The following is a 50,156-nucleotide window of genomic DNA, read 5'->3' on the forward strand; positions in this document are numbered from 1 at the left end:
CGGGCATGGCGTGATCGCCGGACGCGATGTGCGCCCGCAGATCCCGGCAATCGCGGTGGATTTCCACCAGCGACCGCAGGCGCCGGATGAAGCTGAAACGGGTGGCCGCTTCCCAATCGCCAGCCGAGCCCGCGGACTCCTCCGTCTCCAGACGGTCGAGCCGGGCAATCAGCCGGTCGGCCTCCGCCGGATCGGCGGCGTCCCCGGCGGCGATCCAGTCGCGCACGGCGGTCAGTAGGGGGGCGACGTCCGGCGGCAGCGTGCCGTCCGGCCGACGCAGCGCGATCAGTCGGTCCTGCACCGCCGTCAGCACCGGCAGCAGATACACCATGCGGTCCTGCAATGCCCGCATCGGCCTGGTCATCCAACGCAGGTCGGAGGTGTCGTAGGGCAGGTGGGTGGTCATCACCCGCAACTCGGTCAGGTCGGTCGCCATCTTGTGGCGGTCGCGCAGGCGGGCGTCGATGTCCGCCCCGTCCAGCGCGTCCAATGTCCAGCGCTCCGCATCGCGCAACGCCGCGTCGAGCTTGCCGAGCAGAACCGGACCCAAGCCCCGCGGCAGCACCACGCTATGGATCACGGTGGCGCAGACGATGCCCAGGATGATCTCCTCCACCCGGGCGAGGCCGGTATCGAAAATCGCCTCGGGATTGGCGACGCCGGGAAAGACGATCAGCCCGGCGGTGTAGCCGGCCAGCATGAAGACGTAGCTGCGCGGGGTACGGTCCAGCAGCGAGACGAACAGGCAGCCGCCGACCCACAGCCCGACCGCCAGCGACAGCAGTTCCGGCGCGTTGATCAGCTCCACCGTCAGGATGATGGACGCGATGCTGCCGATCACCGTGCCGACGACGCGGTACACAGCCTTGGAGCGAACGGTTCCCGACAGCGGGCTCGACACCACATAGGCGGTCAGCATCGCCCAGAAGGGACGCGGCAACCCCATGCCGAAGGCGATGTAGAGCGCCAGCATGGAGGCCGCGAAGGACTTCAGCGAGAAGACCAGTTCGTTGAAGGTCGGCGCCGGTGGCAGGGAAAGGGCAGGGGCGGAGTTGGGGGATTTCGGCATCGCTATGCGCTCACCGCCCGGCCGGCAGCCCGGCGACCTTGGGCGCGCGGTCCGGAGCGCCGATGACCGACACCGTCGCAGTGCGTCCGGCCACCAGCTGCAGGGAGTCCGGCACCTCGTCCAGCGCGATGCGCACGGGGATGCGCTGGGCCAGCCGCACCCAGTTGAAGGTCGGGTTGACGTTGGCAACCAGCCCGGTGCCTTCCGCCCGGTCGCGGTCGACGATGGCGCGGGTGATGCTGTCGACACGCCCGCGAAGCTCGGCGTCCGTCCCCATGATCCGCACGGACACGGGCGCCCCGGCGTGTATGCGCGGCAGCTTCGTTTCCTCGAAATAGCCCATGACGTAGAAGGAATGCCGGTCGATCAGCGCAACCACCGCCTGCCCGGCGGCAACGTAATTGCCGTTCTTCAGCTGAAGGTTGGTGACGTACCCGTCGACCGTCGCCTTCACCTCCGTCCGCTCCAGGTTGAAGCGGGCGAGGTCGAGCGCCGCTTCGACCTGCTTGGCGGCGGCGGCGGCCTTGGCCAACGCCGACATCACCTCCTGCCGCTGGGCGGTGGAGACGACGTTGTTGCCCAGCTGCTCGTAACGATGGGCCTCGGCACTGCGGTAGGACTGCTCCGCCTTCGCGCTGTCGAGATTCGCCTGGGCCTGCTCGACGGCTAGCCGGTAACGGCCGGGATCGACGACGAACAGCACGTCGCCCTTGTGGATCAGCTGGTTGTCGGACACCCGCACATCGGTGACCAGCCCGGCGACGTCGGGCGACACCTGCACGATGTCGGCGCGGACGCGGCCGTCGCGGGTCCAGGGCTCGTTCATATAATAGTCCCACAGCCACAGGCCGCCGCCGACCGCCGCCACGGTGATCAGCAGGGTCACGGCGATGCGGGCCATGGTCCGCAAGGAAGGCAGGAAAGTCACGGTCTTGGTTCCTCAATCACCGCACGGATCGGACCGGAGGCACAGCGCGAGCAAGAGCGCTGCCGCACCGCCGGGATCGCGCCGCGGTCAGGTTTGTTCGCGCTTGGCGTTGGCTTCGATGGTGGCGAGCACGCGATAGCAGGCCTCCACGTCGGCCTCCGTCGCGTCCGCCATCAAGCACTGGCGAACGTCGTTCAGTGCCTCGTTCACCTGAACCAACAGGTGACGGCCGGCGTCGGTCATGTGCAGGGTTTTCGCCCGCCGGTCGCAGGCATCCTCCCGCCGCTCCACCAGTCCGGCGGCCTCCAGCCCGTCGAGCAGCCGGACGAGCGACGGACCCTCGACCGCCATCTCCTCCGCCAGTTCCCGCTGGCGCAACCCGTCGCCGAGTTCGGCCAGCAGCATCAGCGGCGTGATCGCCGAGCTTGAGAACCCGCTGTCCGCCAACACCCTGTTCGCCGCCCGCCGCCACAAATGGGAGGCGCGGAACAGGTGGAGGCCGAAATTGGGGGGAAGGCGTAGAGGCTTATCTTGTAGCATGCCTATTTAATAGGTTGGCTATCTAAATCCGGCAAGTGGCCGCGGTGCCGGGAAAGCCTCGGCTGCCGCATGGCTGGCTTGAAGCAGCGACCATGTATTTTCCATTTACCTGTAGGAAGTGCACTGATGTGGCTGAAATTCAGGGTCTAACACGCAGTTGACATGTCCACTTAGCAGGATGGTTAGCAATAAAGAGGGTATTTGAACGCCGTACTTGAGCGGGTTTCAGGAGTTGGTTTAGCCTCGTATTGCGGTACAGGCTGGGGAGCCGATGGCCGCCGCCGAACTTGAAACTGTCCTGGGGTGCGCTACGGCGGCCCCAGGCTCGGCGCTCATCAGCCGTCGTTCCGGATCAGCCGTCCGCGCAATTCCAGCAGTTCTGCCAAGGCGCGCTGATGCCGTTGGCGCCATTCCTCGGCCTCGCCCAGGGCTCTTTCGTAGCGGCGCTCCAGCGCAGTCTTCTGCTTGCGGAGTTCCGTGGCCTCCTCTTCCAAGCGCGTGATCTTGTTGCGCAACGCCGCCTCGATGGTGGCCGAGCGGCGGGCGGTGCGCATTGGCACCGGTTCGCCCTCCATCTCGATGCGCCGGCTATGCGTCGCTGTCCGCAGCTGCTCGATGTCTGCCTTGAAGTTCTGGTAAAGGTATTCGCGGCTGACGCCGGCTTTCTCGGCGATGATCTTGAAGGTGATCGCCTCGCCGGCGTGCCGCATGTCCTGGATGGCGGCCTCAACGGCCCGGCGCTTGCGGATGCGCTTCTCCTCCGTTGCTGCCCGTAGGCCGCTGGTATTTGTGGGTGTCGCCACGGTAGCTGCCTTCTGCCTTGATGGTCGCGATGATGGTGGTGAGGTTTATGAACAGAGCTTGGTTGTGCGCCAGCCGCTTTTCGCCAATCTCCGCCATGCGAGTCCGTCCCTGCTCGCGGTATTTGGCAACCTCCTGCTTCAAACGGGCGATGGTGTCGGTAATGGCCGCGTACTCCTGGTCGAAGAAAGCCAGTTGATCGACGTCTGCGCGGAAATGGATGCAAGTCATGCAGGCGCGGTTGTGCTCGCACCATTCGCCCAGTTGGCCAGGTAGGGAGCACAGGCCGCCAGGCACATCCACGGCCAGCGTGGCATCCCGGCGCACGGCAAGGGCCGCCATCTTGTTGTCCACTTGGCCCTTGATGTCGATGAATCGGCCGCCGCCCTTCTCCAACAAGGCCTTCTTTTTCAGGTGCAGGCGGCGGTTGATGTAAACCATCGTCATGTCGGCGGAGCCATGGCCCAGTTCCATCTGGATCAGCGCAATGTCATGGCCTTGCAGCGCCAGTTCGGTGCCATGAAAGTGCCGCAAGCCATGCCAACCGAACTCCCAAAAAACTCCATCCTTGGTGCGGATGCCTTCCGTAAGCATCCATTTCTTGATGGCATCGCGTGTATAGTCGCCGGTCAGGGTCGTTTCGCCGTCGCCGGTTCGTGTCGGAAACAAATACTTTGTCTCATGCTCCCACTGCTGGCGCACCTCGGTCTGCTGCTCGCGAATGGTCATGATTACAAGCGCGTGGGCGGCGTCTTCCCTCAGAAGAGGCTTGGTGTTCCAGCGTTGCACCTTGGATTGGTAGAACGTCAGAATCATAAAGCGTGGATCGTCAGGATCGTCCTTCAGGCAGTCGAAGTCGAGGGCGTGAAGATCTGCACTCCGCATGCCGGTGTAGCGGCCAAGAATGAGAAGGCGCTTCAGGACAGGGTCGAGACTGTCGAGCTTCTGGAACATCTGCTCGATAATATCATCGGGTATGGTGCGCTCCGTCACCTTCAACTGATAGCCACGTCCTCCAGGCCACATGCCTTCGACACGGCGGAGATCGCGCTTGTCCAGCATGAGGTTTGGCCAACCGCGGTCGGCCAAGTAACAGGAGGCGTAGCGAACGAGATTGCAGACGTCGGCGTACCAGTTCTTGCCGACGCACTTGCGGGTATTCCCCCAATTCAGGAAGCGCTCCCTAATAAAGGACTCGGTAACGTGCTCGATTTGAGGATCGGCATGCTCTTCACGTAAGCAGGTTTCAAGCAATTGAAGGCGTGAAATGAACCCCGGCAATGATGTTGGGCGAAGTTCCTGGTGATTGATCTTGCTGAGAATGAAATGGCGAGCGGCATGGCGTAGCCAATCCAACCGGAATCCGTAAAAATGAATGTAGGATTCTCTTCGCGGGGCCTCGGCAATCTCCTCTTCGGGGTAGAGATCCCGCATAAGAATAAGATCACGCCGCTCCAGAAGCTTCATCCGCTCCCGCAGCAGCACCAAGATAAAGGTCAGCTCGTTGGCGGGCATGCTGTTTTGGCAGCGGTAGTTATGTCGAATGATAACGCGAGAACCGCTTTCATCACGTGTAATGATTTCCGGAGTGTCAATTGTCGTGCTCAACCCAACTTCGTTCAACCAAAGTTCCATACTATTCCGAAGCGGAGAGCTTCCATTTCCCGCTCCAAACTCTATAGGATGTCCGTAGTCAATCAGCCGGGGCAAGGCCGTGGGATTGGCAGAAAGCTGATGGCAGAAGGCAATGAGCCGAACCGTACGGCAGTGTGGCTCACGGGAACGATGCTGGGGCCGGGCTAGTCGCCAAGCAAAGAAAGCCTTCAGTTCAGTCCGAAATGGTTCAGGAACGATGGTGAAATCATAACCAATTCCACGCAGAAAAACGTCGGATAAGATTTGATCTGCGCTCGGCCGGATGGAAATCCCCTTTGCCCTCGAGTCGCTTCTACTATAAAGGTGTGATGTCTCGTCAATGCCATAAGCCTCTTTTAGCGTCTGGAACCCCCAGCGATCCCGGTCGAGGAGAGCAGGGGAGATGGAAGCGATCACAGCCCGCAAACCGCCGAGGTAGGCGTCTGCCGGCGGATTGACGTGGACGGCGGTCAGAGCCATTTTACTGCTCCTTCGGTCAGCGCTCGGCGCCGAAGGGGATCCAGCTTGTCTGCCAACTCCTCATGGCTGCGCAGATAAAGCTTGCGATACTCGACGTTGAACAGGTGCTTGTAGATGTCGTTCGTCGTTTGCGGACTGGCGTGCCCGAGGCGATCGGCGACGTCGAGCAGGCTATAGCCCTGGGCAATGGCTTCGCTCGCGTGCGAGTGCCGGAACATGTGCCAAGTGAACGCGATACCCGACTTGCCGATCAGACGGTCCTGGATGTCGTAAGCGTTGGCCTCCGTGAGGCCGCGGCCGATCCGTCCACCCTGCACGTTGCAGAACACGTAGTCGGTGCCGGTCTCGAACGCCGGCAGGTACTCGTCGCTGGCCAGGTAGTCCTCGTACAGGCGCAGGATGAAGCCGGGAACCGGGATGGGGCGGGGCTTGCCGTTCTTGACCCGGGCACCGTTTTCCAGGGTCCGTGGCGTCACCCAGATGACGTTCTCGTCGAGCCGGATGTCTTCGTGGTGGAGCCCGCGCGCCTCGCCGATCCGCATGCCGGTCGTGTACAGGAGAACCACCAAGAAGGCATCGCGGGCCAAGGTGGCCGCCTCGATGATCCGCAAGACCTGTTCGGGCCGCAGCCGGGCATCGGCCGCCCGTTTGGCGGCGGCAGCCTTGACGGTCCGGTCGGCCCGGCGCTCCGACCGGCGCTGCGCCTTGCGGCCGGAAATGTGGTGGAGGAACGGCCGGTAGCTGTCCAAGGCATCGTAGGCCCGGTGGCGTTCGGCCTCAGCGAAGACCGCTGAACTCTGCCGCTGGTCCAGGAACTGATAGAAGCCCTTGATGGAAAACAAGACTTGGTTGTGCAAGCTGGCGGAGCCGGCATGGCGTTCCTGATGCAATGGCACAATTCGAGCGTGGGCGGAAGCCTGGCTGCTACCATATCGAACCGCTGTCATGAGGAAACGGTCGAATTCTGGAGCCGTCAACTGCGCGAAGCTCTTACCCAAGGCTCCGAGATGATTTCCCAACTGCACGACATGACGGGCGTAGTGTCGGACGGTGCTGGGCGCATAGCGGCGTGCCTCCAGGAACAGCACAAAGTCGCGGATTTCCGGAACCACCACACCGTGGTCGTCGAAAGCTGTCCAACTGACCAAGCCCGAAGGCATCACGATACGCTGAAGGTGCATGACGCACCTGACACGTTGTTGACAGCCTCAGGGTAAGCCTGTCAGCAACAGGGATCAAACGCGCAGAGTGGTTAGGTATCTGACGTTCCTGACATGAGCAATCCTCCTACAGGTATTTCCATAACGGCAGTTATGTGTTTTTGGTGTGTAGGCGCGATGTCAAAATGTCAGTCCCTCGCAACATAGAAGTGTCAGGTTCCATTTCGACGGCAGCGGGACTCCGCTCCCTGCCGCCGATGCAGACGAGCCATGACCTCCGGCGCCGCACGGCCACCTTCACGCTCGAATCCGGAAGCTGATAAGGAAGAGACTGCACAGCGCCGGAACGGCGAGACGATGAGACCGGAGACGCCCGTGACGTTCAATGCCGCGACCGCCCCGCATTCCGATCCTGCGAGGGCCGGCGAATGACCGCGCCCGCAACGCTGAAGGCCGTGCTGATCGGCAAGGCGGTCCCGTTCGGCAAGCCGGGAGCGCTCAGCGCCATCGGCAAGCAGCCGGTCGACGCCGCCCTCGCCATCGGGCCGGCCGGGCTTGCCGGCGACGAGCAGGCCGATCTCCGCAATCACGGCGGCCCGGACAAGGCCGTGCACCATTACCCGTTCGATCATTACGCAGCGTGGCGCACCGACCTGCCCTCTCCCGCTCCCCTGCTGGAATCCGTCGGAGCCTTCGGCGAGAATCTGTCGACGCTGGGACTGACCGAGGATGAGGTCTGCGTCGGCGACGTGTTCCGCATCGGAACGGCGATGCTGCAGGTCAGTCAGGGCCGCCAGCCCTGCTGGAAGCTGAACCACCGCTTCGGCGTGACGGACATGGCCCGACGGGTGCAGGCCACTGGCCGGACCGGCTGGTATTATCGGGTGCTGGAACCGGGCATGGCCGCCGCCGGTGACAGTGTCGCACTGGTCGAGCGCCCCCTGCCCGACTGGCCGCTGAGCCGCATTCTGCGTGCCTTCTACCACGACACCGGCGATGTCCGGACTTTGGCGGGCATCGCGGAGCTGGAGCCGCTCGCCCCCGGCTGGCGCGATCTGGCCCGGCGGCGGGTGGAGAGCGGCCGGGTAGAGGACTGGAAATCGCGTTTGGGAGAGTAGGCGGTCAAACCGCCGGACGTCATACGCCTGTCATGGAGCTGCTGTAGCGTTGCGCGCGGGCGCGGGGTCGTGCCGACGCTGCTTGCCAGGGGAAGCTCCCGTGTACGACATGTCCACACCGAACGCCAATCCGGCGACCGATCAGGCCGCAACCTTCCCCATCGCGGCACCCGGCGCGCTGCCGGTGCGCATCCGCAATTCGGCGGAAACGGATGTGCCGGCGATGCTGGACATCTACAGCTACCATATCCAGCGGGGGCTCGGGCCCTACGACATCGAGCCCCCGCATCCGGAAGAACTGAAGCGCCGCCGCAAGGCGATGCTGAAGCGCCGGCTGCCGCATCTGGTCGCGGATGTTAACGGGCTGGTCGTCGGCTATGCCTATGCCGCCCCCTTCCGCAAGCGGCCGGCCTACCGCTACACCGTTGAACACTCGATCTACATCCACAAGGACCATCAGGGGCGCGGCATCGGCCGGCTTCTGCTGCCGGCGCTGATCGAGGCCTGCACCGCCTCCGGCTGCCGCCAGATGATCGCCGTGGTCGACAGCGCCAATGTGCCGTCGCTACGGTTGCATGAGGCCTGCGGCTTCGTCCAGGCCGGCATCCTGCGCAACGTCGGCTTCAAGTTCGGACGCTGGACCGACAGCGTCTTCCTTCAGCGCGCCCTGGGGGCCGCCGACGGCGAGCCGCCGCATGACTATCGCGGCACCTGGACGGCGGCCGAATAATCGCCCTCGCCTGCCCCACCTCCGCATTTCCTTTCATTCTCCTCCCTGCCCTTCCGGAGACCCGTCGCATGGATTTCTTCCGCCGCTTCAACTTCCTGGTCTGCGCCCCCGCCTTCGAGGTGGACGAGTTGGAGGGCATGCGGCTTCAGCAGATCCTGTCGGAAGTGGAGCGGATGGGCTTCGAGGTGGTCCGCGCCCGCCGGGTCGAGGATGCCGAACTCGCCATCCGCACCGACGCCGCCATCGGCTGCATGATCGTCGACTGGGGCAAACGCGGCGCCGACGGCAAGCAGGCCTCGCTGATCGCCTTCGCCCGCCAGCGCGGGCTGGAAATGCCCATCATCCTGCTGGTCCGCCGCCAGCGGCTGGAGAACATCCCGGTCGACGTGCTGAACCAGGTCGACGGCTACATCTTCCTGGCGGAAGAGACGCCGGAATTCATCGCCAAGAATCTGGTCAGCCGGCTGAAGCAATATGCCGACACGCTGAAGACCCCATTCTTCGGTGCGCTGGTCGATTACGCGGAGGAGGGCAACCAGCTCTGGACCTGCCCCGGCCACAATGGCGGCATCTTCTACAGCCGCAGCCCGATCGGCCGCATCTTCGTCGAACATCTGGGCGAGGCGGTGTTCCGCGACGACATCGACAATTCGGTGCTGGAGATGGGCGACCTGCTGGTGCATGAGGGACCGGCGCTCCAGGCCCAGAAGGAAGCCGCCCGCATCTTCGGGGCGGAGCGCACCTATTTCGTGCTGAACGGCACCTCGGCGTCGAACAAGATCGTGCTGTCGGCGCTGGTCGCCGAAGACGACCTCGTGCTGTTCGACCGCAACAACCACAAGGCCGCCCATCACGGCAGCCTGTTCCTGGGCGGCGGCATCCCGATCTTCCTGGAGACGGAGCGCAACGCCCACGGCCTGATCGGTCCGATCGACCCGCGGGCGCTGGACGAGGAGGTGATCCGCGAGCGCATCCGCCGCAACCCGCTGGTCAAGGACCCCGACGCCTGGAAGCGCGAGCGCCCCTTCCGCGCTGCGGTGATCCAGCAGTGCAGCTATGACGGCACCATCTACAACGCCCAGATGATGCTGGAGCGGATCGGCAAGCTCTGCGACTACATCCTGTTCGACGAGGCCTGGGCGGGATTCCTGAAGTTCCACCCGCTGTTCAAGGGCCATTTCGCCATGGGGCTGGAAGGGCTGCATGACGGCCATCCCGGCATCATCGCCACCCAGTCCACCCACAAGCAGCTGGCCAGCTTCTCGCAGGCCTCCCAGATCCATGTGAAGGACAACCACATCAAGGGCCAGCGCCGCCGGGTGGAGCATCGCCGCTTCAACGAGACCTTCCTGCTGCACGCCTCGACCTCGCCCTTCTACCCGCTGTTCGCCTCGCTGGACGTCGGCGCGCAGATGATGAAGGGGCGGTCGGGCGAGATCCTGTGGGACGACACGATCCGCCTGGGCATCGAGCTGCGCAAGAAGATCCGCGCCATCCGCCGCGAGTTCGAAGAGCGCGAGAGCGATCCGGCCAAGCGCTGGTTCTTCGATCCCTTCGTGCCCGATCGCGTCAGCCGCAACGGCGTCGAGACCGCGTGGGAGGAGGTGCCGACCGACGAACTGGCGACCGACGTGCGGCATTGGGAATTCGCCCCCGGCGCCGATTGGCACGGCTTCCAGCATGTGGAGCCGGGCTATGCCATGACCGACCCCAACAAGCTGACCCTGCTGACTCCCGGCTTCGACCGTCACAGCGGTGCCTATGGCGACCACGGCATTCCGGCCCCGGTGGTGGCGCAGTATCTGCGCGAGAACCGCATCGTGCCGGAGAAGAACGACCTCAACTCCCTGCTGTTCCTGCTGACGCCGGGGGTGGAATCGAGCAAGGCCGGCACGCTGCTGAGCGGCCTGGTCGCCTTCAAGCGGCTGCACGACGACAATGCCCCGCTGGAGGACGTCATCCCCGAATTCGTCGCCAAGCGGCGCGCCCATTACCTGGGCCGACGCCTGCGCGACCTGTGCGCGGAGATGCACGCCTTCTACCGCGAGAAGAACACCAGCGCCCTGCAGCGCGCCATCTTCCGGCCGGAGCATCTGCCGACCATGGCGATGCCGCCGCGCGAGGCGACGCGCCATCTGGTGCGCAACGACGTGGATTACCTGCCCATCGACGAGATCGCCGGCCGCATCGCCACCACGCTGTGGGTCGTCTACCCGCCGGGAATCGCCACCATCGTCCCCGGCGAACGGCTGGATGCGCGGGCCAAGCCGATGATCGACTACCTGAAGGTCTTCCAGGAGAGCGCGAACCGCTTCCCCGGCTTCGACAACGAAATCCAGGGACTGTACCGGGAGACCGACGCCAACGGCGTGATTCGCTACTTCACCTATGTGGTGAGGGAGTAGGGGATGCTCCCTTACCCCTCGTCCACGGGAAGGGCCAAGGCGCCGGTGAGGTCGCGCCCCCCATACAACACCCGCAAAATGGTCACCATACGGCCTTGAACATGGAATGCGACCGCAACGCGGCGTTCGAAGCCTATGATGCGCAAGCCGGACCGCACGTCTTCGCGGAGAGTGCCGCGTTGCGGAAAGATTGCGAGGCGCATGCAATGCCGCTCAATACGTTCGAGATAGGCAAGCGCACGCGCCTCCCCTGCCTGTTCGGCGACATGGTCGTATAAGTCCAGCAAGTCGCTTTGCGCTTCCGGGCTGAATTGGACGCTATAGTTCACGCGGTCCCTTTTTCACGCGGTCGGCATGGCGAGCGCGGATGGTGGCGAAGACCTCAGCGGCCGGAAGGGCGCGGGAGGGGTCGCTCTGCATGGAATCGTAGGTTTGCGCAACCTCGCTCTGCAACCAACGCTCTACCGCTGCGTCGCGCTCCTGCAGCGCTCGCAGCCCTGCGCGCACAACCTCGCTGCCGGATGCGTAAGCCCCCGACGCCACCAGGGCATCAATATATCCGGCCTGTTCGGAAGGAAGGCTGAACGTTCGCTTTTCCGCAGAGGACATCGCAGTTTCCTCCTTCTGGATGATCAAAAGAAGGGTATGAAGATTTCATACCGCAGTCAAGGTTGGGGCACTTTCCTCCAGCAGTCCGCCAACCTGGGCTTCAAGTTGTGGATGAGCATGCGATTCCAGCTCCATCCCCCATCCGGATTTCCGAACGCCAAATGCAGGCTGCGTTCGGAAATCCGAACGGCCGCGGCTCTGACCAACGACGGAACCTCATAGTTCCAACAGCTTAGCCGGCTGCTTGCCGCTGCTCCCCAGTGGCACGCCGGTTGCTCCTTACGGGTCGCGTCCCGCGCAGGCGGGGCGGACTCATCAGATCAGGGGAGCGAAGCGTCCGATGCCTGCCACGACGCGCACCGAACACGACCTGCCGGGCGACCGCGAGGCTCCGGCCGACGTCTGTCATGGCGGCCGAACTCCGCGCGCTGTCGAGAATTTCCCGATCATCACCGGCTGACCGTTCCGCCACCCGGCCCCCATTCCGGTCCCGCGAGGGGCTTGGAAAGCCGGTACCCAATCGACCGTTACCCCGGCCGGCGCGTGAAGCGGGCGGGAAAGGTGAGGTAGTAGGACCATGAACAAACAGACGACGCTGATCATCGTCGCCATGCTGCTGGGCATCGTTACAGGCTATGTCTGCAACAGCATGTTCGACCCGGCCGCCGCCAAGAACATCGCCAGCTATTTCGCGATGGTGACGGACATCTTCCTGCGCCTGATCAAGATGATCATCGCGCCCCTCATCTTCTCCACCCTGGTCGCGGGCTTGGCCGGCATGAGCGACGCCCGCACCGTGGGCCGCATCGGCGGCAAGGCGGTCGGCTGGTTCCTGATGGCCTCCTTCGCCTCGCTGTTCATCGGGCTGGTCTTCGCCAACCTGCTGCAGCCGGGCGCCAATGTCGGCGTGCCGCTGCCCGATGCGGCGGCCAGCGCCGGGCTGAAGACCTCGGCCCTGAACCTGAAGGATTTCCTGACCCACGTCTTCCCGCGCAACTTCTTCGAGGCGATGGCGAACAACGAGATCCTGCAGATCCTGATCTTCTCGATCTTCGTCGGCCTCGCCATCGGCCAGCTGCGCGACACCAAGGCCGGCCTGCTCGCCCGCTCGATCGAAGAGGTCGTGCCGGTGATGCTGAAGGTCACCGACTATGTCATGCGCTTCGCCCCCATCGGCGTCTTCGCCGCCGTCGCCAACGTGGTGACGACCCAGGGGCTGGGCGTGCTGGCGGTCTACGGCAAGTTCATGGGCAGCTTCTACCTGACGCTGGCGGTGCTGTGGGCGACGCTGATCTTCGCCGGCTTCGTCGTGCTGAAGGGCGACGTGTTCCGCTTGGTGAAGACCATGCGCCAGCCGATGCTGCTGGGCTTCTCCACCGCGTCCAGCGAGTCCGCCTATCCGCGCGTGATGGAAGGGCTGAAGGAGTTCGGCGTGAAGGAGCGGGTGACCGGCTTCGTCCTGCCGCTCGGCTATTCCTTCAACCTCGACGGCTCGATGATCTACACGACCTTCGCGTCGCTGTTCATCGCCCAGGCCTATGGCATCCCGCTGACGCTGGAACAGCAGATCGTCATGCTGCTGGTTCTGATGGTGTCGAGCAAGGGCATCGCCGGCGTGCCGCGGTCCTCGCTGGTCGTCGTCGCCGCCGTGCTGCCGATGTTCAACCTTCCGGAGGCCGGCGTGCTGCTGATCATGGGCATCGACCACTTCCTCGACATGGGCCGCACCGCCACCAACGTGCTGGGCAACGCCATCGCCACCACGGTCGTCGCCAAGTGGGAGGACGCCATCGGCGAGGAGGACGAGGAGGAGGCCGACGCGCCCCTGCCCGCCCCTGCCGCGGCGGAGTAAGCGGGACGTCGATCCACAGGGTGCGGTCCACGAAGGCGGGCGGGCAATGGGCGGGGGGCTTCTGCTATGATACGGCGGTCGCCATTCCCGTCCCCGCCCCCGCCCCTGCCCGCCTTTTTCATGCCCGCCTTCTTCCTGTACGGCGCACGCCGCCTCCGCACCATCGGTCTTCTCCTGCCGGTCATGGCCGGGCTGGCCCTGCTCGCCGGACTGGCGGGGTTCCGCATCAGCGAGGGGATGGGGCTTGCCGCCCTGCAGGAGACCGGACGCCACCGGCTCGATCTCTATGCCGAGAGCCTGGAGCGGGAGATCGACAAATACGCCTATTTCCCCGCCACGCTGGGGCTGGAGCGCGACGTCCTCGACCTCGTGACCGGACGCGCACCGCTGGCCTGGGGGCTGAACCGCTATCTGGAGCGACTGAACGAGCGGGCCGGCACCCTGTCGATCTATGTGCTGAACCGCCAGGGCCGGGTGGTGGCCGCCAGCAACTGGAACCGCCCCGACAGCTTCATCGGCGAGGATCTGTCCTACCGCCCCTATTTCATCGAGGCTGCTGCCGGCCGCCAGGGCCGTCTCTTCGGCGTCGGCACCACGCGGGGGGAAGCGGGCTATTACCTGTCCTCTCCGCTGGCAGAGGACGGCGCCATCGTCGGCGTGGCGGTGGTGAAGGTCAGCCTGGAACAGCTGGAACAGTCCTGGTCGACGGTGGAGGCGCCGGTCCTGGTCAGCGACGAGAACGGCGTGGTCATCCTCGCCTCGGTCCCCTCCTGGAAATTCACCACCCTGCGGGCGATGGACGAGCCGACGCGCCGGCATTTCGATCGGACCCTGCAATACAACGCCCGCCCGCTGCCGCCGCTGGGCCTGTCGTCGCTGGACCGGATCGGCCGGGATGCGGAACTGGTCCAGCTCACCCGCCCGGCGGATGGGGAGGCGGAAGCGGCGGTCTTCCCGGTCAGCGGCAGCTTCCTGGCGCAGACGGCACCTCTGCACGGCACGGGATGGACGATGACCGTGCTGTCGCCGGCCTCGGACATCACCGGCATGGCCTGGACCCGCGCGGCGCTGGCGGCGGTCGGCAGCGCCTTCCTCGGCATCCTGCTGCTGATGTGGGTGCAGCGCCGCGGCCATCTGCGCGAGCTGGAACGCAAGGTGGAGGAGCGCACGCGCAACCTGCGCGCCGCCCAGGACGAGCTTGTCCATGCCGGCAAGCTGGCCGTGATCGGCCAGCTGTCCGCCGGGCTGGCGCATGAACTGAACCAGCCGCTGGCAGCCCTGCGCACCCTGTCCGGCAATACGGTCAAGTTCCTCCAGCGCGGCAACCTGGACGCGGCCCGGGGCAATCTGGAACGTATCGCCCAACTGGTGGACAGCATGGGCGCCCTGACCAGCCAGCTGAAATCCTTCGCCCGCAAATCCTCGGGCGCCCCCCGCCCGGTGGCGGTGCGGCGGCCGATTGACAACGCGCTGTTCCTGCTGGAGCAGCGGCTGCGACGCTCCGGCGTCGCCGTGACGGTCGATGTGCCGGAGGACGTGGCGGCGCTGTGCGATCCCAACCGGCTGGAGCAGGTGGTGGTCAACCTGGTCGCCAACGGCCTCGACGCGCTTGCCGGGCGGACGGGCTCCAAACTGACCCTCACCGCGCGGACGGATGACGGCCGGACGCGCATCCAGGTGGCGGACAATGGCCCCGGCCTGTCCGAGAAGGTCCTGCCCCGCCTGTTCGAGCCCTTCTTCACCACCAAGGAGGCGGCGAAGGACGGGAGCAGGGAGGGCAGCGGCGGACTCGGCTTGGGGCTTGCCATCTCCGCCGGGATCGTGCGTGACTTCGGCGGCGCCCTGACCGGGGCGAACGGTGCCGATGGCGGAGCAGTCTTCACCATCGATCTTCCCGCCGCCGACCTGTCCAACGACCCGACCGCCTTCCAGGCCGGAGACCTCGTATGCCCGACTCTGCCTCCGCCGCCCTGACGGTTCCGCCCCTGAAGGTCCTGATCGTCGAGGACGACCCGAACGTCAGCCTGGGTTGCCAGCAGGCCCTGGAGCTGGAGGATATCCCGACCGAGGCGGTGGACAGCGCGGAGAAGGCGCGGCGGCTGGTGGCGGACGGCTTTCCCGGTGTGGTCGTCACCGACATCCGCCTGCCGGGCATGGACGGGATGGAACTGCTCTCGACTCTCCTCGCCGCCGATCCCGACCTTCCGGTGGTGCTGATGACCGGCCACGGCGACGTGTCGATGGCGGTGCAGGCGATGAAGCTCGGCGCCCACGACTTCATCGAGAAGCCCTTCTCCCCCGACTATCTGGTCGAGGTGGTGCGGCGCGCGCTGGAGAAGCGGAGGCTGACGCTGGAGGTGCGCGACCTGCGCGCCCGGCTGCAGAACCGCGACAGCATCGAAGCGCGGCTGGTCGGCGGATCACCGCAGATGGAGCGGGTGCGCCGGCTGATCGGCGAGCTGGCGAACTCCGCCGCCGACGTGCTGATCCATGGCGAGACGGGGTCCGGCAAGGAACTGGCGGCGCGCTGCCTGCACGAAGCCAGCCAGCGCCGCGCCGGCAACTTCGTCGCGATCAATTGCGGCGGCCTGCCGGAAAGCCTGATCGACAGTGAGATCTTCGGACATGAAGCCGGGGCCTTCACCGGGGCCGGCAAGCGCCGGATCGGCAAGGTGGAGCATGCCAACGGTGGCACGCTGTTCCTCGACGAGATCGAAAGCATGCCGATGCCGGTGCAGATCAAGTTCCTGCGCGTCCTTCAGGAACGCACGCTGGAACGGCTGGGCTCCAACACGCCGGTCCATGTCGACTGCCGGGTGATCGCCGCCACCAAGGTGGATTTGCGCGAGTTGGCCGACCGCGGGCAGTTCCGCGCCGACCTCTATTACCGGCTGAACGTCGCCAACCTGCCGCTGCCGCCGTTGCGCGAACGGCGCGAGGACATCCCGCTGCTGTTCGAGCAGTTCATCCTGCAAGCGGCAGCCCGCCACGGCCGCCCGGTGCCGCCGCCGGATGCGGAGCGGATGCGCCGGCTGATGGCCTATGACTGGCCCGGCAATGTGCGCGAGTTGCACAACGTCGCCGACCGCTGCGTGCTGGGCATCGAACAGGGCTTCCCGCCATTCGCCACCGCCCATCCGGCGACCGCCCGGCCGCTGGCCGAAACGGTCGAGGCCTTCGAACGCGCGCTGATCGCCGACACGCTGCGCCGCACCGGCCACAGCCTTGCCCGTGCAGCGGAGGAGTTGCAGATCGCAAAGACCACGCTGCACGACAAGATCAGGAAATATGGGCTGTCCTAACCGCTGCGTAGTTTATGAAGCCCTTCTCCCCTTGCGGGAGAAGGGTTGGGATGAGGGGGGTGGCGGCCGCAGGCCGTTGGAAATCAAACTTGCGCCCCCTCACCCCAACCCCTCTCCCGCAAGGGGAGAGGGGCTAGAACTCTCGGTCAGCGGGAGGCGCCTGCCAGGGCGGTGGCGTAGCGTTCGGCCAGCAGCGGGCTGGCGGCGGCGCATGCCTCCGCGACGAGGCGGGAGCCTTCGACATAGGCGTCCGCGCGCTCCACGCTCCAGGACAGCGGGCGTTCCACCGCCAGCGCCTTGAGGATCGAGATCTGCTCGGCCAGCTTGATGCGTTTGGCCCCATCGGGCGCCGCGGCGAGACGGGCGGCCTGGATCGCCTTGCGCTCGGCGATCGCCCGGCCGACATCCTCCGGCGCATCGCTGACTGCCGCCACGAGGTCGGCGACCTCCGGGCCGAAGCGGTCCTCAAGTTCGGCGATGGTGGTCAGCCCGTCCTCGACCGCATCATGGAGCCAGGCGGCGGCAATTTCCGCCGGAGTGCCGCCGGCCTGCGCCACCAGTTCGGCTGTTTCCGACAGGTGCGAGACGAAGGGCGTGCGCGCCCGGTCGGGGCGGAAGGTGCCCTCGTGCAGGGCTGCCGCATGGCGCAGCGCCGCGGTGATCAGTTCATGGTTTTCAGACATCTGGTCTCCTCCGTGCCGCGGGCGGGCGGCGAAATCGCCGTGATCCGCCCTGGCGGCTACAGTGCGCCGATATCCCGCCGCGGGGGCTTCGCTGCGGGGAGAGGCGGCTGCAGGGTCTCTTGCGGTCCGATCAGGCGCGCGTGCCACCGGCACGCATCTGGCAACGCATGCCACCGGCACGCATCAGGCGGCGCGTGCCATCGGCAGGCGGCGGCAGCCCATCTCGAACGCGTGCAGCCGGGTCCGAAGATGGTCGGCCGTGGCGCGGTCGAAGTCCAGAACCTCGGCCGGCGGCAGATCGCCGCGGATCCGCATGTGGATGGCGGCCTTGCCGTCATGGGTCAGATGCAGGTCGAAACTGCCGACCAGCCGGTGCAGCCCCTCGCCCTCGTCTTCGCCATGATGCGCGCGGTAGAGCAGTTGCGCCCCGCCGTCACGCTCCACCAGCTCGACGGTGCCCACATCGGCCATGCGCCGTGCAAGCGCGTCCGCTTCACTGTGCAGGCGGGCGACCACCTGGGCGAAGGCGGCATGGACATCGGCACCCAGCGGCTCGTGGTCGAGCGCGCGCTGGGCCGGGGCGACCGACCAGCGGTGCGACGAACTATCGGTGTTCATTGGAAAAAGCACTCCTCGGGGGGAGGCGTGGACGGGCCGATCCCGGCGCGTCTCCCGTCCGTTTCCTTACCATGCTGCATCGCAGCACAGGGGCGCGACAAATCGTCAAGTGGTATGACCACTTGGCAAGGCTGCCCTGTGATCAGGCCGCCATCGCCAGTTCCGGGGCGAGCCGGCGCGCGTCGGCGATCAGCGCCGCGGTCAGCGGCGGCTGAGGATCCCGGCGGGCGACCACGAGTCCGATCAGGGTGGACAGCTCCGGCGCCACGATGGGAATCGCTCGGATGGCCGGCGGCAACAGCAGCGAATCCGCCATGATCCGCGGCATGATCGTCGACCACATGCCGGTGCAGAGGTGGTTGGTCAGCACGACGATGGAGTTGGATTCCAGCATCGGTTCGGCATGCACCCCCGCCTCGGCAAAGGCGCGGTCGATGATGCGGCGATTCTGCATGTTGGCGTTCAGCAGGCAGAGCGGCACGGTCGCCGCCTCCTCCCAGGTGACGCTGTCGCGTTTGCCGAACGGGCCGTCCACCGAGGTGATCAGGTGATAGCGCTCGTGATAGAGCGGCACCTCGTCGACATTGCCGAGCGGTTCGTTGTCGAGATAGGTGATGCCGGCCTCCGCCTCCAGATTCTCCAGCCGCGACAGGATCTCGGTGGAGCTGTGGGAGGCGATGGTGATCTTGATGCCGGGATGCATCGACCAGACGGTGGCGGTCAGCCGCTGGACCATGGGCAGCGCCGTCGGCACCACCACCAGCCGCAGCGTGCCGGTCAGCCCCTGCTTCATCGTCTCCACATCGGCGCGCATCGCCTTGTAGTCGCCGACGATGCGCCGCGCCCATTCCAGCACCCGCTCCCCCTCCGGGGTGAAGCCGATGAAGCGGGCGCCGCGGTCGACCAGGGGCACGCCCATGGTCGATTCCAGCTGCTTGATCGCCGCGGACAGGTTCGGCTGCGAAACGCCACAGACCTGCGCCGCGCGGCCGAAATGCTTTTCAGTGGCCAGCGCGATCAGAAATTCCAGCTTTTCCTGCATGCCGGGGCTCCTCCCACATCGGGCGCAGCGTAAATCGGGTGCCCGCTGCCAGGGCGCACTGCACGCGGGAACTTATCGATCACGACCCGGGCAATATCATTGATGCGAGTCACGGTTTTCTGTCGCGGCGCGGCCTGCCGCAGCGGCAAAGGGACGCATCGTTGGCGCACGAAGGGTTCACGGTCACGACACCTCCATCTCCAGCAGCCCGAATCCATCGCCGGGCGGCTGGTCGATCCGCAGCTCCGCGCCCTCCAGGAAGGTGTCGCGGCTGAGCAGGTCGAATGCATGGCGCAGGGCGTCCGGCTGCACCCGGCTGGTCCGGCCGACCGACAGGCTGACGCGGACCACCCGGTCGAAGGGGTTGGCGTCCCGCACCTTCATCGCCTGTTCCAGCAGGGATTGGCAGAGTGCGATCTCATGCATGGGATTGGGTCCTGTAAGAGCCCTCTCCCGCCCCGGGAGAGGGAGGGGACCCACGAAGTGGGGAGGGTGAGGGGCAGCGCAAGAATCCCAAGCCGCATGGTTCCTTGCACTCTCCCTTACCCTTCCCAAGCTGCGCTTGGGCCCCTTCCCTCTCCCGGGACGGGAGAGGGAGAAACATCACGCGTAGGCCGGGGCCTTCTTCGCCGCACGGGTCACCGCGTTGCTGAGGCCGCCCTTCAGCTTCGCGTATTCCTGCTGGACATAATTCTCGGCCCAGACCTGATCGGCGATCGCCTCCACCCGGACGGCGGCGTATTTGTATTCCGGCGTCTTGGCGATGGGATCGACGGCGTGGATGGTCAGCTCGTTGCAGGCGCCGATCCACCACTGGTAGGTCATGTAGACGGCCCCCTTGTTGGTGCGGTCGGTCACGCTGGCGCGGCTGATCACCTTGCCGCGGCGCGACGACACCCAGACCAGTTCCTGGTCGCGGATGCCCAGGGCCTTGGCGTCCTTCGGGTTAATGGTGACATAGCCGGGCTCGTCGGCCAGCGTCTGCAGGGCGGCGCAGTTGCCGGTCATCGAACGGCAGGAGTAATGGCCGACCTCGCGCACCGTGCAGAGGATCAGCGGGAACTCCTCGTTCAGCTGGTCCTGCGGCGGACGCCATTCGGTGGCGAACAGCAGGCCCTTGCCGCCCGGCCGCTGGAAGACATTGCCCTCATAGAGATACTTGGAACCGGGCGAATCGAGGTCGCGGCACGGCCATGGCACGGCGCCCAGCCCTTCCATCTTCTCGTAGGTGACGCCGTAGAAGATCGGGCAAAGCTCGCGCAGCTCGTCCCAGATCTCCTTGGTGTTGTTGTAATGCATGGGATAGCCCATCGCCGTGGCGAGCAGGCTGATGATCTCCCAGTCGTGCTTGACGTCGCCCTTGGCGTCCACCGCCTTGGTGAAGCGCTGGAAGCTGCGGTCGGCGGCGCTGAACACGCCCTCATGCTCGCCCCAGGAGGTCGCCGGCAGGATCAGGTCGGCGAACATCGCCGTCTTCGTCATGAAGATGTCCTGGACGATGACGAACTCCATCGCCTCGAAGCCCTTGCGCACCTGGGTCAGGTCCGGCTCGGTCTGGGCCGGGTCCTCGCCCATGATGTACATGGCCTTCAGCTTGCCGGTCTCCGCCAGATGCGGCACGTCGGTCAGGCGGCAGCCGATCTGGTCGGGAAGCGATTCGACACCCCAGGCCTTGGCGAACTTCGCGCGGATCTCCGGATCGGTGACCTTCTGGTAGCCGGGGAACTCGGTCGGCAGCACACCCATGTCGCAGCTGCCCTGCACGTTGTTCTGGCCGCGCACCGGGCCGACGCCGACATTCGGGCGGCCGAGATTTCCGGTCAGCAGCGCCAGCCCCGACAGCCCCTTCACCACATCGACGCCCTGGCCCCACTGGGTGACGCCCATGCCCCATAGGATGGTGGCGGAGGGTGCCGCGGCGTAGATGCGCATCGCCTCGCGGATGTCGGCAGCGCGTAGGCCGGTGATCGCCTCGGCGTATTCGGGGGTGTATTTGTCGACGATCTTCTTGTACTCGTCGAAGCCCTCGGTGTGGTTGGCGACATACTCCTTGTTGTAGAGCCCTTCATTGATCAGGACATTGGCGAAGGCGTTGACCAGCGCCATGTTGGAGCCGTTGTTCAGCGGCAGCCACAGGTCGGCAAGGCGTGCAGTCTCGATCTTGCGCGGATCGCAGACGATGATCTTGGCGCCGCGTTCCTTGGCCTTGATGATGCGCTTGGCGATCACCGGATGGCTGTCGGCGACGTTGTAGCCGAAGACGAGGACGCATTTGGTGTGCTCGATCTCGGGGATCGAGTTGCTCATGGCGCCATTGCCCAGCGTCACCTGCAATCCCGCGACCGACGGGCCGTGGCAGACGCGCGCGCAGTTGTCGACATTGTTGGTGCCGAGAACCGCGCGGGTGAATTTCTGCATCACATAGTTGGTCTCGTTGCCGGTGCCGCGCGACGAGCCGGTGGTCATGATCGAATCGGGACCGTACTTGGCCTTGATCTCGCCCAGCTTGGTCGCGGCGTACTGGATCGCCTCGTCCCACGACACCGCCTCGAAGGCCGCATCGCGGCTGCGGCGCAACATCGGGTTGCGCAGGCGCGGAGTCAGGATCTTGGTGTCGTTGATGAAGTCGTAGCCGAAATAGCCCTTGAGGCAGAGCTCTCCTTCATTGGTGACGCCGTTGAGGGGTTCGGCACCGACGACCTTCCCGCCCTCGACCAGCAGATTCAGTTTGCAGCCCGTACCGCAGTAGGGGCAGACCGCCATATGCTTTTCCATCTCGACCTCGGTGTTCGCTCGATTGTGCCGGCTGTGCATCAGCCGCAGTGATGGGAGGGTCAGGCCGCGATTTCGGCGGCTTCCAATGCGGCGCGCTCGCGCCGGCGGCGCAAGGTCTCGTCCATCGCGTCCCGGTCCATCAGCGTCAGGGCGTTGGTCGGGCAGACCGACACGCAGGCCGGGCCGGCGGCGCGGTCGACGCACAGGTCGCATTTGTGCGCCTGCGCCTTGACGCCCAGGCTGAGCGTCATGCCGGCGAACTGACGGACCGCCGGGATGGTCACCACGTCCATGGCACCGAAGGGGCAGGCCAGCACGCAGTTCTTGCAGCCCAGGCAGCGCTCCTGCTCCACCTGCACGCTGTGCTGGCGATAGACGATGGCGTTGTTGGGGCAGGCGTTGACGCAGGGCGCGTCCTCGCAATGGCGGCACATCACGGCGGTGCTGACGTCGGCCGTCTTCACCATGCGGATGCGCGGCTTGAAGGTCTCCGGCGCCAGCCCTTCGACGCCCGCACCATCGGAATGGGCAAGCGCACAGGCGACCTCGCATGTCCGGCAACCGATGCACTTGCTTGGGTTTGCAGTGACGAATCTGTTCATTCCCGTCGTCCTTGTTTGCAGCCGGAGGGGGCCGTCGGACGGCTCCGCCCCGGCATCGCTTCACTGTTCCCTGGCGTTACGCGCCGGTTCACCCCGATGGGCACCGGTGGCTTCACGTCCGATCGAAATCGCTTATCGCCCGATCTTTAAAAGTAATCGATGCCGATAAGCCGATCCTATCGAGTATCTTCTCTTTCTTATCGGAGTTTCCGGGGAGGCCTTCTGCAGTTAAATTGCCCCATGACTTCCTGTCTTTGTGCCGCGCACCTTATACCCACTTTTTTTATGTGTCTAGTTGACATCGCATAACTCAGGGGAATAGCGTAGCGAAGTCGATGACGGTCATCACCGTGACGGTCATTTGACAAAGATTCGCAACAGCTGGCTCTCCTTCTGCCGCACCGCATGTGAAAACAGGCGGCCGCGGGGGCGTGCGCGAGCCAATACTGTCTTCTTATTGGCCGATCAGGATTCTTTATCGGGAGTCTTCCCAATCCCGATCAGGCCGAGTCGACGCACCCGCCCGGGAAGCCGGAGGTCTGAACATGAATCGCTTCGTTATCGCGGAACCGAGAAAATGCATCGGGTGCAACACCTGCATGGCGGCCTGCACCGAGGCACACAAGAAACAGGGGCTGCAGGCGCACCCCCGGCTGACCGTCATGCGGATCGGCGACGACACCGGCCCCGTCCTCTGCCACCAGTGCGAGGATGCGCCCTGTGCCCGCGTCTGTCCGGTCGACGCCATCACCCATGCCGCCGACGCCATCCTGCTGGATGAGCAGGCCTGTATCGGCTGCAAGATGTGCGCGCTGGCCTGCCCCTTCGGCGCCATCACGCCCAGCGGCACCGGAATCGCGGGCGTCGCCGGCATCGCCACCGCCACGCCCAGCCATTCGGCGGCTCTCGATCCGCTGCTGGCCTGGGACATTGGCGTGCGCAGCGTGGCGGTGAAATGCGACCTCTGCGCCTTTTCCGGCGACGGGCCGGCCTGCGTGCGCGTGTGCCCGACCGCCGCCCTTTACGCGGCAGACGCCGACGCCACCCGCCAGGCTGCCGCCGTCAAGCGCAGGCTGGCCGCGGCGGCACCGGTCAGTCTTGAAACGCCGCTCGCCTCGCTGGAGGGGCTGGACCCATGATTCCACTCTCCCTGCTCATCATGTCGCTGCTGCTGTCCTGCGGCGGCGCCATCCTCTGCCTCCTCCTGAAGCATCGCGAGGGGGACATCCGTCTTGGCGGCAGCGGCGTCGGCATCGCCGCGGCGTTGGCCGGGCTCGGCGCCGGGCTGACGGCCATCGCCGCCGACCAGCCGGCCGTGCTCGACGCCGCCGGCCCCTACCCCTTCGCCCATTTCATCCTGCGGCTCGACCCGCTGGCCGGCCTGATGATCGCGGTCATCTCCCTGCTGTCGCTGGTCGCCTGGATCTACGGCTTCGCCTATGTGCGCGAGTATGCCGGGCGCGGCATCGGGGCGATGGGCTTCTTCATGAACGCCTTCATCGCGTCGATGATGCTGGTGGTGGCGGCCGACAACGCCTTCTGGTTCCTCATCTTCTTCGAGATGATGTCGCTGGCCTCTTATTTCCTGGTCATCTTCGACCAGGATGACGAGGCGGTGGGCGCCGGCTTCCTCTATTTCCTGGTCGCCCATGGCGGCTCGGTGCTGATCATGGCCGCCTTCTTCCTGATGGCGAACCAGGCCGGCAGCTTCGATTTCGCCGCCTTCCGCGCCCATCCGCTGCCGGCCCCGCTGGATAGCGTCGCCTTCCTGCTGGCCTTCATCGGCTTCGGTGCCAAGGCCGGCATGATCCCGCTGCACATCTGGCTGCCGCGCGCCCATCCGGCCGCCCCGTCGCACGCCTCGGCACTGATGTCGGGCGTGATGATCAAGATCGGCGTCTTCGGCATCGTGAAGGTCGGCATCGACCTGCTGGGCGCCAGCGCCGGGCCGGCGATGCTGGGCTGGGGCCTGCTGGTGCTCGCCTTCGGCGCCGTGTCCTCGGTGCTGGGCGTCGTCTATGCCCTGGCCGAGCACGACATCAAGAAGCTGCTCGCCTACCACTCGGTCGAGAATATCGGGATCATCCTGCTCGGCGTCGGCACCGGCATGATCGGCATGGCGCTGCACCAGCCGGTGCTGGCGGTGCTGGGCCTGATGGCCGGCCTCTATCACCTGCTGAACCATGCGGTGTTCAAGGGGCTGCTGTTCCTGGGCGCCGGCTCCGCCATCTTCCGCATGCACAGCAAGGACATGGAGGAGATGGGCGGGCTGGCCCGCAACATGCCCTGGACCGCCCTGTCCTTCCTGGTCGGCGCCCTGGCCATCTCGGCGATCCCGCCGCTGAACGGCTTCGTGTCGGAATGGTACACCTATCAGGCGCTGTTCGCCGCGGCGCTGGACGGCACCCCGCTGGTGAAGTTCGCCGCCCCCGTCGCCGCCGTCATGCTGGCGCTGACCGGCGCGCTTGCCGTGATGTGCTTCGTCAAGGCCTACGGCATCATGTTCGCCGGTGCGCCGCGCAGCCATCATGCGGAGGAGGCGCGCGAGGCGCCGGCCGCGATGGTCGCGGGCATGGCGGTGCTGGCCGTCGCCTGCGTGGCGCTCGGCCTGCTGGCCCCGCTGGTGGCGCCGGTGATGGGCCGCATCGCGGCGGCGACCATCGGCACCGCTCCGGTGACACTGGCGGTCGGCACCACCCTGCTGCCGGGCGACGCCCAGCAGGCCACGCTCTCCACCCCGCTGATCGCCATCCTGCTGATCGCCATGGCCTTCCTGCCCATCGCGCTGAAGGCGGCCTTTGCCGCCAAGCGCGGCGGCGACCGCAAGGTGGCGGCGCCCTGGGCGGCCGGCTATCTGCCGGACCACCACATGCCCGCCACCGCCGGCAGCTTCGCCCAGCCGATCCGCATGTTCTTCGCCCCGCTCTACACAATGCGCCGCTCGATCGCCGGGCGCTGGACCGGCGTCGCACACGGCTTCGAGCGGGTGGTCACGCTGGCACGGCGCACCGAACCGCTGGCCGACCGCAGCGTCATCGCCCCGATCACCGGCGCGGTCGATGCAAGCGGCAAGTGGCTGCAGGTCATCCAGGCCGGCGATTTCCGGATCTACTGCCTCTACATCGTCGCGGCGCTGATCGCGCTGCTGGCGCTGGCCGTCTGACGGGAGGACGCCATGCTGACCTTCTCACACCTGATCCTGGGACTGTTCCAGGCGCTCCTCCTGCTCGCCGCGGCCCCCCTGATCTCCGGCCTGTCGCGCATGATCCGGGCAAAGCTGCACACCCGCCACGGGCCGGGACTGCTGCAGGACTATCGCGACATCGCCAAGCTGCTGACCCGCCAGGACCTGACCCCGCCCAACAGCGGCTTCGCCTTCCGCGCCATGCCGGCGGTGATGCTGACGACGGTGCTGGTCATCGCCATGGGCATCCCGATGCTGACCCGCTTCACGCCGGTGGCGCCCATCGGCGACCTGATTACGGTCATCTACCTGTTCGCGCTGGCCCGCTTCTTCTTCTCGCTGTCCGGCATCGACAGCGGCAGCTCCTTCTCCGGCATCGGCGGCAGCCGCGAGCTGACCATGGGCGTGCTGGTGGAGCCGGTGATGATGCTGTCGCTGTTCGTCGCGGCGCTGCTGGCCGGCTCGACCAACCTCGGCGCCATCGGCACCGCCATCGCCGACGGCCATGTCCAGTCGGTCACCGCGACCATCGTTGCCGCCCTGTCCTTCGCCTACGCCATCTACATCGAGCTGGGCAAGCTGCCCTACGACATGGCGGAAGCGGAGCAGGAACTGCAGGAAGGCCCGCTGACCGAATATTCCGGCCCGTCGCTGGCGCTGATCAAGTGGGCGATGTCGCTGAAGCAGGCGGTCGTCGTCGCGTGGTTCATCGGCGTCTTCCTGCCCTTCGGCAGCACGCCCGAGATGACGTTTTTCGGGCTGCTGTTCGGGCTGGTCGCCTTCGCCATCAAGCTGGTCCTGATCTTCGCCGCCGTCGGCGTGGTCGAGAACAGCGTCGCGCGCGTCCGCTTCCGCCTGACCCCCCAGCACAGCTGGGTCGGGGTCGGCGCCGCCTCGCTCGCCTTCGTCTTCTATCTGGTCGGCCTGTGAGCCGGCGAGGGGCAGCATCATGATAACACTCCCCACGGAACCGCTCGGGCTGTTGGCGCTGGCCGCCATCCTCGTCCCCTTCGGCGGTGCGGCGGCGATCGCGGCATCGGAACGGGCATCGGCCAAATGGCTGTGCCAGGGCTTCGCCGCCGCCACCGTCGCGGTGATCGCCATCCTCGCCATGTCGCTGCTCGGCGACGGCAAGGTCGGCGGCACCTTCGACCTGATCTCCTTCGGATCGGTCTCGATCCTCGGGCTGGTGGTGGACAGCGTCAGCGTGCTGATCGCGCTGGCGGTGATCGCCATCGGCCTGCTGGTGGCGGTCTATTCCGCCGCCTACCTGAACGCCGGCAACCGCGAGCATCCCGACATCGGCCGGCGGCGCTTTTACGCCTTCCTGCTGGTGTTCATCGGTGCCATGACCGGTCTGGTCTTCAGCTCCACCGTCGTCGGCCAGCTCGCCTTCTTCGAGTTGACGGGCGCCTGCTCCTGGGCGCTGATCGGCTACTACGAATCGCCCAAGGCGCTGCGCTCGGCGGCCAAGGCGCTGCTGGTCACCCATGTCGCCTCGCTCGGCCTCTATGTCGCGGCGGCGCTGCTGTTCCTGTCGACCGGCACCTTCGCACTGACCGCCATCGCCGATCTGGCGCCGGGGATGAAGGCGGTGGTGCTGCTGGCGATCCTCGTCGCCGCCTGGGGCAAGTCGGCCCAGCTGCCCTTCCACATGTGGCTTCCCGACGCGATGGAGGCCCCGACCCCGGTCAGCGCCTACCTGCATGCGGCCTCGATGGTGAAGGTCGGCGTCTACATCTTCGCCCGCGGGCTGATGTCGTCGGGCGGCGCGCCGGAGATCGTCGGCTGGGTCGGCTCGATCATGGCGGTGCTGACGCTGGTCTACGGCTTCTTCATGTATCTGCCGCAGGTCGACCTGAAGCGCCTGCTGGCCTATTCGACCATCACGCAGCTGGCCTACATCCTGCTGGCACTGTCGCTGTCGGTCTTCGGCTCCGACCTCGCCTTCAAGGGCGCCATCGCCCACATCTTCAACCATGCCTTTGCCAAGACGCTGTTCTTCCTGGTCGCCGGTGCGCTGAGCTACACCGCCGGCACCCGCCTGCTGCCGTCGCTGCGCGGCATCGTCACCAAGTCGCCACTGCTGGGCGTCGCCTTCGTCTGCGCCGCCCTGGCGATCACCGGCGTGCCGCCCTTCAACGGCTTCTTCAGCAAGTTCGCCATCTTCGCCGGCGGGTTCGAGGTCGGGGCCCATCACTGGGCGCTGATGGTGCTGGTGGTCATCGCGCTGGCGGAATCGGTCGGCTCCTTCGCCTGGTTCCTGAAATGGCTGGGCCATTCGGTGCCCGGCAAGCCGTCCACCACCATGGCCGCGGCGGCACCGCTGCCGGCCGGCATGAAGTTCGTGCTGGTGGCCCTGGTGGCGATGACGGTGGTCTCAAGCTCCATCGCCGCCTCGTGGCTCGGCTGAGGGAGGGAACGGTCATGAACGGATTTCTCATCGTCAACGGCCTGTCGGGCCTGCTGATCGTCAGCTCCCTTCTGGTCACGCTCGCCGGCAATCCGGCCAACTCCGCCCGCTTCTATGCGCTGCAGAGCTTCATCCTTGTGATGCTGTTCGTGGCGCTGGCGGGGACCACCGGGTCGGGCGAGCTGTATCTCTGGTCCTTCACCGCGCTGCTGACCAAGGTGATCCTGGTCCCGGCGATCATGTACCGCGCCTTCCGCAAGCTGAGCGATCCGGCCATCGGCTCGGGCGCGGTGATGCCGACGGCGCTCTCCATCGTCGGTGCGGCGGCCGCCGTCATCCTCTGCTTCGGCGTGGCCTCCAAGGTGACGCTGCCGGCGGCCGACGCGATCAAGCCGGCGCTGGCTGTGTCGCTCGCCCTGTTCTTCATCGGGCTCGCTTGCATCGTGGCGCAGCGGAACATCCTGAAGCAGGTGTTCGGCTATTGCCTGATGGAGAACGGGTCGCACCTGACCCTGGCCCTGCTGGCCCCCAACGCCCCTGAACTGGTGGAGATCGGCATCGCCACCGACGCCATCTTCGCGGTGGTGGTGATGGCGGCACTGGGATCGCGGATCTTCGACACGCTGCACACGCTCGACGCGCGCCAGCTCACGAGCCTGAAGGGATGACCGCCATGGTACCCTCGATCCTTCCCCCACTTCTCCTGATCGGTCCGCTGGCGGTGGCGCTGTTTCTGCTGACCCTGCCCTGGTTTCGGGACTCCCTGCCCGAATCGCTCGCGACCGACCAGGGCAGCGTGGCGCTGCTGGAGCGCATCCATCTGGGCTCCATCGGCTATGTCTTCCTGCTGAGCGCCGCCGCCCTGATCCAGGTGCTGTCGAACGGCGCCATCGCCGCCTTCGGCGACTGGCTGTTCATCGACGCGCTCGGCGCGGTCTTCATGATGCTGATCGGCGTGGTCGGCCTGCTGACCGGCCTCTATTCCATCGCCTACATCCGCCACGACCTCGAAGCCGGCCTGATCGATGCCGGAAAGGTGCGGATCTACTACGGCTTCTTCAGCCTGTTCCTGTTCACCATGCTGCTGGCGGTCACCGCCAACAACATCATCATGATGTGGGCGGCGATCGAGGCGACGACTCTCGGCTCCGCCTTCCTCGTCGGGCTGTACGGGCAGAAATCCTCGCTGGAGGCCGCCTGGAAATACGTCATCATCTGCACGGTCGGCGTCGCCTTCGGCCTCTACGGCACGGTTCTGGTCTTTTCCAACGCGGCCGACGTGCTGGCCGACCCGCATCAGGCGGTGCTGTGGACGGCCCTGGTCGGCCACGCCGCAGAGCTGGACCCGATGCTGGTCAAGCTGGCCTTCGTCTTCGCCCTGATCGGCTTCGGCACCAAGGCCGGCATCTTCCCGATGCATGCCTGGCTGCCCGACGCCCATTCCGAGGCACCGAGCCCGGTGTCGGGACTGCTGTCGGGCGTGCTGCTGAAATGCGCGCTGCTGATCGTCATCCGCTTCTACGTCATCACCGTCGGCACGGTGGGCGTCGGCTTCCCGCAGATGCTGCTGCTGACGCTGGGCGTCCTGTCGGTCGGCGTCTCGTCCCTGCTGTTCTTCGTGCAGCAGGATCTGAAGCGCAAGCTGGCCTATTCCAGCATCGAAAATGTCGGGCTGATCGTCGTGGCGCTCGGCGTCGGCGGGCCGCTGGGCATCGCCGCGGCCTTGCTGCACGCCATCAACCACAGCGTCACCAAGGCCCTGTTCTTCTGCAGCGCCGGCAATGTCCTAATGAAGTACGGCACCCGCGACCTGCGGGCGGTGAAGGGCGTGCTGCGGGTGGCGCCGGCCACCGGCCTGCTGATGATGGGCTGCGCCCTGGCGCTGGCCGGCTTCCCGCCCTTCAACATCTTCGTCAGCGAATTCATGGTCTTCATGGCCGGGCTGAACGAAGGCTATGGCTGGGTCATGGCGCTGTGCGCGCTGTTCCTGTGCATCACCATCGCCGGTCTGGTGAAGATCGTCGCCGACAGCGTGCTGGGCAAGAGCCCGGAGACGATGCCGAAGGGTGACGTGGGCTGGAGGGCGCTCGCCCCGCTGGGCGTGCTGGCGGTCCTGGTGCTGACGCTGGGCTTCGCCGTGCCGCAGCCGCTGTCCAACCTCGTCCAGCAGGCGACCGCGGTGGTGATGAACGGCGACAGCCGCCCGGTGGTCGCCGCCCCCTGGCAAAAATACGACACGGTCCGCGCCGCTGGGCCCGTGGTGACCGGCAGCCTCTCGCAGACGGAGATCTCCAAATGAACCTCATCACTCCGGAACGGGTCGGGAGCGGCACCATCGCCTCCCTGCGCGAGAGCCTGCCCCATGCGATCCTGGATGAGTCCTGGCAGACCGAGGCCCAGGTCACCATCACGGTCAAGCCGCAATCGCTGCCCGACGTCGTCGCCAGCCTCTATTACGACCACGACGGTTGGCTGTCGGTGGTGGTCGGCAACGACGAACGGCCGCTGAACGGCGCCTACGCCGTCTACTATGTCCTGTCCATGGAGGGCGGCGACAAGTGCCATGTGGTGGTGCGCTGCGAGGTGCCGGCCGACACGCTGGAATACCCCTCCGTCACCCCGCGGGTGCCCGCCTGCGTCTGGGGCGAGCGCGAGGTGCGCGACATGTTCGGCCTGCGCCCGGTCGGGCTGCCGGACGAACGCCGCCTCGTCCTGCCCGACGACTGGCCGGACGAGCTGTATCCGCTGCGCAAGGATTCGATGGACTACCGGCTGCGGCCGGCACCGACCAGCGACGACGAGACCTATCAGTTCATCAACGAAGCCAAGCAGGAGACCCGCGTCGTCCCGCTGGGACCGCTGCACATCACCTCCGACGAGCCCGGCCACTTTCGCCTGTTCGTGGACGGCGAGGACATCATCGACGCCGATTACCGCATGTTCTACGTCCACCGCGGCATGGAAAAGGTGGCCGAAACGCGGATGGGCTACAATGACGTGACCTTCCTGGCCGACCGCGTCTGCGGCATCTGCGGCTACGCCCACAGCGTCGCCTATGCGAACTCGGTGGAGAATGCGCTGGGCATCAAGGTGCCGCCGCGGGCGCAGGCGATCCGCTCCATCCTGCTGGAGACGGAGCGGATGCACAGCCATCTGCTGAACCTCGGCCTCGTCTGCCATTTCATCGGTTTCGACACCGGCTTCATGCAGTTCTTCCGCGTGCGCGAGAAGGCGATGACCCTGGCGGAACTGCTGACCGGCGCCCGCAAGACCTATGCGCTGAACCTGATCGGCGGCGTCCGCCGCGACATCCTGGGCGACCAGCAGGCCAGGACCCGCGAACTGGTCGCCGAGCTGCGCGACGACGTGACCCGGCTGGTCGATGTCCTGCTGTCCACCGCCAACGTCAGCGGCCGCGTCAAGGGCGTCGGCCGGCTCGACCCGCAGATCGCCCGCGACTACAGCCCGGTCGGGCCGGTGGTGCGCGGCAGCGGACATCGCCGCGACACCCGCGCCGACCATGCCTTCGGCGGCTACAAGCTGCTCGACATGCCGGTTCATGTTGAGCAGGGCTGCGATGTGCTGTCCCGCACGCTGGTGCGGGTGGCCGAGTTCTTCGACAGCCTGTGGATCATCGAACAGCTGCTGGACAAGGCGCCTGCCGGCCCGGTGCTGACCGAGGACTTCACCTATGCCCCGCACAAATTCGCGCTCGGCTTCACCGAGGCGCCGCGCGGCGAGGACATCCACTGGTCGATGACCGGCGATAACCAGAAGCTCTACCGCTGGCGCTGCCGCGCCTCGACCTACAACAACTGGCCGGTGCTGCGCTACATGCTGCGCGGCAATACGGTGTCGGACGCCCCGCTGATCGTGGGCAGCATCGACCCCTGCTATTCCTGCACCGACCGCGTGACCGTCGTCGACGTTCGCAAGAAGCGCTCCAAGACCATCGCCTACAAGGAGATGGAGCGCTACTGCCGCGAACGCACGGATTCACCGCTGAAGTGACGGGGGCGACCGATGCTCAAGCTACTCAAGGAAATCTTCCGCACGGGCGAGGCGACGGTCAAGTACCCCTTCGCTCCCATGCCGGTCTGCAAGGACTTCCGCGGCAAGCCGGAACACAAGGCGGAGGACTGCATCGCCTGCGCGGCCTGCACCGTCGCCTGTCCGGCCAATGCCATCCAGATGGAGACCGACACCGCGGCCGGCACCCGCACCTGGTCGATCAATTACGGGCGCTGCGTCTTCTGCGGCCGCTGCGAAGAATCCTGCCCGACAGCCGCCATCCGCCTGTCCGACGATTTCGAGCTGGCAGTCGGCAGCAAGGCCGACCTGACGCGCAAGGCGGTGTTCTCGCTGGCCGAGTGCGCCTGCTGCGGCAAGGCCTTCGCCCCGGCCAAGGAGGTCGATTACGTCGCCCGCCTGCTGAGCCAGTCGGCCCGCAGCGCCGAGGAAGCGGACCGGCTGCGCCTGACCGTCTCGACCTGCCCGGCCTGCAAGCGCGCCCAGGACGTCCACCAGATCGCCCGCATGGGGATCGGCCGGCAGATGAATAAGGAACTGGAGACCACGCCATGAACGTCCCGGTGAACCCCAAGACCCTGGTGGCGGAGATGCCGCCGGTCTCCACCAGCGAACAGATCGCCACGATGAAGAAGGCGCTGCTGAAGAACATCCAGCGCTCCGCCTATGTCTATCGCGTCGATTGCGGCGGCTGCAACGGCTGCGAGATCGAGATCTTCTCGTCCATCACCCCGGTGTTCGATGCGGAACGCTTCGGCATCAAGGTGGTGGCGTCGCCCCGGCATGCCGACATCCTGCTGTTCACCGGGGCGGTCACCCGTGCCATGCGGATGCCGGCGCTGCGCGCCTACGAGGCCGCGCCCGATCCGAAGATCGTGGTGTCCTACGGCGCCTGCGGCTGCACCGGCGGAATCTTCCACGACCTCTACTGCGTGTGGGGTGGCACCGACAACATCGTGCCGGTGGACGTCTACATCCCCGGCTGCCCGCCGACGCCGGCCGCGACCATCCATGGCTTCGCGGTGGCGCTGGGCCTGCTGGAGCAGAAGCTGAAGGCCGAGACCCATGTCGAGGCCGCCGGGGAGACGGCCGCCCTGCCCCACCCCGACATCCCCTATGCCTTGCGGGTCCAGCTGGAACGCGAGGCGCGGCGGATGGCCGGCTACCGCCAGGGGCACGACATCGCCGAGGAGTTCTTGGCCCTGCTGGAGGGGCATGCGCACATGCCGGGATCCTTCACCCTGTCCGAATGCATGATGGAGGCGATTGCCGAGGAACGCGACCCGCGCCGCGCCGAGATCATTGGCCGGCTGGTCGATGTCGTGCAGCAGGCGATCCGGGGAGAGGCGGCATGAGCACCCCCGCACAGGCCGATCCCGGCTCCATTCCCGGCCTGCGCGCCGGCCGCGGCGTGGCGCCCGAGGTGGTGTTCTACCAGTTGAACGCCAAGGTTCTGGAGCGGAAGGAGGACATCCCTGAGGATGCGAAACAGGTGGTCTATTATTCCCTGGCCATCGGGCATCACATCGGCGTGTTCGACTGCTTCAAGCCGGCCTTCCGCTGCACCACCGCGGTGTTCGACCGCGTTCTGGAAACGCTGAAGGACAATGAGGAGGCGCACCGCAAGCTGTCGGGCCTGCTGCGCTTCGGCGAGATCACCGTGGACAGCACCCACACCCGGCCACTGATTGCGGCCATCGAGGCGGTGCTGCCGACCGCCCCGCCCGACGTGGCGGCATGGCTGGACCGGCTGCGCACGGCGCTGGACGCCATCCGGCGCGAACCCGCGATCTATCTGATGGGGAGACGGCTGTCATGACCGATGTCGTATTCACGGTTGGAAACGTCCTGCGCGGCGACGACGGGGCCGGCCCGCTGCTGGCCCAGCTGCTCGACGAGCAGCCCGCCCCCGGCTGGACCGTGGTGGACGGCGAGGATGTCCCGGAGAACCACACCCACCATATCCGCTCGCTGGCGCCGCAGCGGGTGCTGATCGTCGATGCCGCCGACATGGAACTGCCGCCGGGCGAGATCCGCCTGATCGGGCAGGACAGCGTCGCCGAGCAGTTCATGGTCACCACCCATGCCATCCCGCTGAACTTCCTGATCGACAGCCTGCGGGAAACCGTGCCGGAGATCCTGTTCCTCGGCATCCAGCCGCAGGACACCAGCTTCTTCGCGCCGGTCACCAGCACCGTCCGCCACTCCGTGGAGGCCGTGCACGACCGGCTCGTCCGCGGCGAAGGTTTCGAGGTTTACGAGACGGTGGGCTGAAAGGGCTCCGGGTCTGGTCGAGGCCGGTACGTCTCCCTCTCGACCGTCATCCCTGCGAAGGCGCTACGGGATGCACAGATCTCGCATATGCGAAAGAATAGCAGCCTTTGGCAGCGAATAGCCCTTCTCCCCTTGCGGGGCGGGATCGGCCAAACGCCAACGGCGTTTTGCCGACCCGCGGGTTGGGATGAGGGGGGGTGACCGGCTGAAAGCCGGTGGAAACCAGTTCTGCGCCCCTCACCCCAACCCCTCTCCCGCGAGGGGAGAGGGGCTTTCCTCAATGCCAAGCTGTACAATTTTCCGCAAGTGCGAGATATGTGCATTCTGTAGCGCCTTCGCGGGAATGACGGTCGGAATGGCGAAGGAAGGGCTCCGGCCGAACTGGCGGGGACAACGGCAGAAGGCTTGTCGCCAGCCCCATACGTTCGACACCAAGACGCCGACGGCGTCACCGATCGGCGCTGAATTGCCGGTCGCCCCTCCCCCTGGCCGACGAACCGTTGCGCATCCGTCGGCGGGTGCCGGGACAGACCGTGTCCGGAACAACTCCACACAAGCGGAGGACCCCGTCATGGCAACGGATCCTGCATCTAAAGATTCGATGGTGCTCGGCATGGACGCCTATTCGCCTGCCGAGATTCAGGACAAGGTGGAAAAGCTCGGCGTGAAGAAGGCGACGATGCCCTTCCTGCCCAGCTTCATGCTGGCGGTGGTCGCCGGCGGCGGCATCGGGCTGGGCGGCATGTTCTTCGTCATCGTGCTGGCCGATCCCGCCCTCAGCTTCGCGGTCCAGAGGCTGCTGGGCGGGCTGGTCTTCTCGCTCGGCCTGTCGCTGGTCATGGTCGGCGGGGCGGAGCTGTTCACCGGCAACTGCCTGATCGTGATGGCGCGGGCGAACGGCCAGATCAGCACGGCGCAGGTCCTGCGCAACTGGGCGACGATCTGGATCGGCAACGCGGTCGGCGCGCTGGGCCTCGTCTTCCTGATCTTCATGTCGCACCACGCCGAGATGAACAACGGCGCGGTCGGCGGCGCCGTCCTGAAGCTCGCCGTCGGCAAGATCGCACCCGACGCGGTGACGATCTTCTTCAAGGGCATCATGTGCAACCTGCTGGTCTGCCTGGCGGTCTGGCTCGCCTATGCCGGCCGCACGGTGACCGACAAGATCGTGGCGCTGACGCTGCCCGTCGCCGCCTTCGTCGCCGCCGGGTTCGAGCATTGCATCGCCAACCTGTATTTCCTGCCGCTGGCCTATGTCTTGAAGATCACGGGCCATGTGCCGGCCGGGATGGACGTGTCTATGATCACGGCGGGCGGCATCCTGCACAACCTGCTGTTCGCCACGCTGGGCAACATCGTCGGCGGGTCGGTGTTCGTCGGCGGCGTGTATTGGCTGATCTACCGCAAGGGCCTGGGCGGCCTGACCCCACTGCCGTCGCGCAAGGCGATGCCGGTGATGGGGCGGCCTGCCGCGACGCACTGATCACGCGAATCCCGCGGGCCGGCGATGAACCGGCCCGCGGGATTTTGCGCTCATGCGAGCGTGGCGACGCGGGAGGGCACGGCGTAGACGGTGAATCGGCCGTCGCGCACATAGGCGACCACCCCCACCCCGACCGTCTCGGCAAAGCCGACGCACAGCGATGTCGGGGCGGAAATGGCCGCGATCAGCGGGATGCCGGCGGCGGCGGTCTTATGGACCATCTCGAAGGAACAGCGGCTCGACACCACGACGAAACCGCCGGTCGGGTCGATGCCGGCGCGGGCCAGCGCGCCGATCAGCTTGTCGAGCGCATTGTGCCGGCCGACATCCTCGCGCACGGCGACCAGTTGCCCGTCGGGAAGGGCGAAGCCGGCGGCATGGACGGCGCCGGTCTGCCGGTTCAAGGTCTGCCCCGACGGCAAAGCCGCCACGGCGCGACGGATGGCGTCGGGCGCAATGCGGGCGGTGGAACGGACGGGATCGAGAGGCCGCAGCGTTTCCGCAAAGCTGTCGGTGCCGCAACGGCCGCAGCCGGACCCGCCCATCAGGTTGCGCTTGCGCCGCAGAAGGGCCGCAAGCCTCTCCACCGGCAGTTCCATGCGCAGGCGCACGCCGTCCGTCAGCTCGTCGATCGCGGTGATCGCCAGTTCGTCGGCACTGCCGACGATCCCCTCGCTGAGCGAGAAGCCGGTGGCGAAATCCTCCAGGTCGGTCGGGGTCGCCAGCATGACGGCGAAGAGGTCGCCGGCATAGACCAGCCCGACCGGCACCTCGTCGATGATCTTCTCTTCGCGGTCGTCGGTATCCGATCCGGTGCAGACGGTCGCCGGCACCAGCCGGATGCCATGACGCGACAGCGGCTGCGCCAGGGAAAGCGGCGCGGAGGTCGGGGCCGCGCAGGCGGTGGCGTGATCCATGATGTGGCAGAGCCCCTGGCTGCGATGAAAGGCGGGGTGAGGACGAGCGCCGGCCGAACGGTCCGCCACAGCGTACCGTTATAACGCCGAAGCTGGAGCATTGGTCCCGGCGCCATGATCAGGCCGGCGCTCGCCCCACGATCTTGCACCGGTGCGCGGCGGAACGACATGCGGCATTACGGCCCATCGCCAATATTTACCGAACTATCTCAAAATAAAATCAGCTTATCGGGTGATAGAATATACTTATCATCCAAGAGCGATTACATAATTTCATGTATATCTTCCGTTTTACGATTTGCCATACTTCGCCTGTGGTGATATTTTCCACGAGGCGGAGACGGAAGATGCATGAGCTATCATTGTGCGAACGGCTGCTGGATTTGCTGCGGGAGGAATCCCGTCGGCACGCCTTCCGGCGCGTAACCCGCATTCGGCTGGCGGTGGGGCAATTCGCCTGCGTCGATCCGGACGCTCTGCGCTTCGCTTTCGATGTGGTCCGTCGCGACACGCTGGCCGATGGGGCGGCGGTCGACATCGTCCAGCCGCCGGGTCTCGTCTGGTGCGACGACTGCGCTTGCGAGCGGGAGGTGCCGTCACGGCTCGCCCCCTGCCCGACCTGCGGCAGTCAGCGCCTCAGCCCGCGCGGCGGTGACGACCTGACCCTTGTCGAACTGGAAGTAGCCTGACCGCCGCGACGAAGGAGCCCCGCCATGTGCCTTGGTGTCCCGGCCCGCATCCTCGCCGTCGCCGATGCCGGACGGATGACCGTCCTGGCCGAGATGCTGGGCGAGGAGCGGGAGGTGAACCTCTCCTGCCTCGCCGGCCCGGATGAGCCGCCAGCCGCCTGGATCGGCGACTGGGTGCTCGTCCATCTCGGCTTCGCCCTGTCCCGGATCACGGAGGCCGACGCGCTGACAACCCTCGACATGCTTCGCCAGTTGGACGAGGCGGAGGACGGACGGGGCCATCTGAAGGCCTCCCTGATCGGCTGATCCCGGCAATGAGCACAGTCGGCAAAGAGCACAGCCGGCAATGAGAACAGCCGGCATTCACAGGAGTTCTTTAGCAATGAACAGGTTGCTTTCCGCCGGCCTCGCCGGCCTTCTCACGGTGGCGCTCGCCCTTCCGGCACTTGCCCACACCGGCCACGCCGGACACGCGATGTTCCAGGAAGGGCTGCTCCACCCGCTGAACGGCATCGACCATCTGCTGGCGATGATCGCCGTCGGTATCTGGGCGGCGCAGAATGGCGGCCGGGCGATCTGGCTGCTGCCGGCGTCCTTCATCACCATGCTGGCGGGGGGCGCCCTCCTCGGCATGACCGGTGTCGAGTTGCCGGCGGTGGAGGCCGGGATCGCCGCCTCGGTCGCGGTGCTGGGCCTGCTCGTGCTGCTGAACAAGCGGGTGCCGGTGGCGGCCGGTATGATGCTGGTCGGTGCCTTCGCCGTCCTTCACGGCCATGCCCACGGCGCCGAGATGCCGCAGGCGGCCGATCCGGTCCTCTACAGCCTGGGATTCCTGCTGTCGACCGCGATGCTGCACGGTGCCGGCATCGCCATCGGACTCGCTCGCCACATCCCACGCCTGCTGTCGGCGGTGCGTGCCAACCGGTAAGACGGCCTGCATGAAACGGCATGGAAAGCCGGGGGGAGAGGGCTCACAAATCCTGAGCCGCAGCCACCCTGACCGGCTTCCCCGGCCGGTCCGGCACCAGCCGCCCGCCATTCTCCCGCAGTCCCTCCGCGAGCTCCACCGCATAGGCGGCGCCGTCCACCAGCATGGCTGCAGCGATGACGGCAAGATGGGCGGGGGGAATGTCGCGGCGGAAGCGGAGCGCCGGCTCCGTCTCCATCCCCTCGCGGCGTCGCGCGAGGTAGCTGGCGGCGGCCATGGCGAGGGGCACGGCCGGGACCATGTTCTGGATGCCGTGCAGCTTCTGCTCGACCGGCGGGACCGGCCGCCGCGCGATGGCGTAGCGCAGATCCGCCATCATGGTCGCCTCGTGCGACAGCAGGCCGGCGGCCATCAGTGCCAGGCTGCGCGGGTTGGTCTCCAGCAGAAGCAGCGCCAGGCCGGGCATCGCCGCCTGTCCGGACATCACGATGTGCATCAGCGATTCCTTAGCCCCGGCCGTGTGCTGAATGTCCATCCTGCGGTGGACCAGCCAGTCCGCGAACCCCGCCAGCGCCCCCGCCGGCAGCAGACCATAGGCGACGACGTCCCGCATCGCTCGGTCCAGCGCCTCCGCCGGGGGAGCGGGTGCCGGAGGAGCCGGAGGATGTGCCCGTCTGGCCGCCGGACGCTTCCCCCGCTTCCCAACGACGCCGGCGCCGACCGCCACGGCCGACAATGCGACGGCGGACAAGGCCATGGCGGATAGGGTGGTGGTGAAAAGTCCCCTCATCCGGTCTCTCCTCCCTGGATCGACTGTTTCGCGGGTCCCGGTTGCATCGTCAGGGGCCGACATCGCCGTCGGCATCGTTGCCGACCACGTCATCCTCGGTCATGTCGAAGGCGGCGCCCGGATTGCGGTCCATTTCGGAGGCGATGTCGTCGTCCTCGGTGATGTCCTCCTCCGCGTCGCTCATGGAATCCTCGTCGGCGAGCGAGTTGTCGGTGGTGTGCATCCAGTTGTTCTCATCCGCCATCAGTTCGGCGATCTCCTCTTCGGGCTCGTCGGCCTCGATCGACTTCTGGTGGCCGCGGATCAGGGTCTCGCGCAACTCGGGCAGCGACAGCCTCTCCTCCGCGATTTCGCGCAGGGCGACCACCGGGTTCTTGTCGTTGTCCCGGTCGATCGCCAGCGGCGCTCCGCTGGCGAGCTGACGGGCCCGCTGAGCCGCCACCATGACCAGATCGAAACGGTTGGGGACCAGAAGGACGCAATCCTCGACGGTGACACGGGCCATTCGATGAACACTCCGGGACAGGTGACGGGCCAGAACAGGTGACGGGCTTGGAAGATCGGTGATGACCGGGCCAAGAGAGGCCAGCCCTATTCCTCAACAGTCCCTTTCGCCGATTGCGCATCCGTTCACTGGTCGTATCGCAAAGGGAGAGTACCGGTCCGTTCCATCGGGACATCGGCCGCCGTCCCCATCCGGGGGCGGGAGCGGTACCCATCACGCCGTTGCGAACGAATGGTGCCGAGCGCTGTTCTTGTCTGCGTACCCTTCCCCGGCCGCCACGGTTCATGCCCTCCGCTCCGATCTCCCTCACCGACACCTCCCTGCACCACACATCCGATGCCGGCCGGCTCGCCGAAGATTTGGCCCGCAGGGAAAGGCAGCACGATCTGCTGGCCCGCTTCGGCATGGCCGCCCTGAAGAGCACGGACATCGGCACGCTGCTGCAGGAGGCCACGCGCCTGTGTACCGAAGGGCTGGGAACGGAACTGTGCAAGGCCCTGGAATGGGTGCGGGACAGTGATGGCGACGGGACGGTCGAAGACCGCCTGCTCGTCCGCGCGGGCGTCGGCTGGAACCCCGGCGTCGTCGGAAGCCGGACGGTCGGTGCCGACCTTGCGTCCCCCGCCGGATACGCCCTGAAGACCGGCGAGCCCGTCATCTCCAACGATCTCGGCACCGAATCCCGCTTCCGACGCCCGGCCCTCCTGGCCGAGCATGGGGTGAAGAGCGCCATCAACGTGATCATCCGCGGCGAAGGCGAACCCTTCGGCGTGCTGGAGGTCGACAGCCGGCAGGTGGGGCGCTTCGACGCCGCCGACGCCGCCTTCCTCCAGGGCTTCGCCAACCTGCTCGGCGGAGCCATCGACCGCGCCCGCGACGCGGCGGAGCGCCACCGGACGGAGGCTCTGCTGCGCGAGAACGAGCAGCAGTTCCGCAGCCTCGCCGACCTGATCCCGCAGCTGACCTGGATGGCCGATGCGGGCGGCGCGATCTATTGGTACAATCGGCGCTGGTACGACTTCACCGGCACCAAGCCAGGGGAGACGGAGGGCTGGAACTGGCGCATCGTCCACCACCCCGACCATGTCGACCGCGCCTCCGACGGCTTCTTCCGTGCCATCCGGGCGGAGGAGCCGTGGGAGGACACCTTCCCCCTGCGCAGGCACGACGGCGAATACCGCTGGTTCCTGTCCCGTGCCGTGCCGGTGCGCGGTCCCGATGGGCGGATCCTGCGCTGGCTGGGCACCAATACCGACGTGACCGAGCAGCGCCGGGCCGAAGCCCGCGTGATGGAGGCGGAGCGGCGGCTGCAACTGGCGCTCAACGCCGCACGGATCGGCGCATGGTCGTGGAACCTGGACGAGGACCGGATAGAGGCAGACGCCCGCCTGCGCGAGATCTTCGACTTCACGGCGGAGTTCCCGCCCGACCGCCCGCTCTGCGGATCGGACGTGACCGGCCGCGTGCACCCCGACGACCAGCCCCGCATCCGGCGGATCATCGAGACCGCCCGGCGGGAACGCGGCGAATATGACGCCGAGTTCCGCATCCTCCTGCCCTCGGGCGAGGTCCGCTGGGCCGTGGCCCGCGGCATCGTGACCGACAGCACGCCCGAACGCAGCCTGAGCCTGATCGGCGTCACCTGGGACACCACCGACCGCAAGCGGGCGGAAGACCGTCTGCGCGTCAGCGAGGAGCGGTTCCGCTCGCTGGTGGAGGCCACCGCCGCCATCGTCTGGAGCACGTCGGAGACCGGACGCTTCACCGCTCCGCAGCCGAGCTGGAGCGCCTTCACCGGCCAGAGTTTCGAAGAGTTGAAGGGTACCGGCTGGATCGACGCGATCCACCCCGACGACCGCCCCCACACGGCGGAGGCCTGGCGCGCGGCCCGGACGGGACGGACGGTCTACAAGGCCGAACACCGGCTCCGCCGTCACGACGGCGTCTACCGCGACATGCTGGTCCGCGCCGTCCCGCTTCTGGACGGCAACGGCGCCGTGCAGGAATGGGTCGGCGTCCACACCGACATCACCACCCGCCGCCGCGCCGAGGAGGCGTTGCGCGAGACGGAGGAGCGTTACCGGCTGGCGGCGCGGGCGACCAACGACGCCATCTGGGACTGGAACCTGTCATCGGACCGCATCCACTGGAACGAGGCGGTGCGCACCCTCTTCGGCTATGGCGAGGATGCCACGGAGACCGCCGCCGCCTGGTGGATGGATCACATCCACCCCGACGACCAGGACCATGTGGTGACCGGCATCCATGCGGTGATCGACGGCGGCGGCACCCGCTGGAACGACGAATACCGCTTCCGCCGTGCCGACGGCAGCTATGCCAGCATCCTCGACCGCGGCTTCGTCCTGCGCAACGCCGTCGGACAGCCGCTGCGCATGATCGGCGCGATGCAGGACATCAGCACCCGCAAGCGGGCGGAGGAGGAGCTTGAGGCCGCCCGCCTCGCCGCGGAGGAGGCCAACCGGGCCAAGAGCCTGTTCATCGCCAACATGAGCCACGAGCTGCGCACGCCCTTGAGCGCCGTCATCGGCTACACCGAGATGCTGGAGGAGGAGCTGGCCGACCTCGGCGTCGACAGCATGCTGCCCGACCTGGAGAAGATCGAGGCCAATGCCCGGCACCTGCTGAACCTCATCAACGGCGTCCTCGACATCTCGAAGATCGAGGCCGGCAAGATGGAGGTGCATGGCGAGGACGCCGGCATTGCCGAGCTGACCCGCGAGGTCGCCGCGACGGTCGAGGCCCTGGTGTCGAAGAAGGGCAACCGGCTGGCCGTGGAGGTGGCGGACGGGCTGGGCCGCATGCACACCGACGTGGTCAAGGTTAGGCAGTGCCTGTTCAACCTGCTGAGCAACGCCGCCAAGTTCACCGAGAACGGCACCGTCACCCTGTCGGTCGAGCGCATCGCGGCAGATACCAGCGCGGCAGATACCAGCGCGGCAGACACCGGAGCGGCAGACATCGGCGCGGCAGCGGGGGACATGGTGATCTTCCGGGTCACCGATACCGGCATCGGCATGTCGCCGGAGCAGGTCCGGCGGCTGTTCGAACGCTTCATGCAGGCCGATAGCTCGACCACGCGCCGCTTCGGCGGGACCGGTCTGGGGCTGGCGATCACCAAGGCCTTCGCGGAGATGCTGGGCGGAGAGATCGCGGTCGAAACCGCATCCGGCAAGGGCACCAGCTTCATCCTGCGGCTGCCCGCCGACCTGCGGCACGGTCAGGCGCACCGCCACTCCGATCCTTCACCGGTAACGGTTGACGAGGGCACACCCGCGCCTTCCGCCCGCGAGACGATCCTGATCATCGACGACGAACAGGCGATGCGCGAGCTGCTCGCCCGCTTCCTGCACCGCGAAGGCTTCGTCGTGGCGCTGGCGGCGGACGGCCAGACCGGCTTGTCGATTGCCCGGCAAATCCGGCCGCGTGCCATCCTGCTCGACGTGATGATGCCGCGGACCGACGGCTGGTCGGTGCTGTCGCTGCTGAAGGCGGAACCCGACCTGGCCGACATCCCCGTCATCATCATCTCTTCCCGCCGGGAAAAGGGGCTGGCGCTGTCGTTGGGCGCCGCCGACTACTTCACCAAGCCGGTGGACTGGCAGCGCCTGCACCGCGTGCTGAACGGCCTCAGCGGACAGGCTCCGGGCACCGCGCTTGTGCTGATGGAGGCCGACGAGACCCGCGCCCTCCTGGGGGCTGAGCTGGGTCGCGACGGCTGGGACGTCCGGGAGGCCGATACGGAGGAGGAGGCGTTCCGCCAGCTTGCCACCGTCCGGCCCACCGTGATCCTGCTGGACCCTTTCATGGACGGCATGGACGGGCTCGCCTTCCTCAAGGCATTGAGCCGCGACCTGGATTCGAGCGGCATCCCCGTCATCGTCATGGCCCCCCAGGCGATCGGCCGCAACGAGGCCGAGGAGTTGCGTGGCCGTGTCCGCGACATCATCCCGGTGACGGAGGACGGATCGGCGGAAATGATCGAAGAGCTGAAGGACGCGATCGCGCGCCTGCGGCCGGCCTCCGGCAAAGTGGGGGATGCCGCCCGCGCGACGGGAGGAACGGGAGGAACCGATGGCTAAGCTGCTGCTGGTCGAAGACCATGAGGAAATCTGGGATTTCCTGTCACGTCGCCTGAAACGGCGGGGGTTCGACGTGGTGCTCGCCTTCGACGGGCGCCAGGGGGTGGAGATGGCGCGCAGCGAGCGGCCGGACGTTATCCTGCTCGACATGAACCTACCGGTCATCGACGGCTGGACCGCCGCCCGCGAACTGAAGGCGGGCGAAGAGACGGCCGCGATCCCGATCATCGCCCTGACCGCCCACGCCATGTCCGGTGACCGTGAGAAAACGCTGCAGGCGGGCTGCGACGATTACCACCCCAAGCCCGTCGACTTCTCCCGCCTGCTGACGCAGATCGACAATGCGATGCAGCGGCCGGCCGGGGCCGACGGGGGAACCCCCTGATGAAGGATCTTCAGAAACCCAGCCTGCTGAAGCGCCTGTTCGGCGGCTCGCCGGAGTCTCCTCCCGCCATTCCGCCTGTCATTCCCACCGCCATTCCCACCAGCGAGCCGGAAGCGGACGCCAGCCCGCTGGGGTCACGCCTGGGCCACCAGCCGGTGCTGCACGAGATGCTGGCCCGGCAGATCCTGGACGCCCATCTGCGCAACCGCCACCAGCTGCACGACCGCGCGCCTGCGGATCTTGGATCCGCCAGTCCGGATGAGGCGCGCCTGCTGGTCCGCGCCATGGCCGCCGCGGCCAACGCGAATGGCAAGTTGGACGGCATGGAACTCGGTCGGATCAGGGGCAAGCTCCGCAGCAGTCCCCTCGACGAGGAGGACCAGCGCGCGCTTGAGAGTTCGTTGGAAGAACCGCAGTGCCTTGAAGAGCTGGTCCGGCAGGTCGACAGTCCGCGCCTGGCCGCCCGCTTCTACGCGGTCTCCCTGGCCGCGGTCGACAAGAACGCGCCGATCAACCGCTCCTATCTGCGCTACCTCGCCCAGCGCCTCGGCCTTCCCGCCGATCTGGTGGTGCGGCTGAACAGGCAGATGGGGCTGCGGCTGTAGCCGCCCCCATCAGACGTCCTGCCATCAAACGTCCTGGCCGCTGGCGCTGAGTTCGCCCAGCGCGTTCCGGATCGTGTTGGTTTCCAGCAGCAGCCGGCGCGACACGTCGCTCAGCGTCAGCCAGCCGACGACCTGCTTCGCCTCGTCCAGCACCGGCAGGCGCCGCACATGGTAGGCGCCCATGATGTCCATCGCCGTCGCCAGCGTGTCGGTGTCGCGGCAGCTGAAGACGGAACTGGACATCACCTCGCGCACCCGCACCCGCGTGCTGTCGCCGCCCTCCGCCACCACGCGGAACAGGATGTCGCGGTCGGTCAGGATACCCAGCAGGTCCTCGGCCGACCCGACCGGCAGCGCGCCGACATCCAGTTCGCCCATCAGGGTCGCAGCCTCCTGTACGGTGGCGTCGGGGGCGATGAACTCCAGCGCTTTCGCCATGATCTCGGAAACCAGCACGGTCGTGTTCCTCATTGGTCGGGCCTGCCCCTTGGCGTCGGGGGTCGGCGATGGGGCGGGCGGCGATGGGCAACATCCGGCCGGGGACCGTTGTTCCTCCCTCACCCCCCAAGCGGCCAGACCATCACGATCAGCCAAGTGCCCAGCGTCAGGATGAGCAGTGACAGGGGCAACCCCAGCCGGGGATAGTCGCTGAACCGGTAACCGCCGGGGCCCATCACCAGCGTGTTGCACTGATGGCCGATGGGAGTCAGGAAATCGCTGCCGGCACCGACGGCAACCGCCATCAGGAACGGATCGGGGCTGAGGCCCAGCTGCTGAGCCACCCCGGCGCCGATGGGTGCCATGACCAGCACGGTCGCCGCATTGTTGAGGAAAGGCGTGACCGCCATCGCCGCCGCCATGACCAGCGTGACGCAGGCCACCGCCGGCAGGCCGCGCGCGGCATCGGCCAGCAGGGTGGAGATCACCTGGGTCGCCCCTGTGCTCTCCAGCGTGCCGCTGACCGGGATCAGCGCGGCCAGCAGGATGATAATGGGCCACTCCACCGCGTGATAGGCATCCTCGACGCTGAGCACTCCGGTGACGATCATCGCCGTTGCCGCCGCCAGGAAGGTGACCGCCAGCGGGGCCAGATGGAAGCCGACGACCAGCATGGTGATGATGACGATCCCGACCGGCACCCACATCGGCCGCCGCCGGCCCAACTGCAGGCGACGCTCCGCCAGCGGGATCAGGTTGGCATCGGCGAGCGCGTCGGGATAGCGCTCCGCCGGCACCTGGAGCAGCAGCAGGTCACCCTCCCGGAACACCACATGGTGCAGGCGCTGGGCAATCCGCTCGCCGGCGCGGCTCACCGCCAGCAGGCTGAGGCCGAAACGCCGCCGCAGGTCGAGACGGCGGTCGGAATGGCCGGCAAGCGGCGAGTCCGGCGTCACCACCGCCTCGACCGCCAGCAGTTCGCCATCCACTCCCTCCAGCACGCCCAGCGGTTCCAGCGAGGCGGCCTGGACCAGACGCTGCAGGGCCGGCGCGTCGCCCTCCAGCACCAGGATGTCGTCGGCCAGCAGGACCCAGTGCTTGTCCGGCACGTAACGGCGAAAGCGTTCGCGGATCAGGCCGATCACCTGCGCCTCACCCTCCGCCAGGGCCTCGATGTCGCGGACAGTGCGGCCGACGAAGGCCGACGCCGCCGGCAGCCTCATCTCGCTGGCGTAATTCTCGATGGCGAAGGTCTCTTCGGCCGAGCGCGCACCGCTGCGGTCCTGGGGCAGCAGGCGCCAGCCGAACATCAGGAAGGCCAGACCGGCCAACGTGATCCCAAGCCCGACCGGCAGGTAATCGAACATGGCGAAGGGCTTACCGAGGATTTCCTCCCGCACGCGGGACACGATGATGTTGGGCGAGGTGCCGACCAGCGTCATCAGCCCCCCCATCAGAGAGGCGAACGCCATCGGCATCAGCACGCGATGCGCCCCGGTGCGGTGCCGCCGCGCCAACTGCATGGTGATCGGCAGGAAAATGGCAAGCGCGCCGATGTTCTTCATCAGGGCCGACATGAAGGCCACCGATCCGGATAGGAAGGCGATCTGGCGCGTCGGCGTGTTCAGCTTTGCTGCCACCGGGCGGACCAGCGCGTCGATCACGCCCGACCGGGCGATCCCGGCGCTGACGATGAGGGCGGAGGCGATGATGATGACGATATCGTCGGCAAAGCCGGAAAAGGCGTCCTTCGCCGGGATCAGTCCCAGGAATACGCCGGCCAGCAGGGCCAGCACCGCCACCACGTCGAAGCGCAACTTGTTCCAGACCAGCATCGCCACCACGATGCCCACCAACGCAAAGGCCATGAACTGCTGCAGGGTCATCGAAGGTCCGTCAGTTGGTGTCGCCCCGAGGTAACCCAGCGACACCCGGGAGCGTTCCCGAAGCGCTGGCGGTACGGCAGTTGCGCCAACGCCGGTAAGCCAACAGCAAAAAGCGCCAACAGCAAAACGCCCCGGCTGGTGAGAGCCGGGGCGTTTCTGATGTTCGTGACGATGCCAGCGTGTTTGCTTTGGTTTGGCGTCTCTTGAGCCTGAGTGACCTGGCGGCGACCTACTCTCCCACGTCTTAAGACGCAGTACCATTGGCGCGGAGGCTTTTCACGGCCGAGTTCGGGATGGGATCGGGTGTTTGACACCTCGCCATGACCACCAGGTCACCAAGGCTCAAGACCGACGCTTATCCGAAGCGTATCGCTGTTCAGTGCAAGTGAGGTGAGGATGTATCGAACTGGCGGGCTTGCGTCAAGCAGGGCCTGTGGAACAGGCTTGCTGCTGCGCATGGCGCGGTTTGTGGGGTCGAGATCAAGCCGATCGAGCGATTAGTAAGGCTTAGCTTCAGGCATTGCTGCCCGTCCACATGCCTCCTATCGACGTGATGGTCTGTCACGGCTCTCAAGGGAGCTCTGGTTTAGAGGTGGGTTTCCCGCTTAGATGCTTTCAGCGGTTATCCCGTCCATACTTAGCTACCCGGCCATGCCACTGGCGTGACAACCGGTGCACCAGAGGTATGTCCATCCCGGTCCTCTCGTACTAGGGACAGATCCTCGCAAAACTCCGACACCCACGGCAGATAGGGACCGAACTGTCTCACGACGTTCTAAACCCAGCTCACGTACCACTTTAATCGGCGAACAGCCGAACCCTTGGGACCTGCTCCAGCCCCAGGATGTGATGAGCCGACATCGAGGTGCCAAACGACTCCGTCGATATGGACTCTTGGGAGTCATCAGCCTGTTATCCCCGGCGTACCTTTTATCCGTTGAGCGATGGCCCGTCCACGTGGAGCCACCGGATCACTATGGCCGACTTTCGTCTCTGCTCGACTTGTCAGTCTTGCAGTCAGGCGGGCTTATGCCATTGCACTCGACGAGCGATTTCCGACCGCTCTGAGCCCACCATCGCGCGCCTCCGTTACACTTTGGGAGGCGACCGCCCCAGTCAAACTACCCGCCATGCAGGGTCCCGGACCCGGATCACGGGCCACGGTTAGATGCCAGAGACTTCAAGGGTGGTATTTCAAGGTTGGCTCCACCCGGGCTGGCGCCCAGGCTTCCAAGCCTCCCACCTATCCTACACATGAAGTCCCTAGCACCACTGCAAAGCTGTAGTAAAGGTGCACGGGGTCTTTCCGTCTGACCGCGGGAACTCCGCATCTTCACGGAGAGTTCAATTTCGCTGAGTTGGTGTTGGAGACAGCGGGGAAGTCGTTACGCCATTCGTGCAGGTCGGAACTTACCCGACAAGGAATTTCGCTACCTTAGGACCGTTATAGTTACGGCCGCCGTTTACCGGGGCTTCAATTCAAGGCTTGCACCTCTCCTCTTAACCTTCCGGCACCGGGCAGGCGTCAGACCCTATACGTCGCCTTGTGTGGCTTCGCAGAGCCCTGTGTTTTTAGTAAACAGTCGCTACCCCCTGGTCTGTGCCCCCCGCCATGGCTTGCGCCACAACGGGGCCCTCTTCTTCCGAAGTTACGAGGGCAATTTGCCGAGTTCCTTCAACACCATTCTCTCAAGCGCCTGGGTATACTCTACCAGTCCACCTGTGTCGGTTTGGGGTACGGTCTATACGGCGGGGCTATTTCCTGGAACGGGTCCACAGCATGTCCAATCCGATAAGGACATACACGCTTTCCCATCCGTCACCTCCGCCAGGCCCACGATTATTAACGTGGTTCCCATCGACTACGCCTTTCGGCCTCGCCTTAGGGGCCGGCTCACCCTGCGTGGATTAACCTTGCGCAGGAACCCTTGGACTTTCGGCGACAGTGTTTCTCACACTGTTTGTCGCTACTCATGTCAGCATTCTCACTTCCGATACCTCCAGGCGGCCTCACGGACACCCTTCGCAGGCTTACGGAACGCTCCGCTACCACGTGATCATGAGATCACATCCGCAGCTTCGGTACACGGCTTGAGCCCCGATACATTTTCGGCGCAGGCCGGCTTAACTAGACCAGTGAGCTATTACGCTTTCTTTAAAGGATGGCTGCTTCTAAGCCAACCTCCTGGTTGTCATGGCCTTCCCACATCCTTTCCCACTTAGCCGTGATTTGGGGACCTTAGCTGGCGGTCTGGGCTGTTTCCCTCTCGACGATGGACCTTAGCACCCACCGTCTGTCTGCCGGACTGCACTCTGCGGTATTCGGAGTTTGGTTAGGTTTGGTAAGGCTCGCGCCCCCCTAGCCCATCCAGTGCTCTACCCCCGCAGGTGATATCCGACGCGCTACCTAAATAGCTTTCGCGGAGAACCAGCTATTTCCTGATTTGATTGGCCTTTCACCCCTAGCCACAGGTCATCTCCGACTTTTTCAACAGGCGTGAGTTCGGTCCTCCAGTGCGTGTTACCGCACCTTCAACCTGCCCATGGCTAGATCATCAGGTTTCGGGTCTAAAGCATGCAACTCGGTCGCCCTATTCAGACTCGCTTTCGCTGCGCCTCCACCTACCGGCTTAAGCTCGCTGCATACTCTAAGTCGCTGACCCATTATACAAAAGGTACGCCGTCACCCCATGAAGAGGCTCCGACTGCTTGTAGGCATCCGGTTTCAGGAACTGTTTCACTCCCCTTGTCGGGGTGCTTTTCACCTTTCCCTCACGGTACTGGTGCACTATCGGTCACTGAGGAGTACTTAGGCTTGGAGGGTGGTCCCCCCATGTTCAGACAGGGTTTCACGTGCCCCGCCCTACTCGAGCATCCGATCCGGTTTATCCGTACGGGGCTATCACCCGCTATGGCCCGACTTTCCAGACGGTTCCGGTTATGTAGATCGAATGACTGGCCTGGTCCGCGTTCGCTCGCCACTACTAGCGGAGTCTCGGTTGATGTCCTTTCCTCCGGCTACTTAGATGTTTCAGTTCGCCGGGTTCGCTTCCCATGCCTATGGATTCAGCATGGGATACCGCGTTAAGCGGTGGGTTTCCCCATTCGGAAATTCACGGATCAAAGCCTGCTCGCGGCTCCCCGTGACTTATCGCAACGTGCTACGTCCTTCATCGCCTCT

General features: G+C 66.1%; 43 protein-coding genes and 2 rRNA genes (2 of these 45 cut by a window edge). 24 read left to right on the plus strand and 21 right to left on the minus strand.

Annotation, left to right across the window (positions count from 1 at the left end; translation table 11 throughout):
• The 6 genes from ACWPKK_RS23550 to ACWPKK_RS23575 all read right to left on the minus strand — a co-directional run.
• Nucleotides 1–1,069, minus strand: the 5' portion of a protein-coding gene (locus ACWPKK_RS23550; protein ID WP_452009106.1) for an FUSC family protein. It extends 1,043 nt beyond the left edge of the window; 1,069 of the gene's 2,112 nt are visible here — the first part of the coding sequence; it begins with the start codon at nt 1,067–1,069; the stop codon falls past the left edge of the window.
• 10 nt (nt 1,070–1,079) lie between these two features.
• Nucleotides 1,080–1,997: an efflux RND transporter periplasmic adaptor subunit gene (locus ACWPKK_RS23555; protein ID WP_452009109.1), complete on the minus strand. Its 918-nt coding sequence runs from the start codon at nt 1,995–1,997 to the stop codon at nt 1,080–1,082.
• Between the two features lie 87 nt (nt 1,998–2,084).
• Nucleotides 2,085–2,447 (minus strand): MarR family winged helix-turn-helix transcriptional regulator, encoded by a 363-nt coding sequence (locus ACWPKK_RS23560; RefSeq protein WP_452009111.1) that lies wholly within the window; start codon nt 2,445–2,447, stop codon nt 2,085–2,087.
• A 425-nt stretch (nt 2,448–2,872) separates the two neighbouring features.
• Nucleotides 2,873–3,340 (minus strand): DUF6262 family protein, encoded by a 468-nt coding sequence (locus tag ACWPKK_RS23565; RefSeq protein WP_452007609.1) that lies wholly within the window; start codon nt 3,338–3,340, stop codon nt 2,873–2,875.
• Entirely contained in the window at nt 3,264–5,453 is a 2,190-nt protein-coding gene (locus ACWPKK_RS23570; RefSeq protein ID WP_452005820.1) for a tyrosine-type recombinase/integrase, read from the minus strand. Before ACWPKK_RS23570 ends, ACWPKK_RS23565 begins: the two co-directional genes overlap by 77 nt.
• Entirely contained in the window at nt 5,444–6,634 is a 1,191-nt protein-coding gene (locus ACWPKK_RS23575) for a tyrosine-type recombinase/integrase (RefSeq protein WP_452005818.1), read from the minus strand. Before ACWPKK_RS23575 ends, ACWPKK_RS23570 begins: the two co-directional genes overlap by 10 nt.
• Before the next feature lie 407 nt (nt 6,635–7,041).
• On the opposite strand from ACWPKK_RS23575, the gene ACWPKK_RS23580 reads away from it, so the two are divergent.
• The 3 genes from ACWPKK_RS23580 (at nt 7,042) to ACWPKK_RS23590 (ending at nt 10,866) form a co-directional block, all read left to right on the plus strand.
• Nucleotides 7,042–7,731, plus strand: coding sequence for an MOSC domain-containing protein (locus tag ACWPKK_RS23580; protein ID WP_452009114.1), 690 nt, complete (start codon nt 7,042–7,044; stop codon nt 7,729–7,731).
• Nucleotides 7,732–7,840: 109 nt separating this feature from the next.
• Nucleotides 7,841–8,461 carry an N-acetyltransferase family protein gene (locus ACWPKK_RS23585; RefSeq protein WP_452009646.1) on the plus strand — a complete coding sequence of 207 codons (621 nt, stop codon included), beginning with the start codon at nt 7,841–7,843 and terminating at the stop codon, nt 8,459–8,461.
• Nucleotides 8,462–8,529: 68 nt separating this feature from the next.
• Nucleotides 8,530–10,866, plus strand: a complete 2,337-nt coding sequence (locus tag ACWPKK_RS23590) for an Orn/Lys/Arg family decarboxylase (protein WP_452009116.1) — start codon at nt 8,530–8,532, stop codon at nt 10,864–10,866.
• 11 nt (nt 10,867–10,877) lie between these two features.
• On the opposite strand, the gene ACWPKK_RS23595 is transcribed toward ACWPKK_RS23590, so the two are convergent.
• Nucleotides 10,878–11,195 (minus strand): type II toxin-antitoxin system RelE/ParE family toxin, encoded by a 318-nt coding sequence (locus ACWPKK_RS23595; protein ID WP_452009119.1) that lies wholly within the window; start codon nt 11,193–11,195, stop codon nt 10,878–10,880.
• Nucleotides 11,185–11,475, minus strand: a complete 291-nt coding sequence (locus ACWPKK_RS23600; protein WP_452009121.1) for a type II toxin-antitoxin system ParD family antitoxin — start codon at nt 11,473–11,475, stop codon at nt 11,185–11,187. The genes ACWPKK_RS23595 and ACWPKK_RS23600 overlap by 11 nt, the downstream gene beginning before the upstream one ends.
• Before the next feature lie 577 nt (nt 11,476–12,052).
• Between ACWPKK_RS23600 and ACWPKK_RS23605 the strand changes: the two genes are divergently transcribed.
• The 3 genes from ACWPKK_RS23605 to ACWPKK_RS23615 all read left to right on the plus strand — a co-directional run bounded on the left by ACWPKK_RS23605 (nt 12,053) and on the right by ACWPKK_RS23615 (nt 16,629).
• Nucleotides 12,053–13,327 (plus strand): dicarboxylate/amino acid:cation symporter, encoded by a 1,275-nt coding sequence (locus tag ACWPKK_RS23605; protein WP_452009124.1) that lies wholly within the window; start codon nt 12,053–12,055, stop codon nt 13,325–13,327.
• A 120-nt stretch (nt 13,328–13,447) separates the two neighbouring features.
• Nucleotides 13,448–15,301: a sensor histidine kinase gene (locus ACWPKK_RS23610; protein WP_452009127.1), complete on the plus strand. Its 1,854-nt coding sequence runs from the start codon at nt 13,448–13,450 to the stop codon at nt 15,299–15,301.
• The gene (locus ACWPKK_RS23615) at nt 15,274–16,629 is read left to right on the plus strand and encodes a sigma-54-dependent transcriptional regulator (RefSeq protein WP_452009129.1); all 1,356 of its coding nucleotides are present in this window, start codon (nt 15,274–15,276) and stop codon (nt 16,627–16,629) included. Before ACWPKK_RS23610 ends, ACWPKK_RS23615 begins: the two co-directional genes overlap by 28 nt.
• A 146-nt stretch (nt 16,630–16,775) precedes the next feature.
• Here ACWPKK_RS23615 and ACWPKK_RS23620 read toward each other — a convergent pair whose 3' ends face one another.
• The 6 genes from ACWPKK_RS23620 to ACWPKK_RS23645 form a co-directional block, all read right to left on the minus strand.
• Complete coding sequence (locus ACWPKK_RS23620) at nt 16,776–17,312, minus strand: HD domain-containing protein (RefSeq protein ID WP_452009131.1); 537 nt, start codon at nt 17,310–17,312, stop codon at nt 16,776–16,778.
• 183 nt (nt 17,313–17,495) lie between these two features.
• Nucleotides 17,496–17,930: a hypothetical protein gene (locus tag ACWPKK_RS23625; protein WP_452009134.1), complete on the minus strand. Its 435-nt coding sequence runs from the start codon at nt 17,928–17,930 to the stop codon at nt 17,496–17,498.
• A gap of 142 nt (nt 17,931–18,072) precedes the next feature.
• Entirely contained in the window at nt 18,073–18,972 is a 900-nt protein-coding gene (locus ACWPKK_RS23630; RefSeq protein WP_452009137.1) for a LysR family transcriptional regulator, read from the minus strand.
• A gap of 183 nt (nt 18,973–19,155) precedes the next feature.
• Nucleotides 19,156–19,398: a hydrogenase maturation nickel metallochaperone HypA/HybF gene (locus ACWPKK_RS23635; RefSeq protein WP_452009140.1), complete on the minus strand. Its 243-nt coding sequence runs from the start codon at nt 19,396–19,398 to the stop codon at nt 19,156–19,158.
• 177 nt (nt 19,399–19,575) lie between these two features.
• Nucleotides 19,576–21,747 carry a formate dehydrogenase subunit alpha gene (gene fdhF / locus ACWPKK_RS23640; RefSeq protein ID WP_452009143.1) on the minus strand — a complete coding sequence of 724 codons (2,172 nt, stop codon included), beginning with the start codon at nt 21,745–21,747 and terminating at the stop codon, nt 19,576–19,578.
• A 59-nt stretch (nt 21,748–21,806) separates the two neighbouring features.
• Nucleotides 21,807–22,349 (minus strand): 4Fe-4S dicluster domain-containing protein, encoded by a 543-nt coding sequence (locus tag ACWPKK_RS23645; protein ID WP_452009146.1) that lies wholly within the window; start codon nt 22,347–22,349, stop codon nt 21,807–21,809.
• A 545-nt stretch (nt 22,350–22,894) separates the two neighbouring features.
• On the opposite strand from ACWPKK_RS23645, the gene ACWPKK_RS23650 reads away from it, so the two are divergent.
• From ACWPKK_RS23650 to ACWPKK_RS23705, 12 genes are all read left to right on the plus strand, one after another.
• Nucleotides 22,895–23,488 carry a 4Fe-4S dicluster domain-containing protein gene (locus tag ACWPKK_RS23650; protein ID WP_452009149.1) on the plus strand — a complete coding sequence of 198 codons (594 nt, stop codon included), beginning with the start codon at nt 22,895–22,897 and terminating at the stop codon, nt 23,486–23,488.
• Nucleotides 23,485–25,512, plus strand: a complete 2,028-nt coding sequence (gene hyfB, locus ACWPKK_RS23655; RefSeq protein WP_452009152.1) for a hydrogenase 4 subunit B — start codon at nt 23,485–23,487, stop codon at nt 25,510–25,512. Before ACWPKK_RS23650 ends, hyfB begins: the two co-directional genes overlap by 4 nt.
• Before the next feature lie 12 nt (nt 25,513–25,524).
• Nucleotides 25,525–26,463: a respiratory chain complex I subunit 1 family protein gene (locus ACWPKK_RS23660; protein ID WP_452009155.1), complete on the plus strand. Its 939-nt coding sequence runs from the start codon at nt 25,525–25,527 to the stop codon at nt 26,461–26,463.
• 19 nt (nt 26,464–26,482) lie between these two features.
• On the plus strand, nt 26,483–27,946 hold the full coding sequence (locus ACWPKK_RS23665) for a hydrogenase 4 subunit D (RefSeq protein ID WP_452009158.1): 1,464 nt from the start codon (nt 26,483–26,485) through the stop codon (nt 27,944–27,946).
• A gap of 14 nt (nt 27,947–27,960) precedes the next feature.
• Nucleotides 27,961–28,614 carry a hydrogenase 4 membrane subunit gene (gene hyfE, locus ACWPKK_RS23670; RefSeq protein ID WP_452009161.1) on the plus strand — a complete coding sequence of 218 codons (654 nt, stop codon included), beginning with the start codon at nt 27,961–27,963 and terminating at the stop codon, nt 28,612–28,614.
• A gap of 5 nt (nt 28,615–28,619) precedes the next feature.
• A complete protein-coding gene (locus tag ACWPKK_RS23675; RefSeq protein WP_452009163.1) occupies nt 28,620–30,245 on the plus strand; it encodes a hydrogenase 4 subunit F in 1,626 nt (541 codons plus the stop codon).
• Nucleotides 30,242–31,957 carry a hydrogenase large subunit gene (locus tag ACWPKK_RS23680; RefSeq protein WP_452009166.1) on the plus strand — a complete coding sequence of 572 codons (1,716 nt, stop codon included), beginning with the start codon at nt 30,242–30,244 and terminating at the stop codon, nt 31,955–31,957. Before ACWPKK_RS23675 ends, ACWPKK_RS23680 begins: the two co-directional genes overlap by 4 nt.
• 12 nt (nt 31,958–31,969) lie before the next feature.
• Nucleotides 31,970–32,530, plus strand: a complete 561-nt coding sequence (locus ACWPKK_RS23685; protein WP_452009169.1) for a formate hydrogenlyase complex iron-sulfur subunit — start codon at nt 31,970–31,972, stop codon at nt 32,528–32,530.
• Nucleotides 32,527–33,330: an NADH-quinone oxidoreductase subunit B family protein gene (locus ACWPKK_RS23690; protein WP_452009171.1), complete on the plus strand. Its 804-nt coding sequence runs from the start codon at nt 32,527–32,529 to the stop codon at nt 33,328–33,330. The genes ACWPKK_RS23685 and ACWPKK_RS23690 overlap by 4 nt, the downstream gene beginning before the upstream one ends.
• Nucleotides 33,327–33,794, plus strand: a complete 468-nt coding sequence (locus ACWPKK_RS23695) for a formate hydrogenlyase maturation HycH family protein (RefSeq protein WP_452009174.1) — start codon at nt 33,327–33,329, stop codon at nt 33,792–33,794. Before ACWPKK_RS23690 ends, ACWPKK_RS23695 begins: the two co-directional genes overlap by 4 nt.
• On the plus strand, nt 33,791–34,249 hold the full coding sequence (hycI, locus tag ACWPKK_RS23700) for a hydrogenase maturation peptidase HycI (RefSeq protein ID WP_452009177.1): 459 nt from the start codon (nt 33,791–33,793) through the stop codon (nt 34,247–34,249). The genes ACWPKK_RS23695 and hycI overlap by 4 nt, the downstream gene beginning before the upstream one ends.
• 571 nt (nt 34,250–34,820) lie before the next feature.
• On the plus strand, nt 34,821–35,732 hold the full coding sequence (locus ACWPKK_RS23705; RefSeq protein WP_452009180.1) for a formate/nitrite transporter family protein: 912 nt from the start codon (nt 34,821–34,823) through the stop codon (nt 35,730–35,732).
• A 50-nt stretch (nt 35,733–35,782) separates the two neighbouring features.
• Here the strand turns inward: ACWPKK_RS23705 and fdhD are convergent, their stop codons facing one another.
• Nucleotides 35,783–36,649, minus strand: a complete 867-nt coding sequence (gene fdhD / locus ACWPKK_RS23710; RefSeq protein WP_452009182.1) for a formate dehydrogenase accessory sulfurtransferase FdhD — start codon at nt 36,647–36,649, stop codon at nt 35,783–35,785.
• Nucleotides 36,650–36,996: 347 nt separating this feature from the next.
• Here fdhD and hypA point away from each other — a divergent pair, with 347 nt between their 5' ends.
• From hypA to ACWPKK_RS23725, 3 genes are all read left to right on the plus strand, one after another.
• A complete protein-coding gene (gene hypA / locus ACWPKK_RS23715) occupies nt 36,997–37,338 on the plus strand; it encodes a hydrogenase maturation nickel metallochaperone HypA (RefSeq protein WP_452009184.1) in 342 nt (113 codons plus the stop codon).
• Between the two features lie 24 nt (nt 37,339–37,362).
• The gene (locus ACWPKK_RS23720; RefSeq protein ID WP_324870310.1) at nt 37,363–37,644 is read left to right on the plus strand and encodes a HypC/HybG/HupF family hydrogenase formation chaperone; all 282 of its coding nucleotides are present in this window, start codon (nt 37,363–37,365) and stop codon (nt 37,642–37,644) included.
• A gap of 76 nt (nt 37,645–37,720) precedes the next feature.
• Entirely contained in the window at nt 37,721–38,266 is a 546-nt protein-coding gene (locus tag ACWPKK_RS23725) for a HupE/UreJ family protein (protein WP_452009187.1), read from the plus strand.
• A gap of 43 nt (nt 38,267–38,309) precedes the next feature.
• Here ACWPKK_RS23725 and ACWPKK_RS23730 read toward each other — a convergent pair whose 3' ends face one another.
• On the minus strand, nt 38,310–39,056 hold the full coding sequence (locus tag ACWPKK_RS23730; RefSeq protein WP_452009190.1) for a hypothetical protein: 747 nt from the start codon (nt 39,054–39,056) through the stop codon (nt 38,310–38,312).
• 49 nt (nt 39,057–39,105) lie between these two features.
• Nucleotides 39,106–39,561 (minus strand): DNA-directed RNA polymerase subunit omega, encoded by a 456-nt coding sequence (rpoZ, locus tag ACWPKK_RS23735; RefSeq protein ID WP_452009193.1) that lies wholly within the window; start codon nt 39,559–39,561, stop codon nt 39,106–39,108.
• A gap of 284 nt (nt 39,562–39,845) precedes the next feature.
• Between rpoZ and ACWPKK_RS23740 the strand changes: the two genes are divergently transcribed.
• Genes ACWPKK_RS23740 through ACWPKK_RS23750 form a run of 3 tightly spaced genes read left to right on the plus strand, consistent with a single transcriptional unit; the run spans nt 39,846 to nt 44,651 of the window.
• A complete protein-coding gene (locus tag ACWPKK_RS23740) occupies nt 39,846–43,661 on the plus strand; it encodes a PAS domain-containing protein (RefSeq protein WP_452009195.1) in 3,816 nt (1,271 codons plus the stop codon).
• Nucleotides 43,654–44,046, plus strand: a complete 393-nt coding sequence (locus ACWPKK_RS23745) for a response regulator (RefSeq protein ID WP_452009197.1) — start codon at nt 43,654–43,656, stop codon at nt 44,044–44,046. The genes ACWPKK_RS23740 and ACWPKK_RS23745 overlap by 8 nt, the downstream gene beginning before the upstream one ends.
• Nucleotides 44,046–44,651, plus strand: a complete 606-nt coding sequence (locus tag ACWPKK_RS23750) for a DUF533 domain-containing protein (RefSeq protein WP_452009199.1) — start codon at nt 44,046–44,048, stop codon at nt 44,649–44,651. The genes ACWPKK_RS23745 and ACWPKK_RS23750 overlap by 1 nt, the downstream gene beginning before the upstream one ends.
• Before the next feature lie 24 nt (nt 44,652–44,675).
• Here ACWPKK_RS23750 and ACWPKK_RS23755 read toward each other — a convergent pair whose 3' ends face one another.
• The 4 genes from ACWPKK_RS23755 to ACWPKK_RS23770 form a co-directional block, all read right to left on the minus strand.
• Nucleotides 44,676–45,122, minus strand: coding sequence for a CBS domain-containing protein (locus ACWPKK_RS23755; RefSeq protein WP_324870303.1), 447 nt, complete (start codon nt 45,120–45,122; stop codon nt 44,676–44,678).
• Between the two features lie 86 nt (nt 45,123–45,208).
• On the minus strand, nt 45,209–46,975 hold the full coding sequence (locus tag ACWPKK_RS23760; protein WP_324870302.1) for an SLC13 family permease: 1,767 nt from the start codon (nt 46,973–46,975) through the stop codon (nt 45,209–45,211).
• Nucleotides 46,976–47,191: 216 nt separating this feature from the next.
• A 5S ribosomal RNA gene (gene rrf / locus ACWPKK_RS23765) occupies nt 47,192–47,307 on the minus strand.
• Between the two features lie 144 nt (nt 47,308–47,451).
• Nucleotides 47,452–50,156: ribosomal RNA gene (locus ACWPKK_RS23770) — 23S ribosomal RNA — on the minus strand; it runs 42 nt beyond the window's last position.

This window comes from Azospirillum largimobile, from assembly GCF_977007025.2.

What these genes read in the sequence shown, in the direction of transcription:
- rpoZ (WP_452009193.1), bottom strand. Translation starts at nt 39,561, where the DNA reads ATGGCCCGTGTCACCGTCGAGGATTGCGTCCTTCTGGTCCCCAACCGT.
- ACWPKK_RS23705 (WP_452009180.1), top strand. Translation starts at nt 34,821, where the DNA reads ATGGCAACGGATCCTGCATCTAAAGATTCGATGGTGCTCGGCATGGAC.
- ACWPKK_RS23750 (WP_452009199.1), top strand. Translation starts at nt 44,046, where the DNA reads ATGAAGGATCTTCAGAAACCCAGCCTGCTGAAGCGCCTGTTCGGCGGC.
- ACWPKK_RS23680 (WP_452009166.1), top strand. Translation starts at nt 30,242, where the DNA reads ATGAACCTCATCACTCCGGAACGGGTCGGGAGCGGCACCATCGCCTCC.
- hyfB (WP_452009152.1), top strand. Translation starts at nt 23,485, where the DNA reads ATGATTCCACTCTCCCTGCTCATCATGTCGCTGCTGCTGTCCTGCGGC.
- ACWPKK_RS23645 (WP_452009146.1), bottom strand. Translation starts at nt 22,349, where the DNA reads ATGAACAGATTCGTCACTGCAAACCCAAGCAAGTGCATCGGTTGCCGG.
- ACWPKK_RS23650 (WP_452009149.1), top strand. Translation starts at nt 22,895, where the DNA reads ATGAATCGCTTCGTTATCGCGGAACCGAGAAAATGCATCGGGTGCAAC.
- ACWPKK_RS23605 (WP_452009124.1), top strand. Translation starts at nt 12,053, where the DNA reads ATGAACAAACAGACGACGCTGATCATCGTCGCCATGCTGCTGGGCATC.
- ACWPKK_RS23760 (WP_324870302.1), bottom strand. Translation starts at nt 46,975, where the DNA reads ATGACCCTGCAGCAGTTCATGGCCTTTGCGTTGGTGGGCATCGTGGTG.
- ACWPKK_RS23675 (WP_452009163.1), top strand. Translation starts at nt 28,620, where the DNA reads ATGGTACCCTCGATCCTTCCCCCACTTCTCCTGATCGGTCCGCTGGCG.
- hycI (WP_452009177.1), top strand. Translation starts at nt 33,791, where the DNA reads ATGACCGATGTCGTATTCACGGTTGGAAACGTCCTGCGCGGCGACGAC.
- ACWPKK_RS23615 (WP_452009129.1), top strand. Translation starts at nt 15,274, where the DNA reads ATGCCCGACTCTGCCTCCGCCGCCCTGACGGTTCCGCCCCTGAAGGTC.
- ACWPKK_RS23575 (WP_452005818.1), bottom strand. Translation starts at nt 6,634, where the DNA reads ATGCACCTTCAGCGTATCGTGATGCCTTCGGGCTTGGTCAGTTGGACA.
- ACWPKK_RS23685 (WP_452009169.1), top strand. Translation starts at nt 31,970, where the DNA reads ATGCTCAAGCTACTCAAGGAAATCTTCCGCACGGGCGAGGCGACGGTC.
- ACWPKK_RS23745 (WP_452009197.1), top strand. Translation starts at nt 43,654, where the DNA reads ATGGCTAAGCTGCTGCTGGTCGAAGACCATGAGGAAATCTGGGATTTC.
- ACWPKK_RS23660 (WP_452009155.1), top strand. Translation starts at nt 25,525, where the DNA reads ATGCTGACCTTCTCACACCTGATCCTGGGACTGTTCCAGGCGCTCCTC.
- ACWPKK_RS23695 (WP_452009174.1), top strand. Translation starts at nt 33,327, where the DNA reads ATGAGCACCCCCGCACAGGCCGATCCCGGCTCCATTCCCGGCCTGCGC.
- ACWPKK_RS23625 (WP_452009134.1), bottom strand. Translation starts at nt 17,930, where the DNA reads ATGAACACCGATAGTTCGTCGCACCGCTGGTCGGTCGCCCCGGCCCAG.
- fdhD (WP_452009182.1), bottom strand. Translation starts at nt 36,649, where the DNA reads ATGGATCACGCCACCGCCTGCGCGGCCCCGACCTCCGCGCCGCTTTCC.
- hypA (WP_452009184.1), top strand. Translation starts at nt 36,997, where the DNA reads ATGCATGAGCTATCATTGTGCGAACGGCTGCTGGATTTGCTGCGGGAG.
- ACWPKK_RS23630 (WP_452009137.1), bottom strand. Translation starts at nt 18,972, where the DNA reads ATGCAGGAAAAGCTGGAATTTCTGATCGCGCTGGCCACTGAAAAGCAT.
- hyfE (WP_452009161.1), top strand. Translation starts at nt 27,961, where the DNA reads ATGAACGGATTTCTCATCGTCAACGGCCTGTCGGGCCTGCTGATCGTC.
- ACWPKK_RS23665 (WP_452009158.1), top strand. Translation starts at nt 26,483, where the DNA reads ATGATAACACTCCCCACGGAACCGCTCGGGCTGTTGGCGCTGGCCGCC.
- fdhF (WP_452009143.1), bottom strand. Translation starts at nt 21,747, where the DNA reads ATGGAAAAGCATATGGCGGTCTGCCCCTACTGCGGTACGGGCTGCAAA.
- ACWPKK_RS23570 (WP_452005820.1), bottom strand. Translation starts at nt 5,453, where the DNA reads ATGGCTCTGACCGCCGTCCACGTCAATCCGCCGGCAGACGCCTACCTC.
- ACWPKK_RS23585 (WP_452009646.1), top strand. Translation starts at nt 7,841, where the DNA reads ATGTCCACACCGAACGCCAATCCGGCGACCGATCAGGCCGCAACCTTC.
- ACWPKK_RS23635 (WP_452009140.1), bottom strand. Translation starts at nt 19,398, where the DNA reads ATGCATGAGATCGCACTCTGCCAATCCCTGCTGGAACAGGCGATGAAG.
- ACWPKK_RS23720 (WP_324870310.1), top strand. Translation starts at nt 37,363, where the DNA reads ATGTGCCTTGGTGTCCCGGCCCGCATCCTCGCCGTCGCCGATGCCGGA.
- ACWPKK_RS23730 (WP_452009190.1), bottom strand. Translation starts at nt 39,056, where the DNA reads ATGAGGGGACTTTTCACCACCACCCTATCCGCCATGGCCTTGTCCGCC.
- ACWPKK_RS23620 (WP_452009131.1), bottom strand. Translation starts at nt 17,312, where the DNA reads ATGTCTGAAAACCATGAACTGATCACCGCGGCGCTGCGCCATGCGGCA.
- ACWPKK_RS23580 (WP_452009114.1), top strand. Translation starts at nt 7,042, where the DNA reads ATGACCGCGCCCGCAACGCTGAAGGCCGTGCTGATCGGCAAGGCGGTC.
- ACWPKK_RS23725 (WP_452009187.1), top strand. Translation starts at nt 37,721, where the DNA reads ATGAACAGGTTGCTTTCCGCCGGCCTCGCCGGCCTTCTCACGGTGGCG.
- ACWPKK_RS23740 (WP_452009195.1), top strand. Translation starts at nt 39,846, where the DNA reads ATGCCCTCCGCTCCGATCTCCCTCACCGACACCTCCCTGCACCACACA.
- ACWPKK_RS23600 (WP_452009121.1), bottom strand. Translation starts at nt 11,475, where the DNA reads ATGTCCTCTGCGGAAAAGCGAACGTTCAGCCTTCCTTCCGAACAGGCC.
- ACWPKK_RS23755 (WP_324870303.1), bottom strand. Translation starts at nt 45,122, where the DNA reads ATGAGGAACACGACCGTGCTGGTTTCCGAGATCATGGCGAAAGCGCTG.
- ACWPKK_RS23610 (WP_452009127.1), top strand. Translation starts at nt 13,448, where the DNA reads ATGCCCGCCTTCTTCCTGTACGGCGCACGCCGCCTCCGCACCATCGGT.
- ACWPKK_RS23690 (WP_452009171.1), top strand. Translation starts at nt 32,527, where the DNA reads ATGAACGTCCCGGTGAACCCCAAGACCCTGGTGGCGGAGATGCCGCCG.
- ACWPKK_RS23590 (WP_452009116.1), top strand. Translation starts at nt 8,530, where the DNA reads ATGGATTTCTTCCGCCGCTTCAACTTCCTGGTCTGCGCCCCCGCCTTC.